The sequence below is a fragment of the Serratia sp. CY56464 genome (assembly GCF_052168435.1).
Taxonomy (GTDB): Bacteria; Pseudomonadota; Gammaproteobacteria; order Enterobacterales; family Enterobacteriaceae; genus Serratia; species Serratia marcescens.
Genome location: NZ_JBJNMV010000001.1, coordinates 1,687,873 through 1,742,659 on the forward strand (window position 1 = coordinate 1,687,873; position 54,787 = coordinate 1,742,659).

The 54,787-nt window shown below is 59.9% G+C and carries 58 protein-coding genes and 1 pseudogene (2 of these 59 running past the window's edge); 24 read left to right on the forward strand and 35 right to left on the reverse strand.

The features are described 5' to 3' along the window. The 5 genes in view from sirB1 to hemA are tightly spaced (at most 41 nt apart) and all read right to left on the reverse strand, a layout consistent with a single transcriptional unit that may run on beyond the window. Positions 1–136, reverse strand: the beginning of a protein-coding gene (gene sirB1 / locus ACJ8KE_RS08175) for an invasion regulator SirB1 (RefSeq protein WP_016928096.1). Its footprint begins 674 nt before the window's first position; 136 of the gene's 810 nt are visible here — the first part of the coding sequence; it begins with the start codon at positions 134–136; its stop codon lies off the left edge, out of view. Continuing rightward, positions 133–534 carry a SirB2 family protein gene (locus tag ACJ8KE_RS08180; RefSeq protein WP_170913124.1) on the reverse strand — a complete coding sequence of 134 codons (402 nt, stop codon included), beginning with the start codon at positions 532–534 and terminating at the stop codon, positions 133–135. The genes sirB1 and ACJ8KE_RS08180 overlap by 4 nt, the downstream gene beginning before the upstream one ends. Positions 535–575: 41 nt before the next feature. After that, positions 576–1,409 (reverse strand): peptide chain release factor N(5)-glutamine methyltransferase, encoded by an 834-nt coding sequence (gene prmC / locus ACJ8KE_RS08185; protein WP_306376740.1) that lies wholly within the window; start codon positions 1,407–1,409, stop codon positions 576–578. Then, a complete protein-coding gene (gene prfA, locus ACJ8KE_RS08190; RefSeq protein ID WP_016928099.1) occupies positions 1,409–2,494 on the reverse strand; it encodes a peptide chain release factor 1 in 1,086 nt (361 codons plus the stop codon). Before prfA ends, prmC begins: the two co-directional genes overlap by 1 nt. A 31-nt stretch (positions 2,495–2,525) precedes the next feature. Beyond that, on the reverse strand, positions 2,526–3,788 hold the full coding sequence (gene hemA / locus ACJ8KE_RS08195) for a glutamyl-tRNA reductase (protein WP_197818380.1): 1,263 nt from the start codon (positions 3,786–3,788) through the stop codon (positions 2,526–2,528). A 467-nt stretch (positions 3,789–4,255) separates the two neighbouring features. Here hemA and lolB point away from each other — a divergent pair, with 467 nt between their 5' ends. The 3 genes from lolB (at position 4,256) to prs (ending at position 6,864) form a co-directional block, all read left to right on the forward strand. After that, positions 4,256–4,879, forward strand: a complete 624-nt coding sequence (gene lolB, locus ACJ8KE_RS08200; RefSeq protein ID WP_004941069.1) for a lipoprotein insertase outer membrane protein LolB — start codon at positions 4,256–4,258, stop codon at positions 4,877–4,879. After that, entirely contained in the window at positions 4,876–5,742 is an 867-nt protein-coding gene (gene ispE, locus ACJ8KE_RS08205; RefSeq protein WP_016928102.1) for a 4-(cytidine 5'-diphospho)-2-C-methyl-D-erythritol kinase, read from the forward strand. Before lolB ends, ispE begins: the two co-directional genes overlap by 4 nt. A 174-nt stretch (positions 5,743–5,916) precedes the next feature. Next, positions 5,917–6,864, forward strand: coding sequence for a ribose-phosphate diphosphokinase (gene prs / locus ACJ8KE_RS08210; protein ID WP_442517210.1), 948 nt, complete (start codon positions 5,917–5,919; stop codon positions 6,862–6,864). Positions 6,865–7,049: 185 nt separating this feature from the next. Here the strand turns inward: prs and ychH are convergent, their stop codons facing one another. Next, entirely contained in the window at positions 7,050–7,328 is a 279-nt protein-coding gene (gene ychH, locus ACJ8KE_RS08215) for a stress-induced protein YchH (RefSeq protein ID WP_004941056.1), read from the reverse strand. Between the two features lie 301 nt (positions 7,329–7,629). Between ychH and pth the strand changes: the two genes are divergently transcribed. After that, complete coding sequence (gene pth / locus ACJ8KE_RS08220) at positions 7,630–8,220, forward strand: aminoacyl-tRNA hydrolase (protein ID WP_442517211.1); 591 nt, start codon at positions 7,630–7,632, stop codon at positions 8,218–8,220. A gap of 37 nt (positions 8,221–8,257) precedes the next feature. Here the strand turns inward: pth and ACJ8KE_RS08225 are convergent, their stop codons facing one another. Next, on the reverse strand, positions 8,258–9,787 hold the full coding sequence (locus ACJ8KE_RS08225; protein WP_206195360.1) for a SulP family inorganic anion transporter: 1,530 nt from the start codon (positions 9,785–9,787) through the stop codon (positions 8,258–8,260). Between the two features lie 334 nt (positions 9,788–10,121). On the opposite strand from ACJ8KE_RS08225, the gene ychF reads away from it, so the two are divergent. The 4 genes from ychF (at position 10,122) to ACJ8KE_RS08245 (ending at position 17,515) form a co-directional block, all read left to right on the forward strand. After that, complete coding sequence (ychF, locus tag ACJ8KE_RS08230; protein ID WP_004941048.1) at positions 10,122–11,213, forward strand: redox-regulated ATPase YchF; 1,092 nt, start codon at positions 10,122–10,124, stop codon at positions 11,211–11,213. A gap of 296 nt (positions 11,214–11,509) precedes the next feature. Further along, positions 11,510–12,094, forward strand: coding sequence for a TetR/AcrR family transcriptional regulator (locus ACJ8KE_RS08235; RefSeq protein WP_016928107.1), 585 nt, complete (start codon positions 11,510–11,512; stop codon positions 12,092–12,094). Between the two features lie 917 nt (positions 12,095–13,011). Beyond that, positions 13,012–14,178, forward strand: a complete 1,167-nt coding sequence (locus ACJ8KE_RS08240; RefSeq protein WP_261419667.1) for an efflux RND transporter periplasmic adaptor subunit — start codon at positions 13,012–13,014, stop codon at positions 14,176–14,178. Between the two features lie 10 nt (positions 14,179–14,188). After that, a complete protein-coding gene (locus ACJ8KE_RS08245; RefSeq protein ID WP_442517212.1) occupies positions 14,189–17,515 on the forward strand; it encodes an efflux RND transporter permease subunit in 3,327 nt (1,108 codons plus the stop codon). 54 nt (positions 17,516–17,569) lie between these two features. Here the strand turns inward: ACJ8KE_RS08245 and ACJ8KE_RS08250 are convergent. Together ACJ8KE_RS08250 and ACJ8KE_RS08255 are read right to left on the reverse strand one after the other, a co-directional pair. Further along, a pseudogene (locus ACJ8KE_RS08250) lies at positions 17,570–17,932 on the reverse strand (tautomerase family protein); the annotation flags it as partial. A gap of 38 nt (positions 17,933–17,970) precedes the next feature. Continuing rightward, positions 17,971–18,654 (reverse strand): helix-turn-helix transcriptional regulator, encoded by a 684-nt coding sequence (locus tag ACJ8KE_RS08255; RefSeq protein ID WP_442517213.1) that lies wholly within the window; start codon positions 18,652–18,654, stop codon positions 17,971–17,973. A 375-nt stretch (positions 18,655–19,029) separates the two neighbouring features. On the opposite strand from ACJ8KE_RS08255, the gene ACJ8KE_RS08260 reads away from it, so the two are divergent. From ACJ8KE_RS08260 to ACJ8KE_RS08285, 6 genes are read left to right on the forward strand one after another with little or no spacing between them, the layout of a single operon-like run. Further along, positions 19,030–19,563, forward strand: coding sequence for a fimbrial protein (locus ACJ8KE_RS08260; RefSeq protein ID WP_033640638.1), 534 nt, complete (start codon positions 19,030–19,032; stop codon positions 19,561–19,563). A 59-nt stretch (positions 19,564–19,622) separates the two neighbouring features. Further along, positions 19,623–20,375: a fimbrial biogenesis chaperone gene (locus ACJ8KE_RS08265; RefSeq protein WP_442517214.1), complete on the forward strand. Its 753-nt coding sequence runs from the start codon at positions 19,623–19,625 to the stop codon at positions 20,373–20,375. 20 nt (positions 20,376–20,395) lie between these two features. Beyond that, a complete protein-coding gene (locus ACJ8KE_RS08270; RefSeq protein ID WP_416170366.1) occupies positions 20,396–22,927 on the forward strand; it encodes a fimbria/pilus outer membrane usher protein in 2,532 nt (843 codons plus the stop codon). Between the two features lie 27 nt (positions 22,928–22,954). Next, the gene (locus tag ACJ8KE_RS08275) at positions 22,955–24,295 is read left to right on the forward strand and encodes a fimbrial protein (RefSeq protein WP_016928116.1); all 1,341 of its coding nucleotides are present in this window, start codon (positions 22,955–22,957) and stop codon (positions 24,293–24,295) included. Then, complete coding sequence (locus tag ACJ8KE_RS08280) at positions 24,292–25,044, forward strand: fimbrial biogenesis chaperone (RefSeq protein WP_239445603.1); 753 nt, start codon at positions 24,292–24,294, stop codon at positions 25,042–25,044. The genes ACJ8KE_RS08275 and ACJ8KE_RS08280 overlap by 4 nt, the downstream gene beginning before the upstream one ends. Before the next feature lie 43 nt (positions 25,045–25,087). Then, positions 25,088–25,954, forward strand: a complete 867-nt coding sequence (locus ACJ8KE_RS08285; RefSeq protein WP_306376732.1) for a hypothetical protein — start codon at positions 25,088–25,090, stop codon at positions 25,952–25,954. 5 nt (positions 25,955–25,959) lie between these two features. Here ACJ8KE_RS08285 and ACJ8KE_RS08290 read toward each other — a convergent pair whose 3' ends face one another. The 5 genes from ACJ8KE_RS08290 to ACJ8KE_RS08310 form a co-directional block, all read right to left on the reverse strand. Next, positions 25,960–26,553, reverse strand: coding sequence for an ATP-dependent Clp protease proteolytic subunit (locus tag ACJ8KE_RS08290; protein WP_033640645.1), 594 nt, complete (start codon positions 26,551–26,553; stop codon positions 25,960–25,962). A gap of 45 nt (positions 26,554–26,598) precedes the next feature. Beyond that, positions 26,599–26,928: an SRPBCC family protein gene (locus ACJ8KE_RS08295; RefSeq protein WP_016928120.1), complete on the reverse strand. Its 330-nt coding sequence runs from the start codon at positions 26,926–26,928 to the stop codon at positions 26,599–26,601. Then, on the reverse strand, positions 26,925–27,239 hold the full coding sequence (locus tag ACJ8KE_RS08300) for an ArsR/SmtB family transcription factor (RefSeq protein ID WP_116403887.1): 315 nt from the start codon (positions 27,237–27,239) through the stop codon (positions 26,925–26,927). Before ACJ8KE_RS08300 ends, ACJ8KE_RS08295 begins: the two co-directional genes overlap by 4 nt. A 110-nt stretch (positions 27,240–27,349) precedes the next feature. Further along, positions 27,350–27,775, reverse strand: a complete 426-nt coding sequence (locus ACJ8KE_RS08305; RefSeq protein WP_015377548.1) for a universal stress protein — start codon at positions 27,773–27,775, stop codon at positions 27,350–27,352. 147 nt (positions 27,776–27,922) lie between these two features. Continuing rightward, a complete protein-coding gene (locus ACJ8KE_RS08310; protein WP_016928122.1) occupies positions 27,923–28,441 on the reverse strand; it encodes a hypothetical protein in 519 nt (172 codons plus the stop codon). Positions 28,442–28,677: 236 nt separating this feature from the next. Between ACJ8KE_RS08310 and metQ the strand changes: the two genes are divergently transcribed. Continuing rightward, on the forward strand, positions 28,678–29,493 hold the full coding sequence (metQ, locus tag ACJ8KE_RS08315) for a methionine ABC transporter substrate-binding lipoprotein MetQ (protein WP_016928123.1): 816 nt from the start codon (positions 28,678–28,680) through the stop codon (positions 29,491–29,493). 47 nt (positions 29,494–29,540) lie between these two features. Here the strand turns inward: metQ and ACJ8KE_RS08320 are convergent, their stop codons facing one another. The 5 genes from ACJ8KE_RS08320 to ACJ8KE_RS08340 all read right to left on the reverse strand — a co-directional run bounded on the left by ACJ8KE_RS08320 (position 29,541) and on the right by ACJ8KE_RS08340 (position 34,974). Then, a complete protein-coding gene (locus tag ACJ8KE_RS08320) occupies positions 29,541–30,305 on the reverse strand; it encodes an SDR family oxidoreductase (RefSeq protein WP_016928124.1) in 765 nt (254 codons plus the stop codon). 139 nt (positions 30,306–30,444) lie between these two features. Further along, positions 30,445–31,365, reverse strand: coding sequence for a sugar ABC transporter substrate-binding protein (locus ACJ8KE_RS08325; protein ID WP_016928125.1), 921 nt, complete (start codon positions 31,363–31,365; stop codon positions 30,445–30,447). Between the two features lie 63 nt (positions 31,366–31,428). Next, positions 31,429–32,469, reverse strand: a complete 1,041-nt coding sequence (locus ACJ8KE_RS08330) for an ABC transporter permease (RefSeq protein ID WP_028128037.1) — start codon at positions 32,467–32,469, stop codon at positions 31,429–31,431. A 15-nt stretch (positions 32,470–32,484) separates the two neighbouring features. Beyond that, positions 32,485–33,969, reverse strand: coding sequence for a sugar ABC transporter ATP-binding protein (locus tag ACJ8KE_RS08335; protein WP_033640651.1), 1,485 nt, complete (start codon positions 33,967–33,969; stop codon positions 32,485–32,487). Between the two features lie 75 nt (positions 33,970–34,044). Then, on the reverse strand, positions 34,045–34,974 hold the full coding sequence (locus ACJ8KE_RS08340) for a sugar ABC transporter substrate-binding protein (protein WP_306376731.1): 930 nt from the start codon (positions 34,972–34,974) through the stop codon (positions 34,045–34,047). A 484-nt stretch (positions 34,975–35,458) separates the two neighbouring features. Here ACJ8KE_RS08340 and ACJ8KE_RS08345 point away from each other — a divergent pair, with 484 nt between their 5' ends. From ACJ8KE_RS08345 to dcuR, 3 genes are all read left to right on the forward strand, one after another. Continuing rightward, positions 35,459–36,301, forward strand: coding sequence for a class I fructose-bisphosphate aldolase (locus tag ACJ8KE_RS08345; protein WP_033640653.1), 843 nt, complete (start codon positions 35,459–35,461; stop codon positions 36,299–36,301). A gap of 125 nt (positions 36,302–36,426) precedes the next feature. Next, the gene (locus ACJ8KE_RS08350) at positions 36,427–38,040 is read left to right on the forward strand and encodes a sensor histidine kinase (RefSeq protein ID WP_306376730.1); all 1,614 of its coding nucleotides are present in this window, start codon (positions 36,427–36,429) and stop codon (positions 38,038–38,040) included. Then, positions 38,033–38,752: a two-component system response regulator DcuR gene (dcuR, locus tag ACJ8KE_RS08355; RefSeq protein WP_016928130.1), complete on the forward strand. Its 720-nt coding sequence runs from the start codon at positions 38,033–38,035 to the stop codon at positions 38,750–38,752. Before ACJ8KE_RS08350 ends, dcuR begins: the two co-directional genes overlap by 8 nt. 37 nt (positions 38,753–38,789) lie before the next feature. On the opposite strand, the gene ACJ8KE_RS08360 is transcribed toward dcuR, so the two are convergent. The 5 genes from ACJ8KE_RS08360 to ACJ8KE_RS08380 form a co-directional block, all read right to left on the reverse strand. Further along, on the reverse strand, positions 38,790–39,125 hold the full coding sequence (locus ACJ8KE_RS08360) for a hypothetical protein (protein WP_016928131.1): 336 nt from the start codon (positions 39,123–39,125) through the stop codon (positions 38,790–38,792). A gap of 48 nt (positions 39,126–39,173) precedes the next feature. Then, positions 39,174–39,479 carry a hypothetical protein gene (locus ACJ8KE_RS08365; RefSeq protein WP_261419675.1) on the reverse strand — a complete coding sequence of 102 codons (306 nt, stop codon included), beginning with the start codon at positions 39,477–39,479 and terminating at the stop codon, positions 39,174–39,176. Positions 39,480–39,650: 171 nt separating this feature from the next. Then, positions 39,651–39,869, reverse strand: coding sequence for a hypothetical protein (locus ACJ8KE_RS08370; RefSeq protein ID WP_033640657.1), 219 nt, complete (start codon positions 39,867–39,869; stop codon positions 39,651–39,653). 226 nt (positions 39,870–40,095) lie between these two features. Further along, positions 40,096–41,295, reverse strand: coding sequence for an enoyl-ACP reductase FabV (gene fabV / locus ACJ8KE_RS08375; RefSeq protein ID WP_004940952.1), 1,200 nt, complete (start codon positions 41,293–41,295; stop codon positions 40,096–40,098). Between the two features lie 183 nt (positions 41,296–41,478). Then, positions 41,479–41,829 carry a DUF4377 domain-containing protein gene (locus ACJ8KE_RS08380; protein ID WP_004940949.1) on the reverse strand — a complete coding sequence of 117 codons (351 nt, stop codon included), beginning with the start codon at positions 41,827–41,829 and terminating at the stop codon, positions 41,479–41,481. 248 nt (positions 41,830–42,077) lie between these two features. Here ACJ8KE_RS08380 and ACJ8KE_RS08385 point away from each other — a divergent pair, with 248 nt between their 5' ends. Both ACJ8KE_RS08385 and ACJ8KE_RS08390 read left to right on the forward strand, forming a co-directional pair. Beyond that, entirely contained in the window at positions 42,078–42,422 is a 345-nt protein-coding gene (locus ACJ8KE_RS08385; protein ID WP_016928137.1) for a hypothetical protein, read from the forward strand. Between the two features lie 74 nt (positions 42,423–42,496). Beyond that, positions 42,497–42,715 carry a hypothetical protein gene (locus tag ACJ8KE_RS08390; protein WP_110146889.1) on the forward strand — a complete coding sequence of 73 codons (219 nt, stop codon included), beginning with the start codon at positions 42,497–42,499 and terminating at the stop codon, positions 42,713–42,715. Here the strand turns inward: ACJ8KE_RS08390 and ACJ8KE_RS08395 are convergent. The 5 genes from ACJ8KE_RS08395 to ftnA form a co-directional block, all read right to left on the reverse strand. Then, entirely contained in the window at positions 42,712–43,116 is a 405-nt protein-coding gene (locus tag ACJ8KE_RS08395; protein ID WP_306376729.1) for a hypothetical protein, read from the reverse strand. The two genes, ACJ8KE_RS08390 and ACJ8KE_RS08395, sit on opposite strands and share 4 nt — an antisense overlap. 490 nt (positions 43,117–43,606) lie before the next feature. Continuing rightward, positions 43,607–43,948, reverse strand: coding sequence for a YebY family protein (locus ACJ8KE_RS08400; RefSeq protein WP_016928154.1), 342 nt, complete (start codon positions 43,946–43,948; stop codon positions 43,607–43,609). A 69-nt stretch (positions 43,949–44,017) separates the two neighbouring features. Beyond that, the gene (copD, locus tag ACJ8KE_RS08405; RefSeq protein WP_079451356.1) at positions 44,018–44,899 is read right to left on the reverse strand and encodes a copper homeostasis membrane protein CopD; all 882 of its coding nucleotides are present in this window, start codon (positions 44,897–44,899) and stop codon (positions 44,018–44,020) included. 2 nt (positions 44,900–44,901) lie between these two features. Then, positions 44,902–45,285, reverse strand: a complete 384-nt coding sequence (yobA, locus tag ACJ8KE_RS08410; protein ID WP_004940886.1) for a CopC domain-containing protein YobA — start codon at positions 45,283–45,285, stop codon at positions 44,902–44,904. A 325-nt stretch (positions 45,286–45,610) separates the two neighbouring features. After that, positions 45,611–46,129: a non-heme ferritin gene (gene ftnA, locus ACJ8KE_RS08415; RefSeq protein ID WP_015377481.1), complete on the reverse strand. Its 519-nt coding sequence runs from the start codon at positions 46,127–46,129 to the stop codon at positions 45,611–45,613. A gap of 344 nt (positions 46,130–46,473) precedes the next feature. On the opposite strand from ftnA, the gene ACJ8KE_RS08420 reads away from it, so the two are divergent. Beyond that, positions 46,474–46,704 carry a DNA polymerase III subunit theta gene (locus ACJ8KE_RS08420; protein ID WP_016928156.1) on the forward strand — a complete coding sequence of 77 codons (231 nt, stop codon included), beginning with the start codon at positions 46,474–46,476 and terminating at the stop codon, positions 46,702–46,704. Positions 46,705–46,735: 31 nt separating this feature from the next. Here the strand turns inward: ACJ8KE_RS08420 and pip are convergent, their stop codons facing one another. Continuing rightward, positions 46,736–47,689 (reverse strand): prolyl aminopeptidase, encoded by a 954-nt coding sequence (gene pip, locus ACJ8KE_RS08425; RefSeq protein WP_063919601.1) that lies wholly within the window; start codon positions 47,687–47,689, stop codon positions 46,736–46,738. A gap of 156 nt (positions 47,690–47,845) precedes the next feature. Next, positions 47,846–48,241, reverse strand: a complete 396-nt coding sequence (locus ACJ8KE_RS08430; protein ID WP_097102344.1) for a RidA family protein — start codon at positions 48,239–48,241, stop codon at positions 47,846–47,848. Between the two features lie 148 nt (positions 48,242–48,389). Here ACJ8KE_RS08430 and ACJ8KE_RS08435 point away from each other — a divergent pair, with 148 nt between their 5' ends. Continuing rightward, entirely contained in the window at positions 48,390–49,286 is an 897-nt protein-coding gene (locus ACJ8KE_RS08435) for a LysR family transcriptional regulator (protein WP_306376727.1), read from the forward strand. A gap of 4 nt (positions 49,287–49,290) precedes the next feature. Here ACJ8KE_RS08435 and dksA read toward each other — a convergent pair whose 3' ends face one another. After that, a complete protein-coding gene (dksA, locus tag ACJ8KE_RS08440; RefSeq protein ID WP_004928840.1) occupies positions 49,291–49,716 on the reverse strand; it encodes an RNA polymerase-binding protein DksA in 426 nt (141 codons plus the stop codon). A 369-nt stretch (positions 49,717–50,085) separates the two neighbouring features. Between dksA and ACJ8KE_RS08445 the strand changes: the two genes are divergently transcribed. Beyond that, entirely contained in the window at positions 50,086–50,832 is a 747-nt protein-coding gene (locus ACJ8KE_RS08445) for a carbon-nitrogen hydrolase family protein (RefSeq protein ID WP_097102347.1), read from the forward strand. Positions 50,833–50,858: 26 nt separating this feature from the next. After that, positions 50,859–51,527, forward strand: coding sequence for an exodeoxyribonuclease X (gene exoX / locus ACJ8KE_RS08450; protein WP_048797014.1), 669 nt, complete (start codon positions 50,859–50,861; stop codon positions 51,525–51,527). A gap of 35 nt (positions 51,528–51,562) precedes the next feature. Here the strand turns inward: exoX and ACJ8KE_RS08455 are convergent, their stop codons facing one another. The 3 genes from ACJ8KE_RS08455 to ACJ8KE_RS08465 all read right to left on the reverse strand — a co-directional run. After that, a complete protein-coding gene (locus ACJ8KE_RS08455) occupies positions 51,563–53,596 on the reverse strand; it encodes a S9 family peptidase (RefSeq protein WP_317006207.1) in 2,034 nt (677 codons plus the stop codon). 68 nt (positions 53,597–53,664) lie between these two features. Then, a complete protein-coding gene (locus tag ACJ8KE_RS08460; protein ID WP_197788434.1) occupies positions 53,665–54,318 on the reverse strand; it encodes a tellurite resistance TerB family protein in 654 nt (217 codons plus the stop codon). 149 nt (positions 54,319–54,467) lie between these two features. Next, positions 54,468–54,787, reverse strand: the 3' portion of a protein-coding gene (locus ACJ8KE_RS08465) for a TorD/DmsD family molecular chaperone (RefSeq protein WP_016928163.1). Its footprint extends 259 nt past the window's final position; 320 of the gene's 579 nt are visible here — the last part of the coding sequence; the start codon falls outside the window, past its right edge — the gene reads right to left on this strand; the stop codon is at positions 54,468–54,470.

Here is a 54,787-nt window from a genome sequence, read left to right on the forward strand (position 1 = left end):
GCGCTTCATCCACCAGCTGTTGCAGCTTTCGCTCCACGTCGGCAGCCGGGAAGTCGCGCCGCACCGACTGCGACACCAGGATCACCCCTTCGCTCAGCGGCGAGGTGTTAAATTCAAAATCAGCAATGCTACTCATAGGTATCCCATCAGAAACGGTATTTTCGTCGTGGCAAGTTTAATTATCAGATACAGACAGCCCAACGCCAGCACGAACGCTACGGTTCGCAGCCGCTGACTTTTGGTCTTCTTGCCCAATGCGACATAGCCAAGCAGGATATAGATAATAACGCCAAACAGCTTCTCGGTCAGCCATGAGTCCATACCCAGCAGCGGATAAAACCCGAACGTCACCACCAGCGCGATGCCGCTGACGAACAGCAGCGTGTCATTCAGGTGCGGCGCTACCTTGACCCAGCGGCGCCCCATGATCGGCGAGCGGCGCCACTGCCAGTAGAAACGCAGCACAAACAAGGTAATACTGATGGCGACCGTCAGCAAATGGAAATGTTTCAACGCGGTGTATGCAGTCATGATGCTCCCTTAAATGGCCCGGGCGTCGTTATTATGAGGGGCGCTTATCCCGGCCATTGGCCGAGCGTCACGCGGTCGTTGTCGCCGTAATCACGGTGGGTGGCGACAGCGGAAAATCCGGCGGCCTGCAGCAGCGCGCGCACGCTCTCGCCCTGCTGCCAACCATGTTCCAACAGCAGCCAGCCCTGCGGCTGCAAATAGTGCGGCGCCTGGCGCACGATGGCGGCCAGATCCGCCAGCCCGTGCTCGGCGGCGACCAGCGCGCTGCCCGGCTCGAAGCGCACGTCGCCCTGTGACAAATGCGGATCGGCGGCGTCGATATAGGGCGGATTGCTGGCAATCAGCGCAAAGCGTTGCCCCGCGACGGGCGCAAACCAGCTGCCCTGTAGAAATCGGACGTTGTCGATCTTCAGCTTGTGCGCATTGTGCTGCGCCAGCGCAACCGCCTCTGGCTGCACATCGACGCCGATTGCCGAACAATCCGGGCGCTCGCTGGCTAGCGCCAGGGCAATGGCGCCGGTGCCGGTGCCGAGATCGAGGAAGTGGCAGGATTGCGGCGGCAGGCGCGCCAGCGCCAGTTCCACCAGGCATTCGGTATCCGGGCGTGGGATCAGCGTCGCCGGCGAGACCGACAGCGGCAGCGACCAAAACTCGCGCTCGCCCACCAGATAGGCCACCGGCTCACCGCGTTCGCGGCGCGCCAGCAGCGCCTCCAGCTGCTGTTGCTGCGGCGGCGTCAGCAGGGTTTCCCCGAACGCCATCAGGAAGGTTCTGGCCTTGCCGGTCACGAAACCCAACAGGATTTCCGCGTCGCGCCGGGCGCTGTCGCTGTGGGTCAGACGCGCGGCGGCGGCTTTCAGCCAGTGTTGATAATCCATCACTCTTGCTCGGCGGACAGCGCAGCCAACTGATCGGCCTGATACTCCTGCACGATCGGCTGGATCAGCATGTCCAGTTTGCCTTCCATCACTTCGTCCAGACGGTAGAGCGTCAGGTTGATGCGGTGGTCGGTCACCCGCCCCTGCGGGAAGTTGTAGGTGCGGTTGCGGTCGGAACGATCGCCGCTGCCCAGCAGGTTGCGGCGCGTGGACGCCTCGGCCTGCTGGCGCTTGGCCATCTCGGCGGCGCGAATGCGCGCGCCCAGCACCGACATCGCCTTGGCTTTGTTTTTGTGCTGCGAACGTTCGTCCTGGCACTCCACCACGATGCCGGTCGGCAGGTGGGTGATGCGGATCGCCGAGTCGGTGGTGTTAACGTGCTGACCACCGGCGCCGGAGGAGCGGAAGGTGTCGATTTTCAGATCGCCCGGGTTGATGTCCGGCAGCTCGGCTTCCGGCACTTCCGGCATCACCGCCACGGTACAGGCGGAGGTGTGGATGCGCCCTTGGGATTCGGTTTCCGGCACGCGCTGCACGCGGTGGCCGCCGGATTCAAACTTCAGCTGGCCGTACACGCCGTCGCCGGAAACTTTGGCGATCACTTCTTTGAAGCCGCCGTGTTCGCCTTCGTTGGCGCTCATCACCTCGACGCGCCAGCGGCGGCTTTCCGCATAGCGGCTGTACATGCGGAACAGATCGCCGGCGAAGATCGCCGCCTCATCGCCGCCGGTGCCGGCGCGCACTTCGAGGAAGCAGCTGCGCTCATCGTCCGGATCTTTCGGCAGCAGCAACACCTGCAGCTGCTGTTCCAGCGCTTCGCTGGTCGCCCGCGCCTGTTTCAGCTCTTCCTGCGCCATCTCGCGCATTTCCGGATCGTCCAGCATCATTTCCGCCGTCTCCAGATCCTCCTGCACCTGACGCCATTCCAGGAAGCAGCGGCTGACATCGGTCAGCTGCGCGTATTCTCGCGACAGCGCGCGGAACCGGTCTTGCTCGGCGATGACGCCGGCATCGCCGAGCAGCGCCTGCACTTCTTCATGGCGCTCTTGTAACGCTTCCAGTTTGGCAACAATAGAAGGCTTCATGCGTGGTAATAAACCCTGTTAATAGAGAAAACTAATGCTGATCCAGCCCGAGGCTGTCGCGTAATAACTGCAACCGCTCCACGTCGCCGTCGCCGGCGGCCTGCTGGAGGGATTTGGTAGGGGCATGAATAAGACGGTTGGTCAGTTTATGGGCCAACTCGTGAATAACCTGCTCCACGCTGGCGCCCTGCGCGATGGAGGCCAGCGCTTTGGCCTCCATCTCTGCGCGGATCTGGTCGGCCTGCGAACGGTAGTCGCGGATGGTTTCCACCGCGCCCTGCGAGCGCAGCCAGGCCATGAAGTTGGTGCTTTCCTGCTGCACGATCGACTCCGCCTGCACCGCCGCCGCTTTGCGCTGCGCCAGATTGCTTTGAATGATGGCGTGCAGATCGTCCACGCTGTACAGATAAGCGTTGGCCAGTTTGCCGACCTCCGGTTCGATATCGCGCGGTACGGCGATATCCACCAGCAGCATCGGCTGGTTGCGGCGCGCCTTCAGCGCGCGCTCCACCATCCCTTTTCCGATGATCGGCAGCGGGCTGGCGGTGGAACTGATGATGATGTCGGCGTCCGCCAGGCGTTCGTCGATCTCCGGCAGGGTGATCACTTCCGCGCCGACTTCGTCCGCCAGCAATTGCGCGCGCTCACGGGTGCGGTTAGCGATGATCATGTGCCGCACTTTGTGCTCGCGCAGGTGGCGCGCCACCAGCTCGATGGTTTCACCGGCGCCCACCAGCAAGACGTTGAGATCGGCCAGCGATTCGAAAATCTGCCGCGCCAGCGTACAGGCGGCGAAAGCCACGGAGACCGCGCTGGCGCCGATGTCGGTTTCGGTGCGCACGCGCTTGGCAACGGAGAAGGATTTCTGGAACAGTCGCTCCAGCTCGCCGGACAGCGACTGGCCGCGTTGGGATTCGGCGAAGGCCTTTTTCACCTGGCCGAGGATTTGCGGTTCGCCCAGCACCAGCGAGTCCAACCCGCTGGCCACCCGCATCAGATGGCTGACCGCGTCGTTGCCTTGATGCCAGTAGAGGCTTTTCTTCACCTCTTCCGGACGCAGGTTGTGGTAGGCGCACAGCCAGGCGACCAGTTGTTCGTGCATGTGCTCCTGCTGCTCCACGCTGAGATACAGCTCGGTGCGGTTGCAGGTGGACAACACGACGCCGCCCTGCACCAACGGTTGTTGGAGCAAGCTGGTCAGCGCCTCATCGATGGACTCTGGCGAGAAGGTCACCCTTTCACGCAGAGAAACCGGAGCGGTTTTGTGATTTATACCTAACGCCAGCAGGGTCATTGCTTCGAGTAATACTTCTGTTGGTACGGGTTCTCGTTGAACGGCATTCTACTTGATGCGCGGGATCAATAAAAGTAACAACCGCATCTTCCGTTCAATCGCTGTCATAGACGACATCAATTAATGAATAAGTAATAAATACAGCGGGATAAATAGTCAAAGGGTAGGTTGATTGTTTAAATTTTAGCGCAGTTTGCGATGACGCGCACGCTATTCGACGCACATAACGGCGGCGTTTGCGCAACTCTGCACCGCTTATCGGGAGCGCCTCCCCCGCCTTCAGGCGATTGTGTTACGCTTAATGGCAACCCCGACGCGCGCGCCGCGTTGGCACGACGCCGGTAAACGCGGCAAGATTCAACGCGATGCAGCAAAAAATTGACGCGCCGCCGGCGCCCCGTTAGCGTGAGCGCTGAATCCGGGTTTCGTCGCGCATGCCCGCAAGGACAAAAGGACAAGAAAAAGTTATGCCAATACGCAAAGTTAGTTTGCTCCGTCTGATCCCGCTGGCCAGCCTGGTGCTGGCCGCCTGTACCACCACCAAGCCGACCGGCCCGGCCACCAGCCCGACCTCACCGCAGTGGCGCGCCCATGAGCAGGCGGTGCAGCAGCTTAGCACCTATCAGACCCGCGGCTCTTTCGCCTACTTGTCTGATCAGAAAAAAGTCTATGCCCGCTTCTTCTGGCAACAGTTTTCGCCGGAGCGCTACCGCCTGCTGCTGACTAACCCGCTGGGCAGCACGGAAATGGATCTCAACGTACAGAAAAACGTGGTGCAGCTGACCGACAACCAGGGCAAACGCTACGTCAGCGACAACCCGGAAGAGATGATCCGCAAGCTGACCGGCATGGCGATCCCGCTGAACAACCTGCGCCAGTGGATGGTCGGCCTGCCGGGCGAAGCCAGCGATTTTGCGCTGGATGACCAATATCGACTGAGCAAACTGACCTACCAGCAAGGCGGCCAGACCTGGAAAGTGGATTACCAGAGCTACAGCACCGAGGTGCAGCCGACGCTGCCGAACCGTCTGGAGCTGCAGCAGGGCGACCAGCGCATCAAGCTGAAAATGGATAACTGGACGCTCAAATGATCCGCCAGTGGCCCTCCCCCGCGAAACTCAACCTGTTTCTGTACATCACCGGCCGTCGTGAAGACGGCTATCACCTGCTGCAAACGCTGTTCCAGTTTTTGGACTACGGCGACACCCTGACCATTGACCCGCGCCAGGACGATCGCATTAACCTGCTGACGCCGGTCGACGGCGTGCCGGACGAGCAGAACCTGATCGTGCGCGCCGCCCGCCTGCTGCAGCGCTATTGTGATGAACAGGGTCTGCAGACCGCGCCGCGCGGCGCCGACATCAGCATCGACAAGCGCCTGCCGATGGGCGGCGGCCTGGGCGGCGGCTCCTCCAACGCCGCCACCGTGCTGGTGGCGTTGAACGAGCTGTGGCGCTGCGGTCTTGGCGACGACCAACTGGCTGCATTGGGGCTCAGCCTCGGCGCCGACGTGCCGGTGTTCGTGCGCGGCCACGCCGCCTTCGCCGAAGGCATCGGCGAGCGTCTGCAGCCGGCCGAGCCGCAGGAAAAATGGTATCTGGTGGCGCATCCCGGCGTCGGCATCCCGACGCCGGTTATCTTCGGCGACCCCGAATTAAAAAGAAACACCCCGGTTCGCTCCTTAAGTGAGCTGTTGCAGGCGCCGTACGCAAATGATTGCGAACCGATCGCAAGAAAACGTTTTCGCGAGGTTGAACAGCTTCTTTCATGGCTGTTAGAATACGCCCCGTCACGCCTGACTGGCACAGGTGCTTGTGTGTTTGCTGAATTCGACACAGAAATCGCCGCCCGTCAGGTGTTAAATCAAGCCCCGGAGTGGTTGTGTGGTTTTGTAGCGCGCGGCGTTAACGTCTCCCCACTACATCGCATTCGTTCCGGGCGGTTTGAGTCGTAGCTCAACGTTTCGCTGCGCAGGGTCATGCACACCTGGCCCTGTTATCCCTGCGCTGCCTGCGGTCTCAATTTTAGTTTTACATACCCGTATGTATATTGCGCCGGCGTCGCCGACTGCCCCTTGGCGATGTCGCATGACAATATCTTCTCTGGACGCAAGCCTGAGGTTCTTCTCGTGCCTGATATGAAGCTTTTTGCTGGTAACGCCACCCCGGAACTAGCACAACGTATTGCCAACCGTTTGTACACCAGCCTTGGTGACGCCGCTGTAGGTCGTTTTAGCGACGGCGAAGTGAGCGTGCAAATCAACGAAAATGTACGCGGCGGTGATATTTTCATCATCCAGTCCACCTGTGCCCCGACCAACGACAACCTGATGGAACTGGTTGTGATGGTCGACGCCCTGCGTCGCGCCTCCGCAGGTCGTATTACCGCCGTTATCCCTTACTTCGGCTATGCCCGCCAGGATCGCCGCGTGCGTTCCGCGCGTGTGCCAATCACCGCCAAGGTTGTCGCCGATTTCCTCTCCAGCGTAGGGGTTGACCGCGTTCTGACGGTGGATCTGCATGCTGAGCAGATTCAAGGCTTCTTCGACGTACCGGTAGACAACGTGTTCGGCAGCCCGATCCTGCTGGAAGACATGCTGCAGCAGAACCTGGAAAACCCGATCGTGGTTTCCCCGGACATCGGCGGCGTCGTGCGCGCCCGCGCCATCGCCAAACTGCTGAACGACACCGATATGGCCATCATCGACAAACGCCGCCCGCGCGCGAACGTTTCTCAGGTGATGCACATCATCGGTGACGTGGCAGGCCGCGACTGCGTGCTGGTCGACGACATGATCGACACCGGCGGCACCTTGTGTAAAGCGGCTGAAGCGTTGAAAGAACGCGGTGCCAAGCGCGTATTCGCCTACGCGACGCACCCGATCTTCTCCGGCAACGCCGTGGACAACATCAAGAACTCGGTGATTGATGAAGTGATCGTCTGCGACACCATTCCGCTGTCGCAGGAAATCAAGGCACTGAAAAACGTTCGCACTCTGACCCTGTCCGGCATGCTGGCTGAAGCCATCCGCCGCATCAGCAACGAAGAGTCGATCTCTGCGATGTTCGAGCATTGATCCGTCATCTTTCCGGTGCGGCGCCCACTGCGCCGGAAAGATAGCGCGCTCGACAGCAGAAAAAGAAAAACCCGTTGGTGCGTGAGCAACAACGGGTTTTCTACTCGTAGTCCGACATGACCTCAAACCTTAATGCACGGCAGATGTTCCCTTGCCCTGCTCTTGCTTCCCTTCTGCTTTTTTAATCAATGCGACGAACGATGTTGATCGTTGCGGCACCGTTTATCAAAGTGTTTTACCCACCAGTAGCGATCCGCCACCTGCTCGCGGCCGCCGATACGCGCGCCCACCAGCCACAACAGCGCGCCGACGAAGATGCTCATGATGGCGCCGTGGGCGAAAAACTGCGGCAGATTGAACTGGGATACTTCAGCAATAATGGAGTATCCGACACCGCCGATCATCACGACCAGCCCCAGCCCCATAAAAAAGTTGCCCACTCTGTCCGCGCTTCTACGTTTCATATGCCACCTCCATGATTGCCATGTGCCAACCGGGATAACGCTGCAACTTGTTAACCCACTTTGATAAGTTAAGTATAGTCCCTGTTGCGGCAAGGGGATTGCGGAGGCGATCACAAATGGTAAAGAATTATTGACACTTCTTAACACGGCGCTGAAAATTAGCGGACAAATTGAATTATTCAGCTAATGAATCACTCGCCTTTCTTACCTAAGGTGACGGCAGAGATCGGGTTTTGTCATTCACCGCCCCGACAGGTAGACTAAGGCCCTTTCCATTACCCTGATCATAGCGAATCTCCCAGTGAGCAGTATTAAATTGATAGTCGGCCTCGCCAACCCGGGCGCGGAATACGCCCAGACACGCCACAACGCCGGCGCCTGGTACGTCGATCTGCTGGCCCAGCGCCACAATCAGCAGTTAAAAGAAGAGAGCAAGTTCTTCGGCTACACCGCCCGTTTGAACCTGGCGGGCAACGACGTGCGCCTGCTGGTGCCGACCACCTTCATGAACCTGAGCGGCAAAGCGGTGTTGGCGATGGCCAATTTCTACCGCATCGAACCCAACGAGATCCTGGTGGCGCACGACGAGCTGGATCTGCCGCCCGGCGTGGCCAAAATCAAGCTCGGCGGCGGCAACGGCGGCCACAACGGCCTGAAAGACATCCAGAACAAGTTCGGCAACAACCCGAACTTCTACCGCCTGCGCATCGGCATCGGCCATCCGGGCGACAAGAACAAGGTGGTGGGCTTCGTGCTCGGCAAGCCGCAGGCCGGCGAGCAGAAGATGATCGACGAAGCGATCGACGAATCGCTGCGCTGCACCGAGATGCTGATGAAGGACGGGCTGGAAAAAACCGTTCAGCGCCTGCACAGCTTCAAGGCGCAGGCCTGAACCTTGCCGCAGCGGGCGCCCTGCCCGCTGCCTGCTTTTAGCCGCGCGGGTTGAAGGTTTCCTCACCCACGCGGCGCTCATCGGCGGTGAAGCCCTCTTCCGCCACATAATACTGCGGATCGTCCAGCTCATGGCTGCAGAACGGCCCGGCGCGCTTGAGCAGGCGCACGCAGTCAGCGCTCAGGTGGCGCAGACGAATGCTTTTCCCCGCCGCCAGATAGCGCGCCGTCAGCTTATCGATCGCCTCTACGCCGCTGGAATCCATCACCCGGGTGCCGGCAAAATCCAGCACCACGCTCTGCGGATCGCTCTGCGGGTCGAACAGCTCGGCGAAAGCCGCAGCAGAGCCGAAGAACAGCGGGCCATCGAGCTGATACACCGCCACCTCGCCCGTTACCTGCCGCTGACGCACGCGGATGCGCGCCTGCTGCCAGGCGAACACCAGCGCCGAAATAATCACCCCGCTGATCACCGCCACCGCCAGATCGGTAAAGATGGTGATCAGCGTGACGGCGACCATCACCAGCGCGTCCGCCTTCGGCATGCGGCGCAAGCGACGCAGCGAGCTCCACTCGAAGGTGTTGTAACACACCACCAGCATCACCCCGGCCAGCGCCGCCACCGGCAGCAGGCCGATATAGCGCGACAGGCTGACCACGAACAGGATCAGCAGGATGGCGCCTACCGTGCCGGAGATGCGCCCGCGCCCGCCCGAGGTGAAGTTGATGATCGACTGGCCGATCATCGCGCAGCCGGCGAAGCAGCCGAACAGGCCGCATACCGCGTTACCGGCGCCCTGCGCGATACTCTCGCGGTTGCCGTTGCCCTTCTTGCCGCCCATTTCATCCAGCACCGTCATGGTCAGCAGCGATTCGATCAAACCGACCAGGGCGATCACCACCGCATAGGGCAGCACCACTCGCACCATCTCCAGGGTAAACGGCGCCGTCGGCAGGCTGAAGTGCGGCAGCGCGCCGGAAATGTCCGCCAGGTCGCCCACCCGCAGCGTGTGCAGGTTGAGGCCGATCGCCAATGCCGAGACCACCAGCAGCGCCGCCAGCGAAGACGGAATGGCTTTGGTCAGGCGCGGGAACAGCACCACCACCGCAATCGCCAGCGCCACCAAGCCGTACATCAGCGGGCCCTGCCCGGCGATCATCTTCAGCTGTGCCAGCATGATGACGATCGCCAGACCGTTGACGAAGCCGTGGATCGCCGGCAGCGGCACCAGCCGAATGAACTTGCCCAACCGGAAGGCGCCGATCAGAATTTGGATCCCCCCGGCAAACAGCGTGGCCCACAGCACGTAACCCATGCCGTACTGCGCCGCCAGACTCATCAGCACCACCACAATGGAGCCGGCGGCGCCGGAAACCATGCCCGGCTTGCCGCCGAACAGCGCCGTGACCAGGCCGATAATAAACGCGGTATGCAAACCGACGATCGGCGAAAGACCGGCGACCAGCGAAAAGCCGACCGCCTCGGGGATCATCGAAACCGCCACCACAAAGCCCGCCAGGACTTCATTTTTAACGTCCGCGATCCTGACGTTACTCAGGTTAAACATGCATTATTCACTTATGACAGATGACATCATCTCCCCGCGTAGCGGGTATGGGGTACCGCAAGGCGCGGCAGAGTGCAGGCGGGCACAGCTCAGGGTGGCGTAGGCAAGAAATACATCCGGCGCGTTTCCTGTCGGTTAATCGAAACGGCCAGTATGGGTAAATGTGATCCAAATCTCAATCAAAAACCGGTCGCCCGCGCTGCGCTCACCCCCGCCAAGCAAGTCTGATCGAGATAAACGCCCATTACGTGTATAATGGCGGCATTATTTTGCCCTTTATGCAGTCGGTTAAACCTAACCAGCTGATAGTTAAGATATTTAAGGTGATTACAACATGGGATTCAAATGCGGTATCGTCGGCCTGCCTAACGTAGGCAAATCCACCCTGTTCAACGCGTTGACCAAAGCGGGCATTGAAGCAGCCAACTTCCCGTTCTGCACCATTGAACCGAACACCGGTGTGGTGCCGATGCCCGATCCGCGTCTGGATAAGCTGGCCGAGATCGTCAAGCCGCAGCGCATTCTGCCGACCACCATGGAATTCGTCGACATCGCCGGCCTGGTGAAAGGCGCGTCCAAGGGTGAAGGCCTGGGCAACCAGTTCCTGACCAACATCCGCGAAACCGAAGCCATCGGCCACGTGGTGCGCTGCTTCGAGAACGACAACATCATCCACGTCAACAACAAGGTCGATCCGGCCGAAGACATCGACGTCATCAACACCGAGCTGGCGCTGTCTGACCTGGACACCTGCGAGCGCGCCATCCACCGCGTGCAGAAGAAAGCCAAAGGCGGCGACAAAGACGCCAAGGCCGAGCTGGCGGCGCTGGAGAAATGCCTGCCGCACCTGGAAAACGCCGGCATGCTGCGCGCGCTGGATCTGACCGCGGAAGACAAGGCGGCGATCAAATACCTGAGCTTCCTGACGCTGAAGCCGACCATGTACATCGCCAACGTCAACGAAGACGGCTTCGAGAACAACCCGTACCTGGACACCGTGCGTAAAATCGCCGACGCCGAAGGCTCCGTGGTGGTCGCCGTGTGCGCCGCCGTGGAATCCGACATCGCCGAGCTGGAAGACGAAGAGCGCGACGAATTCATGGCCGAGCTGGGTCTGGAAGAGCCGGGCCTGAACCGCGTGATCCGCGCCGGTTACGAGCTGCTGAACCTGCAGACCTACTTCACCGCCGGCGTGAAAGAAGTGCGCGCCTGGACCATCCCGGTCGGCGCCACCGCTCCGCAGGCGGCCGGCAAGATCCACACCGACTTCGAGAAAGGCTTTATCCGCGCGCAAACCATCGCCTTTGACGACTTCATCACCTACAAGGGTGAGCAAGGCGCCAAGGAAGCCGGCAAAATGCGCTCCGAAGGTAAAGACTACATCGTCAAAGACGGCGACGTGATGAACTTCTTGTTCAACGTCTAACCCCTTCCCCGCAGCGCTTTTCTCCGCTGCCGGAAACGGAAACATCCACGCTTCGGCGTGGATTTTTTGTTTCTCGGTTCTGTGTTTTGACGGTCTGGACACAGAGCATCACGGTCTCATGTTTCCCACAGAACGATCTCGCCGTACGTTTCATTGCGCCCGTCATGACGGCATTATTCGCATCGCAGCACGAAAAACGGCTCTCGTGTTGATCCCTTGTCCTACAGGAAAAAGCTTGTCATCTTCCCTCGCGCCCTTATAATGAGTATTTACTCACTTATTAAAGGAGCCTCACCGTGGCCCGTCCCCGCAGTGAAGAAAAGCAGCAGGCGCTCTTGCAGGCCGCCACCGACATTTTTGCCGAACAAGGATTAGCGGCGCCCACATCGGCCATCGCCAGGAAAGCCGGCGTCTCGGAAGGCACGCTGTTCCGCTACTTTGAAAATAAGGACGTACTGCTGAGCGCAGTCTGCGACTACCTGCTTGATGAAATGGAGCGCCTGCTGACGCAAAGCTTGCAGGGCGTTTTGCCGGGTAAAGATCAAATGCAGCTCGCCTGGGATGCCTACATTGATTGGGCGCTCGCCAATCCCGCCGCGTATGCGACAGGGAACAAATTGATGGTCTCCGGCAAGTTATCCCCTGCACAGAGGGAAAGAAGCGTACGGTTCGGTGATATTTCCCAGCTGGGTATTCCATTGGTCCAAGGGCTGGATTTAGCGCAGTCGAGCGAGTTTCAGGGCATGATCTGCACGGTAATGGCCAATGGCGTTATCGATATGGCCGTTCAAAAACCGCACCTGTTGGATATTTACAAACGCGCAGGTTATGAAGCCATGGTGCGGGCCATTGAGCTTCCTGGCGCTCATACAGCCATCTAGCTTCTTTTTTTTAATTAAATAATGAGCATGTACTCACGCATTAAAAAGACACGACAATCATGCCACCCGTTTCAAAACTAAAAATGCTACGGAGACGGGCCTGTCCAAGGCTCCGCCGACTCACAATCGTTTCTTTTATTCTCAACGTGTCTTTGATCCTCTGCGGGTGCGTAACCTCGCCTGCATCAGACCGTCTGTCAGGAACCCAGCATGTTCCTGCAACATGGCGAGCCTCCCTGCCTGACTCGGCACATGTGCCTGTGTGGAATGCATGGCCCTCCGCCCGAAATGAATCAGGCGCCCGGCGCTTGCGCGCTCCGGCTGGCAAGCCCAGTCACGAGGAGAATGAGCGCGGAGCAAAAACGCCGGTTGCGCGTGCAAATTTGGAGTGCGTTCAAGCGTTATGGAATGACGCTCGCAAACTGGTTGCGGCAGAGGCTGCGGCCCTCTATTACGCATCACGCACCTGCCGGCGACAACACGCGTTCTCTCTCCAAAGCGCGCCATTGCCTGAATCCCCCGAACGGGCGAGACAAACGCCTCCGCTTCGAACGACCTCCCCTCTGCGTGGGGACGTCGCCGAGCGTGGCAAGACCGCTGCCGATGGAAACGGGAGCAACCGCCACACCACCAGGAATTCCGTTTCCTTGATGTTGTATTTATCGCGCGTGGATACCGACCCCGGCGAAAGCGCAGCGGATTGGCAGGCTGAACCGCATGAGCATCATAACCGCGTGCGATCGACCGTGCGGAAGTGGATACGGCGTTTGTTCACTTCGTCAGAGCGGGCAATGCTTCAACGCCAGGCTGAACCGCAGCAGAACAGCACCGGATTCGTTTGAAATTCAATACAGAACAATACATCGCCGCGCCGTTGGCGACTGGTCCGACAAATAATTACCTTATGGGTTCTCCCGATGACACAACTGATAGCTCAAAACACGCGCCCCCGCTTTTGGTCTTTACAGACACTTCGTACAACCGCGCTGATGATGCCGATTGCCGCCGCCTTATCGGCCTGCGATGCGCCGGCGGACAAGGTTGCCCCACCGGCAGATAAACCGACGCTGACCGTGGCCCTGACGACGCCGGCAAGACAATCCCTTTCCCGCACCATCACGGCCAATGGTTCGATTGCGGCCTGGCAAGAGGCGATCATCAGCCCGGAGGCCAATGGACTGCGCGTGCAAAAACTGTTGGTGCAGGAAGGGGATGTGGTGCGCCAGGGCCAACCTCTGGCGGAATTTACACGCGATTCCGTGATGAATGACTGGCTGCTGGCGAAAGCCGATCTCAACGAAGCGAAAGCGGTCGCGTTGAATGCGCAAGCGGACGGAAAACGAGCGCGGTTGTTGCGCGGTGTCGGCAGCCTGAGCGAACAGGATATCCAAAAGCTGTTAACCCAGGAAAAGACGGCGCAGGCGCGTCTGGAATCGGCGAAAGCGCGGATGGCGGCCCAGCAGTTGCGACTAGACCAGACGATATTGCGCGCCCCCGATGACGGCATCATCTCCGCGCGATCGGCCGCGGTCGGTTCAGTTCCTATGCAAAGCACCGAAATGTTCCGCCTGATCCGCCAGGGAAAATTTGAATGGCGAGCGGAATTGTCGGCGCAACAGCTGGAACAAATCCAACCGGGGCAAAAAGCGCAGATCGCTTCACCTGGCGGTAACACCTGGGAAGGCATCGTGCGCCTGGCGGCACCGACGGTCAATTCGACCTCGCGCCGCGGAATTGCCTATGTGGACATCCTCCCATCAACCGCGAAGAATGCCTCGCCGATTCGGCCCGGCACGTATGCCAGCGGTACGATTACGGTAGGCGATCGGCAAGGGCTGACCGTGCCGCAATCCGCCGTCGTGGCGCGCGACGGTTTTCACCTGGTGTTCACCGTAGATGACGAGCTGCATGCACATCCGCTTAAAGTCGCGGTAGGCCGTCTGGTGAATGACCAGCAGGAGATCCTGTCCGGCCTTCAAGGCGCGGAACGCATCGTCGCCAGCGGCGGCGTGTTCCTCAATGAGGGCGATAAAGTCCAGTTGGCCAACACGGCCGAGGCTTCCCACTCATCGGATCCGCGCTAAGAGGCCCATTATGAATATCTCAACCTGGTCCATTCGCAACCCTATTCCGTCCATCTTGCTCTTTGTCATCTTGAGCGTTGCCGGCTTTTATTCTTTCAAATTGATGAAGATCCAGAGCTTCCCGGACATGGATGTGCCCACGCTCACCGTATCCGCTTCGCTTCCAGGTGCGGCGCCGCCCCAGCTCGAAACGGAGGTGGCGCGCAAGCTGGAGGACACCGTCTCTTCAGTACAGGGTTTGAAGAACCTGCGCACCACGATCCAGGATGGACTGGTCGATATCTCAGCGGAGTTTCGTCTGGAAAAACCCGTTCAGGAAGCGGTGGATGAAGTCCGCTCAGCCGTGCAAAGCATTCGCACCGAATTGCCGACGGATTTGCGTGATCCTATCGTTCGCAAGCTCAACATCACGGGCAAGCCTGTCCTGGCCTTTTCCATCAGCGCCAGCAAGATGGATGAGAATGAGCTGTCCTGGTTTGTGGACAATACCCTGTCGCGGCGTCTGAGAGGCGTCGCCGGCGTAGGGTCGGTCACCCGTGTGGGCGGCGTGAACCGCGAGATCCAAGTCGAACTCGATCCGGTCAAACTGGAGGCGATTGGCGCCACCGCCGCCGAGGTTTCCCGCCAGTTGCGCGATGTACAGATGGACGCGACGGGCGGGCGAGTCGATCTGGGGCGGGGAAAACAGCCGCTGCGTTTGGTCGCCCGCGTCAAGAACGTGGATGAATTAGCCGCGGTCGAACTGTCGTTGCCCGGCGGGCAACGTTTTCGCCTGGACGACGTGGCGACGCTGAAAGACACCATTGCGGAACGCAGTTCGCTTGCGCTCCTCAACGGCCAGAAGGTGGTTGGCTTTGAGATCACGCGCGCCAAAGGCGCCGGTGAAGTCGAGGTCGGCGACAAGGTTGAAAAAGTTCTGGCGCAATTGCGTGCGGAGCGGCCTGATTTGCACGTCACGCAGGTCTTCGACTTTGTCCGGCCTGTGCAGGAGGAGTTCGACGCCTCCATGCACATGATTTATGAAGGCGCCATTCTCGCCATCCTGGTGGTCTTCATGTTTCTGCGCGATATCCGAGCGACGTTGATCTCGGCGGCGGCGTTGCCCCTGTCGATTTTACCGGCCTTCATCGGTATGGACATGATGGGCTTCTCGCTCAGTATCGTCACGCTGCTGGCGCTGTCGCTGGTGATTGGCCTGTTGGTGGATGATGCCATCGTCGAAGTGGAGAACATCGAACGCCACATCGGCATGGGCAAACCGCCGTACCAGGCCGCGATGGATGCCGCCTCGGAAATCGGCCTGGCCGTCGTCGCCACGACATTTGCCTTGATCGCCGTTTTCCTGCCGACGGCCTTCATGTCCGGCGTTGCCGGAAGATTCTTCACGCAGTTTGGATGGACGGCGGCGCTGGCGGTGTTTGCCTCGCTGGTTGTGGCGCGCTTGCTGACGCCGATGATGGCCGCCTACCTGATGAAGCCGCATACGCGCCCTCAGCGCGATCCTTTCTGGATGGCGCTCTACCTGCGCGCCTGTCGGTGGACGCTGCGGCACCGCGGGCTCACCCTGGCGTTGGCCGGCGGGTTCTTTATCGGCTCTCTGATGCTTATCCCTCTGCTGCCCCAGGGCTTTTTCCCTGCAGATGACAACTCCCAGACGCAGGTGACGTTGGAACTGCCGCCGGGGATCACGCTGGAACAAACCCAGGCAGTGGCCGAACGCGCTCGGCATCGCCTGGCCCCCATCCCGCATATCCGCAACATCTATACCACCATCGGTGGCGGCGCAACGGGCGGCGATGTCATGGCTTCCGACGGAAAAACCGATGTTCGCATGGCAACGCTGACGGTGTTGTTGGATGCGCGTAACGAGCGTCCGAAGAAACAGGTCATCGAAGGCGAGATACGCACGGCGATGGCAGCGCTTCCGGGCGTGCGCAGCAAGGTGGGGTTTGGCGGCTCAGGTGAGAAATACCAATTGGTGCTGGCCGGCGATGATCCTCTGCTGCTGGCAAAGGCGGCCGATGCCGTATTAAGTGACCTGCGGCAGATCCCTGGCCTCGGCAATATTGCCTCCAGCGCCGGGCTGGCGCGCAGCGAAGTCCTCTTGCAGCCCAATTTCGCCAAAGCGGCCGATCTGGGGGTATCGGGCGTCGCGATTGCCGATACCTTGCGTATCGCAACCGTGGGTGACTACGATCAGTTTCTGTCAAAATTCAACGTGGAGCAGCGCCAGATCCCGATCGTCGTCAAGCTGTCAAAGGACATCCGTGAAGATATGGGGGTACTTGAACGTTTGACCGTACCAGGCGCCAGAGGCCCGGTGCTGCTCAATCAGATCGTCAATATCGAGCAAGGCAGTGGGCCGGCGCAGATTAATCGCATCAATCGCGCACGCAGCGTGACCCTTGACGTGGAACTGTCGGGCACCCAGCTCGGGGATCTGGCCGCTCAGGTGGCGAAGCTGCCGTCAGTCCAGAATCTGCCGGCCGGCGTGCACCAGGTTGTGCAGGGGGATGACGAAATGATGAAGGAGCTGTTTTCCGGTTTCGGTACGGCAATGGTCGCCGGCATCCTGGCCATCTATATCGTGCTGGTTCTGCTGTTCAAAGACTTCTTCCAACCGATCACCATTCTGGCCGCGCTCCCGCTGTCATTGGGCGGCGCATTCGTTGGGTTACTGCTGGCGGGCCAGTCTTTCTCGATGTCATCCCTGATCGGGTTAATCATGTTGATGGGGATTGCGACCAAAAACTCGATCCTGCTGGTCGATTATGCGATCGAGTCACGGCGCGGCCATTACGGCCCGAATGGCGAAGTGCTCAATAAACCCATGAGCCGGACAGAGGCGCTGATTGATGCCTGCCACAAACGTTCCCGCCCCGTCATCATGACGACGTTAGCGATGGGGGCGGGCATGTTGCCCGTGGCTCTGGGTTTCGGCAGTGCCGATCCCAGCTTCCGCAGCCCGATGGCGGTGGCCGTCATCGGAGGATTGATCACCTCCACCGTGCTGAGCCTGCTGGTTATCCCTGTCGTTTATACCCTGATTGACGATCTCGAAAACTGGCTGCGCAAGTTGCCCAGCCTACTGGCACGCAGCAAGAACCTGAGCGGGAGGAAAAAAGCCGGGTTTGCCATGCTTATCGTGGTTTTGCTGTATTGGCTGGCATTTCCTGTCATTCCGTTCCTCGACATTCCCTACAAGATTGTCGTTGTCTCTACGCTTGTCGTGGTCGGTGAAACCTTGTTTGTCATTGCCATCGCCCTGCTGGGCAAAGAGTATTGGGGCCAGATCAAACACTGGCTGCGGCAGAAGGTCTTTAAGCGAAAAGGCTAAGCGCTGATAACGGTTCGCGGTGGCGAATAGCGTTTTGCCGCCGCCGCGCCCCCATCAACTTCCCTCCCACGCCGAGGGCCGATTCTCGCTGCGCCACCTCTCCCCCGGCGCCGGCGGTTTCAATCCGTCAATGGTCCACAGCGAGAACGGCGTTTCGTCGGCGTGCAGTTCCCGACACAGCCCGCGGGCGGCGATGTCGGGTTGCAGGATGCGGGTGCAGGCCGCCAGGAATTGCTGCTGCTCCGCGTCGTTGTCCAGGGCGCGGGCGATATGATCGATGGTCACCCGCACGAAGTCATCGGCCGGCTCGCCGCCGAGATAGGCCGCCCCTGGCGGCAGCACGTGAAAAAACACGTTGACGTAAAAACGCGGCAAGAAGTCCTGATACAGGGCGGTGGCCTTCTGTGCGATCGCGCGATGGCGGCTGGCCGTCGTCCAGGCCCGTTAACGGCGCGCTACAACAGCGCAATCATCTTAAGCAGTTCCACCCGATTACGGATGCCGAACTTCTTGCCGGCATTGTTGAGGTGCGAATAAACGGTTTTCGGGTGCAAATTCAGCCGCCGCGCGGTCTGGCGGATATCTTCGGTGCGGGCGGTTTCACACAGTACCGCCGCCTCGCCAGGCGTGATCGCCGCCGCCCGATGCCGGTTCACCACGCGCCATTCGCCCGCCGCTTCACGGCGGACTAGCGCCGCGCAGGTCTCCCGCACCACCTGCAGCGCTTCCCGTTTGTGCAAAATCGCATCCGGCCGCGCCGCCGCGATAAATGCCAGGATCAGCGGCGAAGTCTTATCGACGAAGAACAGTATCCGGACGTCTTTATATTCAGCGCGGCAAAGGTCAACAAACCTCAAATAGGCTTCGAACCGATAGATTTCATGGGGAAAATCCATGATAATTAAATCAGGCGCCGGGCTTATATTTTTAACGATGTTAATATTAGGCGCAGATAAGGTTATCACCCCACCCCCCAATAATGTTTTCATACCTAACCGGCACAACGACGAACCGTCGATATAAATCACTCTCACTTTAATTCTCCTTATCAGCATGAAAACATGCTTCCACACCTTAGGCAGCTTGTCGCTGTTCTTTTTTGGGGTAATTCGCTTGCAAAGCACACCGATATAAAACATCTTGATAACATGTTTTTCAAATAATCACGCAACAGTCAGCACGTTGATTAATACGCAAAAAAGGCATGAATGTTTCAAATTATTTCATAAGCAAAAACTGACAACCCAATAAAAACGCAACACAATGATATAGATCTATTTTCCATTTTGTATGACATAAAGGAAAATGAAAATAAATGTAACAACCCGCACTACCACCTTATTACCATGCGGAAAACACCTATAGGGAAAATTCTTAGTTTGTTAGGATGAAAATCCATGTTTGCCGACGCGTTTAAAAAACAATTGCGCAACATGATTAATCAACAAACGCACGTCAGTAATTTATTACTGTCAGGAAAGCTTTTCTCTAAAGTTAATTAAAGGGCATTTCACATGAATGTTAAATTAGTCGCATTATCCATGCTGGCTCTCTCCGGCGCCTGTGCGGCCGCCTCATCCAATACCGTGCAATTCAAAGGCGAAGTCAGCACGCAAACCTGTTCGGTGAATATTAACGGCAACCAATCCAACCCGGTCGTGTTGCTGCCGACCGTCGCCGCCAGCAAACTCGCCGCCAAAGGCGCCACCGCCGGCGACACCACCTTTACCGTTAACGTGACGGGCTGCGCCGCGGCGACCAGCGATACGGCGATCAAAACCGTGCTGGCGGGCAACAACCCGACTACCAACGGCAACCTGGGCAACGCGGGCGATGCGGCCAAGGTGTCCATTCAACTGCTGGACAGCGACGCCACCACGCCGCTGTCATTCGCCAGCGGCTCGACCGTCACCACCTCCGCGATGACGCTGGCGAAGGACGCCACCTCCACCTCACAGAATCTGGTGGCCCGCTACTACGCGGAAGACACCGGCGTGGCGGCCGGTTCGGTGATCGCCACCGCCCAGTTCGCCATTAGCTACAAATAAGCCGGCGTCAGGCGCCACACCTGTTGATGCCAGCGCCGTTCCTTAGCGGGCGGCGCTGAATGACTCGCCCCCTTTATCGGTTCACGTTTATGCCGCAGATAACCCGCTCCGCCCGCCGATGGGCCGCCCTGTCGCTTTGCCTGATGAGTTTTGCCGCCACCCACGCCTTGGCCAGCGTAACGCTGCTCGGCAACCGCGTGATCTACCCCGCCGAGGCGCGGGAAAAAACGCTGCAGTTCACCAATGACGACGGCACCCCGGCGCTGATGCAGATCTGGCTCGACATCAATAACCCGCAGTCCACGCCGGAAAACGCCGATGCGCCCTTTGTCGCCTCGCCACAAATCTTCCGCATGAATCCGCACAGCGGGCAAATGGTGCGGCTGTCGTTCGTCGGCCAGCCGCTGGCGCGCGATCGCGAATCGCTGTTCTACCTCAACTTCCTGCAGGTGCCCGCCGTGCGTCAGACGGACAGCGACAAGAACAAACTGCTGCTGGTGGTCACCAATCGGCTGAAGGTGTTCTATCGCCCCGCCGGGCTGGCCGGCGACGCCAACCACGTCATCGATCGCCTTAGCCTGCGCCAGGTCGGCAACGCGCTGCGCGTCGATAACCCGACCGGCTACTACGCCAACGTCAGCCAGGCCGCGATCCTGAGCGGCGCGAAACGCACCGTGATCCCGCAGGCGGATCTGATCCCGCCGTTTTCGCAGGCCAGTTGGCCGGTGAACGGGGAGGTGCGGCAGGTCACGCTGCGCGTCATCAATGACTATGGGGTGGAAATCACGCGCACCCTGAACGTCGCGCGCTGAAACCAGACAGGGAGGTTTTCATGTTCGATGTCCGCAAGGCGACGCCGCTGCCCGCGCGCTGGTGCTGCGCGCTGCTGGCGCTGCCGCTGGGCTGCGCCGCCGCCGACGGCTATACCTTCGATCCCGCGCTGCTGCGCGGCAGCGTGCTGAGCAACAGCGCCCTGAGCCAGTTCAACCAACAGGACGCCGTCGCCCCCGGCAGCTATCAGATCGATCTGTACCTCAACGGCCAGTTTCTCGAGCGCGACCAAATTCGCTTCGTGCGCGCAGACAAGCAGGTGCTGCCCTGTTTCGATCGGCCGCAGCTGACACGCTTCGGGCTGAAGAATCCGCCGGCGGCCGAGGCGGAATGCCTGCTGCCCGGCCGGGATCTCAAAGACATCGCGGTGAACGCCGATATCTCGCGGCTACGGCTGGATCTGAGCATTCCGCAGGCGCTGTTGAACGGCCAGCCGCGCGGCAGCGTCAACCCCGCCAGCCTGGACAGCGGCGAATCGATGGCCTTCGTCAATTACAACCTCAACCAGTACCACGTCAGCTACCGGCAGGGGCAAACCCGCGACCTCGATTCGACCTACGCCAACCTGAACGGCGGGTTCAACCTCGGGCTATGGCGCTACCGTCAGCAGTCCAGCTACCGCTACGATCGGGAGTTCGGCGGTCACCTGGACACCAGCCGCCGCTACGTGCAGCGCGCAATCCTGCCCTGGCGCAGCGAAATGCTGTTGGGCGAAGGCTTTACCGACGGGCACTTCTTCTCTGGCCTGGGCTTTCGCGGCATTCAGCTCAGTTCGGACGATCGCATGCTGCCGGATTCACAGCGCGGCTATGCGCCGGTGGTGCGCGGCGTGGCGAAAAGCAACGCGCGCGTGACGGTGCTGCAGGGCAAAAGCACGCTGTACGAAACCACCGTAGCGCCGGGGCCGTTCGCCATCAACGATCTGTACGCCACCAACTACGCCGGCGATCTGACCGTAGTGGTGACCGAAGCCGACGGCAGCGTCAGCACCTTCACCGTGCCGTTCGCCGCAGTGCCGGAATCCATCCGCCCCGGCCAGTCTCGCTACTCCGCCATTGTCGGCCGTTCCCGCTACGTCGGCGACAACGATCTGTTCAGCGAAGTGACCTGGCAGCACGGCCTGACCAACGCCCTGACCTTCAACCTCGGCAACCAGCTGGCGGATGGCTATCAGGCGATGATGCTGGGCGGCGTGTACAGCAACGAACTGGGCGCCTTCGGCATGGACACCACCTATTCCCACGCCAGCCTGCCGGACGGCGGCGCCTCAGGCTGGATGCTGCATCTCTCTTACAGCCGAACCTTCAGCCCGACGGACACCACCTTATCCATCGCCGGCTACCGCTACTCCACCGAAGGTTTCCGCGATCTCAGCGACGTGCTCGGCGTGCGGCGCGCCGCCGTCACCGGCCAACGCTGGCAGTCCGACTCCTACCGCCAGCGTTCGCGTTTCGAGGTGGCCGTCAATCAGGGCATGGGCGCGTTCGGCAGCCTGACGATGTCCGGCTCGACCCAGGACTACCGCGATCAGCGCGGCCGCGATAATCAGCTCCAGTTGGGCTGGGGGAAAACCTTCGGCAACGGCGTGGCGCTTAACCTCTCCGTCACCCGCACCCGCAGCTTGGGCTACAGCAACGGCGACTATCGCGGCTACGGGCCGCTGGACAACGTCTACAGCGCGCCGCTGGCGCAGAACACGCAGACCGTCACCGCCCTGTCGCTGAGCTTCCCGCTCGGGCGTTCGTCATCCGCCCCCAGCGTCTCGCTGCTGGCCAACCACAGCCAGGGTCAGGGCGGCAACTATCAGGCTGCGCTGTCGGGCAGCGTCGGTGACGAGCAGCCAGTCAGCTACGGCCTGAACTTCACCACCGACGACGATCGCCAACAAAGCATCTGGGGCGGCAACCTGCAAACCCGCCTGCCCTACGCCAACGTCACCGGCTCGTTCTCCACCGCGCGCCAGTATCGACAAGGCTCACTGTCGCTGCAGGGCGCGGTGGTGGCGCACCGCGGCGGCGTGACATTAGGGCCGTATGTCGGTGACACCTTCGCCCTGATCGAGGCGCCCGGCGCCAGCGGCGCGCAGGTGATGGACGGTCAGGGCGCGCGTGTCGATCGCTTCGGCTATGCGCTGGCGCCGGCGCTGGTGCCCTATCACTACAACACCGTCGCGCTGAACCCCGAGGGCATGAATGACAAAACGGAACTGGAAGACGGCCAGCGGCGCGTCGCGCCGTACGCTGGCGCCACGGTGCGCCTGCGCTTCAACACCGTGCGCGGCCAGGCGCTGCTGATCACCGCGCAGCGGCCCGATAACGCGCCGATCCCGATGGGCGCCAACGTATTGGACAAGGCGGGCAACAGCGTGGGCATGGTCGGCCAGGCCAATCAGGTGTATCTGCGCAGCGACCGGAATGCCGGTGTGCTGAGGCTGAACTGGGGCGACGCGCCCGGTCAGCAGTGCACGCTGCATTACCGCCTGCCCGTCGCGGAAGACAGCCCGATCCAACGGCTCAGCGCCCCGTGCCGCTAGCCCGTTTAACTTATCTCAGGAGAGACGATGAAACGCATTTCTTATCTGGTCGCCGCCCCGGCGCTGTTCGCCCTGTCGCTGTTCGGCGCACCCGCGGCGCTGGCGCAATGCACGCGGGTCGCCCCCTGGATCGACTCCGGCTGCGATCCTTGCGGGGTGGGCACGGCGCTGGGTCGGGTCAACCTGACCAGCACCTATCTGCAGCCCGTCGGCACGCCGCTCGGCACCAGCGTGTTCGATCTGACCTCCGGCACCCGCTACCCCGATCCCAATAAGGTGCTGTATGAATGCGATGCCGGCGATGTCGGGCAAATTTATGAAGTCTTCGCCACCAACGGCGACGATCGCGTCGGCGGCTATTACGATCTGGGCGCCAGGGACGGCAACCCCAACTATTACGCCACCTACTTCCCTTACGTCGGCATCCGTTTGACCCACCTGGATTCCGGCAAGGTTTTTACCCGTTACTGGCAGTCGGCACCGATTACCCGCTACGCCACCGTCGGCAACAAAATCCAGATCCGGGTGAAAGACTTCAGCGCCATCCGCGCCGATCTGATCCGCATCAGCTCGCTGCCGGGCGCGGGCGCCAGCAACTACTGCGGCTACAGCGCCGGCAACCCGCTGGTGGGCATGGCGTCGACCACCGGCAATTCGAACTATACCTGCACGCAGCCGAACGGCTATGTCACCTTTCAGGGGCCCGGCATCGCCTCGGATCCTATCGGCAGCGACTCCGCCACCAACTACGCCACCTGGGGCACCGGGCGCTGGAATGCGATGGGCATGGGCACCGCACCGATCTCTTCGCTGACCTATACCGCCACCTGCGTGGCGCGCAACGTCACGCCGCTGGTGATCCTGCCGACCCTCTCCGTCAGCCAGTTGACCGCCGGGCAAACCTCACAGGCGCAGTTCACCCTCAATATCGAATGTGACAACGCCGCCGTGTCCGGCGTCAGCAGCAACAATACCGCCCTCGGCCTGCAGGTGCCGTATGAAAGCTATGTCGCGGCGCAGCGACTCGGGTTGGTCAGCGCCAACGGCGGCGTGAGTTACCTGCTCTCCAGCGGCTACGGCACCGACAGCAGCGTCGCTACCGGCGTGGGCATCGCGCTCGCCAACGCCGGCAACGGCGCGCCGATGAACTTTGTCGGCTGGGCGCGCTGCAGCGCCGGGCAATGCCCGCAGGGCAACGACGCCGGCTGGTATCCGGTGCTCAACGGCGCCAGCGGCGGCGGCAGCACCGCGGCGGGGTTTACCCACTACACCACCCAGCTCACCGCCACGCTCGCCCGGCTGCCTGGCCAAACCGTCACCGCCGGCAAGGTGGACGCCAGGGCCTACGTCTGGGTTAAGGTGCAATGATGAGAAAGAAATGCCTGATTATGGGATGCGCCCTGCTGCTGGCGCTGGCTTCCATCGGCGCGCAGGCGGGCATCATCGCCTCCGCCACGCGGGTGATCTTTCACGAGGGCGAGACGGAAAAAACCCTGATGCTGCTCAACACCAACGGCTATCCGATCGTGGCGCAAACCTGGGTCGATAACGGTGACGTCAACGCCGCCCCCGAACTGTCCCGCGCGCCGTTTGTCACCCTGCCCAGCGTATTCGCCCTGCAGCCTTCGGCGCTGAAAGGGCTGCGGATCCTGTTTGCCGGCGCGAGCCTGCCCGCCGACAGGGAGTCGGTGTTCTGGCTTAACCTGTATGAGATCCCGCCCAGCCGGCCGGCCACGCCGCCGCTGGCATCGCGCGTGACGCTGGCGATGAACACGCAGATGAAAATCTTCTACCGCCCCAGCGCGCTGAAGGGAAACGCCGACAACGCGGCCAAGGTCGTTTCGTTCACGCTGCAAAAATCACCGCGTGGCTATCTGCTGCGCTGTCACAACCGGTCGGCGTTTTATCTCTCGTTCGCTCGCATCACCGTGCAAACCGACAGGCGCGATGCCCCGGTGCGGCAAGAAAGCGACATGATGACCGCGCCATTCAGCACGCGAGATTATCACCTGGACAACGTTGCAGCGTCGGAACTCCCCTCTCAGATCACCGTTCAGGCCACCCTCATCAACGACCAGGGCCAACAGATCGTCAAGTCATACACAGCAAACCCATAACGATAAAAAGCAGCACATTTTTTAAGTACAGGAAATAGGGAAAATGAGTCTAAGCAGATTCCAGCTACAGTTTCACCTAGAGAAACAGGCCAACATCATCAGGCAGTCACCGGCGTTTCACGCCGCCATCGTCAAACACGGGGAGTTATTGAAAGAGACCTACAAGAAACATCCGCTGTTTTACAAAATCATCTTCAGGAACAGCCGGTTCATCATTTGTTCCACCATCCTGTCCATTTATTACCATCAGCCCGCCGCCGGGCTGAAAGACATCAAAGCCTTTTTTAAAGGGAAAAATTTGATCAGCGAGAACTCCCTGGACTCCTTTCTGTTTTTTTTGCGGGTCGGGCGCCGGTTGGAGGTCAAACCCTGTGAGCATGACAAACGCCAGTTACGCTATAAGCCTACGCCGCACGCGCTGGCGGAAACCCAGGCGCTGATCGCCTCAATGGCGCGGCCTTATCAGGCGCTGGCACCACAGATGCCCATCGCGACGCTGCTGGCGGCGCCCGGCTTTCTGTCCACCTTTTTCGCCGCCTACGGGCAACTGATGCTCAAGGAGATCTACCTGATCGATCTGGTGCAACAGTCAGGGCTGTTTATCAGCAAAGATGCCGGCCACATGGTGCTGTTGATGCTGTTTATCGAAAGCATCCGACAGGACGCCCCTTTTCTGCTGCTCTCCTCGGCCAAAATCGCCAAGTCCTGCTCCGTCTCACGCGCGCACGTGAACCGCATTCTGCAGGCGGCGGAAAAATCCGGCCTGCTGACCACCACCAATAATGTGGTGATCGAACTCAACAGTTCGTTCTTCATCATGGCGGAACGCTATTTCAGTCTCTATTTTGCGATGATCGAATTCGGACTTGAACGGGTTTGGCAAACGCAACAATCCGCCTCGCACTCCTGAGCCCTTTACCGCGCCCGCAATACCCGATCGATCAACCCCCAGGCCGCCGCTTCGTCGGCGGTCATGAAGCGATCGCGATCCAACACCCGCTCCACCTCTTCATAACTTAGGCCGCAATGTTGGGCATACAGCCGAATCACCCGGTCTTTGGTGCGCTTCATCTCTTCGGCGTGGATCAAGATGTCGGAGGCCTGCCCCTGAAAACCGCCCAGCGGCTGGTGCACGTGCAGGCTGGCATTAGGCAGCGCCATGCGGTGCCCCGGTTCGCCGGCCATCAACAGGAACGACCCCATCGAACGCGCGGTGCCCATGCACAGCGTATGCACCGGCGCGCGGATATACTGCATGGTGTCGTAAATCGCCAGCCCGCTGGTGATCGCCCCGCCCGGCGAGTTGATGTACAGGTGGATCGGTTTTTCCGGGTTTTCCGCCTCCAGAAACAGCAACTGGGCACACAGCATTTCGGCCACGTCGTCGTTGACTTCGCCGTTAAGGAACACGATCCGATCGCGCAGCAGGCGCGAATAAATATCAAAGGAACGTTCTCCCCGGCTGGTCTGTTCCACCACCATCGGGACGAGCATCATCTTCTCACGCATCGGTGAACTCCTGGGTTGGCAACAAAGAGAAATGTGTTTAACGCGTCAGGCGGCGCGCATCACCGTCGGCGGGCCATCGTTGGCGGCGTCGAGCTGGTGGATAATCCGCAGCAGGCTGCCGCCGCCGGCGTCCGGCACGATCTGCAGGGTGACGACGCTTTCGAGAAACGGCGGTTGGTCGTCGCGCAGGCGATAGCTCACCGCCTCGCCCGGCGTGGCGGCCAACGGTTCAGCCTGCGCCAAATCTCCCGTCGGCAGCCATTGCTCGCGCAATTCGGGAACGCTGAGCGCGCGCCACACTTTTTCCGGCGGCGCCTCGATCGCATACTCCAACACCAGCCGGTCGCGCGGCGGCCGCTCAGCCTGTTTGTTCATTGATCCATGTCCTTCAGCAAGGTTTGCAGCGCGTCGATACGCGCCGGCCAGTAGGCGCGGTACTTCGCCAGCCACTGGGCGATCTGCGCCAGCCCTTCCGGGTCGACCTGGTAATTGACGCAGCGCCCCTGCTTCGTCTCGCGTACCAGTCCGGCGTTACGCAGCACCGCCAGGTGTTGTGACATCGCCGACTGGCTGATGGGCAGCCCTTCGCGCAACGCACTGGCGTTCATGCTGGCGACAGCGAGTTTGTCGAAGATGCAGCGGCGGGTCGGATCGGCCAACGCCTTGAAGATGTCATTTTCGTTCATATAAACACATTAGTATTCACTTATGTATTATGCAACCGAGCACGGCATTTTTTGCTGCAAAAGAGACTCCGCGCCGCAGCGCGGAGTGAATGGACGAGGCATGATCGCGCTTATGAACGGATCGGGATCACCAGCACGTCGATATTCAGTTGGTTGATGGCGTTGCGGGTAGAGGAAAACAGGTTGCTCCACAGATCGTGGTGATGGCCGAACACCAACAGATCGATGTTCTTGTCCACGACCGCCGTGCGCAGTTCGTCAACGAAGCCGCCGCGCCCGATAATCACTTCCGCGATCGGGTAATTGACGTTTTGCGTGGTGGGTTCCAGCTCTTTGCGGATCTTCTCTTCGAACGGCACGCCGTCATAGCTGCGTTCCGAAAAGCCGATCGCCGCGTGGTAGGTGTCGTAGTGGACGTCCACATAGATCAGCGAGAGTTTGGCCTGCAGCGCCTCCGCCAGCAACGCCCCCTTTTCGACCAGCCGTTTGCCGTCATCGCTCAGATCGGTGGCGATGACAATATGGTGGTAACACATAGCGCCTCCTGTCATGGACTCGGTTGAGCCGAGGCTCCGATATCACGCCGGGGTCATATCGTTATGATTAATTTTAGTTCAGAAATGGCGCTCATGGCGGGAGGTGATGCGGTGGGAAAGCCCCGTTGCCGGGGCTGAAGGCAGAAATTATTTCTCGCGCTGCGCCTCAAACCAGACGTTGCACAACGACAGGATAAGCGTGTTGGCGTCTTTCACCAGCACGTTATCGCCGGGCACCCCATCAGTGCCCTGATCGGTGATGCCTTTGATGACGGTATCCGCGTGCTGAATGGCCACACGCTCGACCGACGGCGTGCTGATGCCCAGCATCGGGAAATCGATATAGGAGCTGCTGCCGGCATTGTCCTCGACAAACTCCTGCGCTTCTACGGTGCTGACGGTCGCCCCTTCGCTTTTCAGCGCCGTGTCGTTCCAGCTGAACGCATCCGCCTTATAGCTGATTTTGCCGCCGATCAGGCTCTGCGCCTGTTGCTGATCCCAGCAGCCGGTGGTTTGAGTCGGCACAATTTTGCTGACGCGCCAGTTGCCCAGCAGCTGTTTAGGGATCGGTCCGGTATCGCTCTCCGCCGCCCGAACCTGAGTCGCCGAGACGCAGGCCAACACCACCAGCGGCAGCAGCGCCTTGCTCCAAGTGTTCAATCGCATTGTCTATTCCTTCGTTTCAGTACCCAGTCTGCCCTTACGGGCCAACGGCTATCATAATAAGCCCGCCGATTCGCCGTCAAAACAATCCGCACCGCGCCGGGCAGCGACCGCTCATAGCTAATCGCTATGAGTCATAGTGAATCAGTATTTTGTTTTAGCCCAGCGATTACCTACAGTCACTGCCACTATTCTGCCCGCCAAAATTAGCAGGCAATGTTGACAAGGACCCTGGGAAAATGACATTTACGCTGAAAAACCTCACGTTGGCGCTGGCCGCCGCCGGCACGCTGCTGCTGACCGCCTGCGGCCCGACCGCACAGGACGAGCACCACATCAAGGTCGGCATCAGCGCCGGCATCGATCAGTCGCTGTGGGCGGTGGTGCAGAAGGTCGCCAAGCAAAAATACGATCTGGACGTGGAGGTGGTGACCTTCAACGATTACGTGCTGCCGAACGAAGCGCTGAACAATGGCGATCTGGACGTCAACGCCTTCCAGCACAAGCCTTACCTGGACAAGCAGATGCAGGAGCGTGGCTACAAGCTGGCGGCGGTGGGCAATACCTTCGTCTACCCGATCGCCGGGTATTCGAAGAAGATAACCGCACTCAGCCAGTTGCCGGACGGCGCGCAGGTGGCGGTGCCTAACGATCCGACCAACCTGGGCCGTTCGCTGCTGCTGTTGCAAAAACAGGGGCTGATTACCCTGAAAGACGGCGTCGGCCTGCTGCCGACCGCGCTGGATATCGTCAGCAACCCGAAAAAGCTGAAGATCGTCGAGATTGAAGCGCCGCAACTGCCGCGCGCGCTGGACGACCAACAGGTGACGCTGGCGATCATCAACACCAACTATTCCAGCCAGATTGGCCTGTCGCCGGCCAAGGACGGGCTGTTTGTCGAAGACAAAAACTCGCCTTACGTCAACATCTTCGCCAGCCGCATCGACAACAAAGACAGCGAGAAAGTGAAGGATCTGGTCAAGGCCTACCAGACCGACGAAGTGGCGGCCAGCGCCGCCGACATCTACAAAGGTGACGCCGTCAAAGGCTGGTGATCCTCTCCCCGCATGCCCGTGACGCTCGGCCACGGGCCATGCCAACCTCAGCCGCGCTGAATGGACACGCCGCCGTCCACCAGCATCGCGGTGCCGGTGACGAATGAGGAAGCGTCAGACGCCAGATACAGCGCCGCCTGCGCGATCTCCTCCGGCATCGCCAGCCGCTTCAGCGCGTGCAGCTCGGCCACCTGCGCCAGCGCCTCCGGGGTATTGCTCATCTGCCGGCCCATCGCCGTGTCGGTGCCCCCCGGCAGCAGCGCGTTCACCCGAATGCCGCGCCCGCCAAACTCCACCGCCAGCGCCTGCGTCAGGCCGATCAGCCCCGATTTGCCGGCCGCATAGGCTGCCGTGCCGGGAAACGCCGCGGTGTGGCCGACGAACGTGGAGGTGAAGATCACCGAGCCCGCGCCGCGCGCCAGCATGGCGGGAATTTGATGCTTGGCGCCGTAATAGGCGCTGGACAGGTTGGTTTCCAGCACCTCGCGCCATTCTGACGCGCTGAGCGCCAGCGACGGCCCCAGCGGCCCCAAGGTGCCGGCGTTGTTGAAGGCGATATCCAGCCCGCCGAATTCGTCGACCGCCGTCGCCGTCAGCCGTTCGGCGAAGGCTTCGTCGCGCACGTCACCCGCCACCGCCAATGCTCGGCCGCCCTCGCGCCGAATGTCCTCCACCAACTCGGCCAACAGCGGCGCGCGCCGGGCGCCCAACACCAGCGCCGCCCCCTGCCGGGCGAACAGCAGCGCCGCCGCTTTGCCGATCCCCGAACTGGCGCCGCCGATCACCGCCACCTTGCCGTTTAATGCATTCATCGCTCATCCTCACGTGGTTTAAAGATCCTCAGTGTGAGGCAAGATCCCGCGCCGCGCTGGCCGCAAGCGGACATGTAACTGACGCCAATAAAAAAGGCGCTGCAAGCAGCGCCCCGGCAACGCGAATCTGACGGTTAACTCACGGCCTGGCCGCATACTTCTGCATCGTGGCCGGCGTCACCAGCTCGAACGGGATCCAGTAATACGGCTCGAGCTTTTCACCGTTGATCATGCGCTGCGCCACATCGACCGAGGCCTTGCCCTGGCCGACCGCGTCCTGGAACACCGTGACCTGCATCTTGCCGGAGGCCAGCGCCTTGAGGCCGTCCGGCGTGGCGTCGATGCCGCCGATCAGCACTTTCTTGTCCGCCTTGCCCGCCTGCTGCAGCGCCATGATCGCGCCGATCGCCATCTCGTCGTTGTTGGCGGCGACGATGTCGATCGCTTCGCCGTTGGTCAGCCAGTTCATCATCAGATCCATGCCTTCACTGCGTGAATAGTTGGCGCTCTGCTTCTGCACCACCTTCATTTTCGGGTACCTGGCCACCACCTGCTCCACGTCTTTGGTGCGCTGCAGCGCGCCGGCGTCGGTCAGGTTGCCGATCATCACCGCCACGTTGCCCTGATAGTTGGCCAGCCGCGCCAACTCTTCCATCTGCAGCGTGCCGGATTCCCGCTCGTCGGAGCCGACGAACACCACGCCCTGCGGCAGTTTGGCGTCGCCCGGCGTGCGGTTCACGTACACCAGCGGCACGCCGGCGGCCTGCACCATTTTGGTCATTACCGGCGTGCTGGCCGAGTTGACCGGATCGACGATAATCGCGTCCACCCCGGCGCTGATAAAACTCTGCACCTGATCGGTCTGGCGGCCGACGTCGCCGCGCGCGTCCTCGAACTGCACGGTAATGCCGCGCGCCTTGGCCTCCTTGTCGATCGCCTGGCGGATAATGGTGAGGAAGTTCTGGTCGAAATAGGCCATCGATACGCCGATGGTTTGCGCCAATGCCGGGGTGGACGCACACAGCGCCACCGCCAGCCACAGCCCTTTCAGGTAATTCATGATGTGCCCCCCGGTAAAAAAACACCGCCGGCCAACCTTGGCGCCGGCGGCAATTCACGGCAATCAGTGTTTTTTGCGGTTGCGACGCATGTCGATCGACACGGCGGCGACGATAATCACGCCTTTGATGATGTCCTGAATGTAAGAATCGACGCCGATAAAGGTGAAACCGCTTTTGATAAGGCCGAGGATCACCGCGCCGATCAGCGTGCCGGTGATGCGCCCGACGCCGCCCATCAGGCTGCTGCCGCCGATCACCGCCGCGGCGATGGCGTCCAGCTCGTACGACATCCCCATGCTCGACTGGCCGCTGCTGACGCGCGCCGCCAGCACCACGCCCGCCAGTCCCGCCAACCCGCCGGCGATGGTGTAAACCGTCACCAGATATTTGTTGACGTTGATGCCGGACACCCGCGCCGAGGTCATGTTGCCGCCGATGGCGTAGATGTATTTGCCGTAGCGGGTGTGTTTGAGCGCGATATGGAAGATCACCGCAATCACCAGGAAGATGATCACCGGCATCGCGCCCTGGCCGATTGACGTGAAGCCGTCCGACAGGAAGCTGACCGGGTTGCCCTTGGTGTAGTACTGCGCCAGACCGCGCGCCGATACCATCATCCCCAGCGTGGCGATGAACGGCGGAATGCCGGTGCGGGTGATCAGGAAGCCGTTGATAAAGCCGCAGACAATGCCCACCCCAATCCCCGCGCCGATCGGGATCGCCGCCGGCAGATCGAGCAGCCCCGGGTACATCGGCGAAATGCTGTCCGAGGTCTGCGCCAGGCTGGCCGCCACCACCGCGGTCAGCGCAATCAGCGAACCGGAGGAGAGATCGATGCCGGTGGTGATGATCACCTGGGTGACGCCCACCGCGATGATGCCGATGATCGCCACCTGCAGCACGATCAGCAGCAGGCGGTTCGGGTTCAGCAGGAACGACTGATCGCGCATGTACCAGCCGAGGATTTCGAAGATCAGCGCGATGCCGATCATCACGATGAAGATGCCGGTATCCTTCGGCATTTTGCCGCTCAGCCCGGAGAACAGCGTTCCCTTGCTCGTTGAATCGGCGGAGAGCGGCTTCTCAATCTTTACGTTACTCATGATGTTCACCCTTCGTTATTCTGAGGCCAGCGCCAGGATCTTCTCCTGGTCCGCGTCGTCTTTGTCCAAAATGCCGGTGATGCGGCCGCCGTGCATCACCATCACCCGGTCGCTCATGCCGAGGATCTCCGGCAGCTCGGAGGAGACCAAAATGATGGCGACGCCGCGGTTGGCCAGCTCGCTGATCAGGCGGTAGATTTCCGCTTTCGCCCCCACGTCGATGCCGCGCGTCGGTTCGTCGAGGATCAGAATTTTCGGCTGCGCCAGCAGCCAGCGCGCGATCAGCACCTTCTGTTGATTGCCGCCGCTGAGGTTATTGATGATCTGATCCATGGTCGGCGTTTTGATGTTGAGTTTTTTGATCTGATCCATGCAGTCTTTGGCCATCTGCACGTGGCTGACGAAACCGTTCTTGCCGATGTATTCCGACAGGTTGACGATGCTCATGTTCTCGACCACCGACAGCACCAGAAACAGGCCGGATTTCTTGCGGTCTTCGGTGAGAAACGCCAGCCCGCTCTCGATCGCCTTCGCCGGGGAATCGACCTTCACCGCCTGGCCTTCGATAAAGATCTCGCCGCCGTCCGCCGGGTGCATGCCGAACAGGCTTTCCATCACTTCGCTGCGCCCGGCGCCCACCAGCCCGGCGACGCCGAGGATCTCGCCGCGTTTGACGCTGAACGACACGTCATGGAACCAGCCGCTGCGGCGCAGCCCCGCCACCCGCAGCACTTCCTCGCCGATATTGTTGTTGAATTTGGGGAACATCTGCGTCAGTTCGCGCCCCACCATCATGGTGATCAGCGACTGTTTGGTCAGGTTTTCGGTTTTGTCGCAGGCGATGAAGGTGCCGTCACGGAAGATGCTCACTTCGTCGGTGATGGCGAAGATCTCGTCCATCTTGTGGCTGATATAGATGATGCCTTTGCCCTGCTCGCGCAGCTCGCGGATGATGGCGAACAGATGCACTACTTCACCTTCGGTCAGCGCCGAGGTCGGTTCGTCCATGATCAAGACGTCGGCGTTGTAGGACACCGCCTTGGCGATCTCCACCATCTGCTGGTTGGCGATGCTCAGATCACCCACCAGCGTGTCCGGCTGCAGTTTGATGTTCAGCCGCGCCAGCAGCTCGCGGGTGTTCTCGTTCAGCTGTTCGTGGTTGACGAACCCCAACCGCGCCGGCTCGCGCCCCAGCCAGATGTTTTCCGCCACCGTCATGTAAGGCACCAGGTTCAGCTCCTGGTGGATCATGGAAATGCCCGAATGCAGCGCCTGCAGCGTGTCGCTGAAGGTGACCGGCCGGCCTTTGATTTTTATCGAGCCTTCATCCGGGTGGTAGATGCCTATCAGGCATTTCATCAGCGTCGATTTGCCCGCGCCGTTTTCTCCCATCAGCGCATGCACGCTGCCGGGTTTGATTTTAATCGAGACCTTATCCAGCGCTTTGACGCCGGGGAACTGCTTGCTGATGCCTTCGGCCTCAAGAACATAAGGGTACATACCGCTTACCTCCGCACTGACCCACGTTTTCCGCCGCGCTCGCCCCACACCGGCGCCCGCGGCGGGCTTCAAGGCTTATTTCTTGTTTTTATCGGCGAATTGCTGGTAATTGGACTGGGTGATCAGCTGGTAAGGGATCAGCACGTTGCTCTCCACTTTCTCGCCTTTCACCAGTTGAACGGCGGTCTGCACCGCGCCCTCGCCCTGGCCTTTGGCATCCTGGAACACGCTCAGCGCCAGATCGCCCTTCTTGATGAACTCCAGCGCGTCCGGCGTGCCGTCAACGCCGGCCACCAGTACGCCGGATTTTTTGGCTTGCTTCAGCGCCAAAATAGCGCCGATGGCCATTTCGTCGTTGTTGGAGGCGATGGCGTCGATCTGCTGGCCGGACAAAATCCAGTCGGTGGTGACGTCCACCGCCTCTTTGCGGAAGAACTTGGCGGTTTGCTTGTCGACTATTTTGATGCCGGGATAGTTGGCCGCCACTTCTTCCACGCCGCGGGTGCGGTCGCGCGTGGCTTCGCTCGACAGCTCGCCCATCAGGATCATCACGTTGCCCTTGCCGTTCATCAGCTTGGCCAGCGCTTCCATCTGCAGTTTGCCGGCCAGCTTGGAGTCGGATCCGACGTAGGCCATGCCGGCCGGCAGCGCCACTTCCGGCTTGCGGTTGACGAACACCAGCGGGATCTTGGCGTTCTCGGCCAGTTTGATCATCGGCTTGACGCCCTGGGTATCCACCGGGTTGAGGATGATGGCGTCGACGCCCTGGCTGACGAAGTTTTCGATTTGTTGAATTTGCTGCGCGATGTCGCCCTTGGCGTCTTCGAACTGGCCGCTGACGTTGCCGTCGGCTTTCATTTTGCTTTGCATCGACTGGCGCAGAATGGTGAGGAAGTTGTCATCGAAGTAAGCCATGGAAACGCCGATCTTGATGTCTTTCGCCAACACGCTGGCCGGCAGCATGCACATCAGTACCGAGGCGGCGATCAGTTTCTTCAGCTTCATGTTCGTTACCCTTTAATCGTTAGAATGAAGAGGTCTGTTGGTTGACAGCTAATGAAAAATATTTTTTACATTCAAACAACAATACGGTCGGTGTTATCCCTTTGATACGGCGAAATTACCGCGTTATCGCCGTATTAAGGCCGTGAAAAAAATGGTGATCGATATCTCAAAACAGATTAAAAACAATCAATTGAAATAAACCCCTGGAGGAGAAAGCCGCGTCTTCGCCGCTTTTTTAAATGTTTATTTCATAATTTAGATTATTGAAACTTTTTAACCCAAACAAGCGAAACATGCGTTTTGGAATGGCTTATTAACAAAAACATGACATGGATCTAACAAATGAAATGAAAGCCGCCCGCGAGCGTTCCCCTTTCGTGCGCCGGCAAAAACTGCGAACGGGCGCGCAGTTTGCGGTTTCCGCGTTTCCCGACCATCCTTACTCGGCAATAATGGACATATCCCTATCTCAGGAGGACCTGACATGCAGCTCAGCAGTAAGGTGCGGATGAACCGCCTGTTCAACAACGGTAAGTGCCTGGACGTGGCGATCGATCACGGCATCGCTAACGAACCGGATTTCCTAATCGGCCTGGAAGATATCGAACGGGTGATGGGCAACCTGATCGCCGCGCGCCCCGACGCCATTCAGGTCAACTACGGCCAGGCGGATCTGCTGCAGCGCGCGCCGCAGCGCGAAAAGCCGGCGCTGGTGCTGCGCACCGACGTCGGCAACGCCTATAACGCCGCGCGCCACCGTGAGATGTGGGCGGTGTTGCACAACCCGGAAGCACCGATCCTGGCCGCGCTGCAAATGGACGCCGCCGCGGTGGTGGTCAACCTGTATATGATCCCGGATGAACCCGGCATTTTCCGCCAATGCGTAGAGAACATCGGCCGCCTGCGCCACGCCTGCGACCGCTACGCCATGCCGCTGATGATCGAACCGCTGGTGATGGCCCCGGCCGGCCAGGGCGCCGCCTACGGATCGCTGGGTGACGTGGAGAAGATCGTGCCGCTGGTGCGGCTGGCACGCGAGCTGGGCGCCGACATCATCAAGGCCGATCCGACCGATCGGGTGGAAGATTTCCACCGCGTGGTGGAAGCGGCGCGCTGCCCGACGCTGGTGCGCGGCGGCGGCAAGGGTGAGCTGGGCCCGGTGCTGGAGAAATCCGCCGCGCTGATGGCGCAGGGCGCCTCCGGCATGGTCTATGGCCGCAACGTCTATCAACACAGCAACCCGTCGCAGGTGGTGCGCGCCCTGATGGCGATCATCCATCAGGGCGCCAGCGGCCAACAGGCGCTGGAGATCTACCACCAGCAGTAACCCGCTTTTGTAACTAAAATAACCCCTCGCTCCCCCGGCAGCATGCTATAACCTGCTGCCGGTAACTGCAGCTTGCCGCATTCCTCGCTAGAATACGCCGTGATATCGCCATTCGGAGAACCGCCATGCCAAAACAACGGGTGCCGCTCAAGCTGAGCACCTCCATCACGCTGATGGTGTCCGCCATCATCGCTTCGGTGCTGCTGGTGGTGTTCGCGCTGTTTTTCGTGCAGATGAGCCGCGAGGGGCAAGATCAGCTGCAGCAAAAAGCCATCGCCGTCGCCAACACGCTGGCGCTCTCCAACACCGTGATCGACGGCTTGCAGCGGCGCGATCACAGCGGCGCCATTCAGCGCTTCGCCGAGCAGGTGCGCCATCAAAACGAGCTGCTGTTCGTGGTGGTGGTGGATATGCAGGGCATCCGCTATTCGCACCCTAAACCCTGGCTGATCGGCAAGCATTTTATCGGCGACGATTTGGCGCCCGCGCTGCAAGGCAACGTCAACAGCGCCATCAACCGCGGCACGCTGGCCCCGGCGCTGCGGGTGTTCGTGCCGGTGTATGACGATCAGAAAAAACAAATCGGCGTGGTGGCGCTCGGCATCGCGCTGGACACCGTGCAGCGGGTGGTGGCGGAAAGCCGATGGATCATCTATTGGACCATCGCCTTCGCCGCCCTGGTCGGCAGCCTGGGCACCTTTTTCCTGGTCTCTGCGCTCAAACGCATCATGCTGGGTTTCGAGCCTTACGAAATCTCTAACCTGTTCGAACAGCGCAACGCCATGCTGCAGTCGATTAAAGAAGGCGTGATCGCGGTCGATAATGAATCCCGCATCACCATCGTCAACGACGAAGCCAAGCGCCTGCTGCGCCAGAGCGGGCCGGTGGAAAACCTGCTGCGGGAAGCCGCCAGCAAGCATTGGCCGGCGCAGCTGCATCTGGCGGAGGTGCTGGCCAGCGGCGAACCGCTGCGCGATCGGCAGATCAGCTTCAACGGCAGCGAACTGCTGACCAATACCGTGCCGGTGATCGTCAACGGCCAGGTGACCGGCGCCATCGCCACCTTCCGCGACAAAACCGAAGTCAGCCGCCTGCTGCAGCGGCTGAGCGGCATGGCGCACTACGCCGACGCCCTGCGGGTGCAGTCGCACGAATTTATGAACAAGCTGCATGTGATACTCGGCATGCTGCACATGAAGGCCTATCAGCAGTTGGAAAACTACATCATCAACACCGCCAGCAACTACCAGGAAGAGATCGGCGCGTTGCTGCGCAAGATCCATTCGCCGGAAGTGGCGGGCTTCTTCATCGGCAAGATCAGCCGCGCCCATGAGGCCGGCATCGAACTGACCATCGAGGAAACCAGCCTGCTGCCGGAAACCGACGATGCGGAGACCACCCACGTGCTGATCAGCGTGCTCGGCAACCTGATCGAAAACGCCATCGACGCCATCGACGGCGTTGAGGGCCACGAGATCGGCCTGAGCTTCCATCATCACGACGATCAATTACACTGTATCGTCAGCGACGACGGCCCCGGCATCGATCCGGCGATCGGCGCGCACATCTTTGAACACGGATTTTCCACCAAGGGAACGGGACGCGGCATCGGCCTGGCGCTGATCCGCAGCCATCTGGAGAAACTGGGCGGCAGCATCGATTTCGAATCCGAACCGGGCGAGCTGACCCAATTTTTCGTGCACCTTCCCTATCAGGCCAAGAGCAGAGCCCATGATTAACGTACTGATTGTCGACGACGACCCGATGGTGGCGGAGCTGAACAAATACTACCTGAGCCAGGTCGGCGGTTTTCACTGCCAGGCGACGGTCGCCACCCTGAGCCAGGCGCGCGCCCTGCTGGCCGATGCCAGCGTCAACATCGATCTGGTATTGCTGGATATCTACATGCAGCAGGAGAACGGGCTGGATCTGCTGCCCGGTCTGCGCGAACTCGGCGAGAAGACCGATGTGATCATCATCTCCTCCGCCAGCGACGTGAACACGGTGCAAAAAGCGCTGCACTACGGCGTGGTGGATTATCTGATCAAGCCGTTCCAGTTCAGCCGCTTCAAGGAGGCGCTGAGCCACTATCGGCAACAGTCCCAGCTCTTGGCGCAGCGCGAGTTTTCGCAGGCCGACGTCGACAGTCTGTTGCGCCGCCAACCCGGCGGCCAGGAGAGCAAAAAGTTGCCGAAGGGCCTGACCAGCATCACCCTGAGCACGGTGTGCGAGTGGATCGAACAGCAGCACGACAGCGAATTCTCCACCGACAACCTGGCCAACGCCATTGGCATTTCGCGAGTGTCCTGCCGCAAGTACCTCATCTATCTGGCGGAGAGCGGCATCCTCGGCACCCGTATTCTGTACGGCGCCACCGGCCGACCGGTCTATCTGTATCAGCTGAAACCGGACGCGATCGCCATGCTGAAAGAGCATTGCCGCCCGGCCTAAACGACGTCGGGCGCAGAAAGCGCCCGGACGTTGAAGGTTAGAAGTTGTGCCTGTAACACTTCGCCTCGGGGTGAGGATCTTTCGAGTGTCTCCGCAGGCAGCGCTGCTTTTTCTGCTGCTGTTCCAGATTCCGCTGCTGCCGCTCGGCGGTCTCAGCGGCTTCGCGCTGCTGTTCGCGTGCAATCGCCTGCTCGTTGGCCAGCGTCAGGTTATCGACATTCCACACCTTGTGGCGCAATGCGTCGCGCTTTTTCTGGTACTCCTCGGTGACCTTACTGTCCTTCGGCGCCGCCGCATGGTATTCCAGATCCACCCGCGCCTGCGCGAAGCTGGAACAACACAAGGCCACGCCGGCCAACACGATCCTTTTCATCAATGACTCCTTTTACATTACATCGCTTGACTCTGCGCACACACCGGCTCAGCAACCGTTCGGCGATGCCGTCGGCTTTTCCTCTGAACGGGAGACGCGCTGCCCACCGGTGACGGGCGCCTTGCCGGGCTCGATAGCGCACTCCGCCAACCGCGCCAGCTCTTCCGCATCGCGCTCCGTCGGCGGCGTTTCCTCGCTTATTTCCTGCCGCAGATCCTGCGCCAGCGCTTTCAGGCGCTTTTGAAACAGCACCGGCGACACCCCTTCGCACGGCCTGTCGTAGCGCGCTGCGCCGGCGCTTTGGCTTAGCGGCGACAACAGCAAGAGAAAGATCGCGGCCATGTTCTTCGTCATGGGCAACTCCTTTGATTACGCCGAAATAAACCGGCGGTTCCCTATAAGGAAAACGAATTGTCTGCTAACGCAATGAATGGTCAAGCCACGGCAGAATAACGCAGGAAAGGTAAACCCTCCGACAATATCGGCAGAATGCGCGCATTAATTTGGCTGAATATATTTAGCGGTTTAACGATCGAATATTTTCGACCCATCTAACGTGCCGCCAATACCGATATTCCCTTCATGCAATACCGACGAGGCAGACTCACCCGCCATGATGCGTTGCCGCTGTTCCCGCGTGGCCGGCTGGGGCTGAGACCAGTCTGGGGACGTCGACGTCGGCTGGATCGCGCCGCAGCCGCTCAACAAAAACAACGATACCGTGGCACAATAACGCCATGTCATAGTTTTCTCCTTAAAGGAAATAAAATACCCGCAGCCGGCGGCAAGGGTAAATAAAAAATGACTTTCTTTAGTTTAATAACCGCCGTTATTTCACCTTCCGACCGCCGATGTTAACCACTCGGTTCCTCTGTTAACCCGAAATAAACATTTTCGCTTAGCCAGCCGATAATTCGCAGGCAATAAAAAAGGCCGGGCTAACCCGACCTTGTTTGACCGCTCGACGCGCTTAGACCAGCTCGATCACATCGAAATTGGCTTCGCCGCTCAGATCGGCGTCGTAGTCAACGCCCTGCAGACCGAAGCCGAACAGGCGCAGGAATTCCGCCTTGTAGCCCTGGTAATCCGTCAGTTCGTTGATGTTGTTGTCGTTCAGCTGCTGCCAGATTTCACGACAGGTTTCCTGCACTTCGTCGCGCAGTTCCCAGTCATCCAGACGCAGACGGTGCTTCTCGTCGGTGTCCGGCGCCGCGCCGCTGTACAGCTTGGTGGCGAACAGACGCTGGATCTGCTCGATGCAGCCTTCGTGAATGCCCTGTTCCTTCATGATTTTGAACACGATGGAGATATACAGCGGCATCACCGGAATGGCGGAGGAAGCCTGAGTCACTACCGACTTGAGCACCGCAACGTAAGCCGCGCCGCCTTTGGCCTGCAGCTTCTGGTTGATGGCGTGCGCCGCGCGATCCAGATCTTCTTTCGCCTTGCCCAGCGTGCCGTGCCAGTAAATTGGCCAGGTCAGATCGGTACCGATGTAGGAGTAAGCGACCGACTGCGCGTTATCCGCCAGCACGCCCGCTTCGTCCAGCGCGTCCATCCACAGCTGCCAGTCCTGGCCGCCCATCACCTTCACGGTGTCGGCGATTTCTTGCTCGTTGGCCGGCTCGACCACGGCTTCAACCAGCACGTCTTTGTTGGTGTCCAGCGCAACGGATTTGTACGGCTCGCCGATCGGCTTCAGTGCGGAACGCACCACTTCGCCGGTTTCCGGCATCTTACGCACCGGCGAAGCCAGCGAGTAGACCACCAGGTCAACCTGACCCAGGTCTTTTTTGATCAGATCGATCACGGTCTGACGGCACTCGTTGGAGAATGCGTCGCCGTTGATGCTTTTCGCGTATAGGCCTTCTTCTTTAGCTGCCTTGTCGAAACCGGCGGAGTTGTACCAACCGGCGGAACCGGTTTTGCCTTCGCTGCCAGGCTTCTCGAAAAATACGCCGATGGTGGCCGCACCGCTGCCGAAAGCGGCATTGATGCGCGAGGCCAGACCGTAACCGGTGGAAGCACCAATGACCAGCACCTTTTTAGGCCCGTTTTTCAGTTCGCCGCGCGACTTAACGTAGGCGATTTGCTCACGGACGTTGGCTTCACAGCCTGCCGGGTGAGCGGTGGTGCAGATAAAACCACGAATTTTAGGTTTGATAATCATAGTAATTTTTTCTTGGTAGCTAAAAACCGAAGGACAATATACCTGATTTTCTCGATATACTTAAGAAAGTGCGAAAACAAGCGCAGTGAACAGACCAGTCGGAAAGCCCGTCGCCGAGACATGTCATGATGGCAAAGGGATAATCATGGCAGGCCGGGTTGCGATTACCCGGCCAGTCGAGAGTCACGCCTTGTTCTTTTCCAACTGCTCAATCAGCGTGTAACGCAGCGATGAGGCGTCGGCCGGCACGTTCTCCACCGGAGTGACGCGCACTTTCAATCGATACTGATAGCCCGGTTCGAAAGTGAAGCCCTCGATGCCGGTATAGAACAACTCCCACGGCTGCTGCGCGGAACGGCGCACCTGCATGCACTTCATCGGGCCGACGCCCACGCAGTCCACCAGCGCGCTGTTCACCAGCAACACTTCCGTTTGGCCGCCTTTCTCGTTTGCGGGCTGATTCATCGAGGTTCCCTCCTGACTGCAGCCGGCCAGCGCGGCCAACGCAACAAATAACAACGCTTTAATTTTCAATGTACTGCACCAATAGTCATCCAGGGGCGCCATGCTAACAAATTAACCGGCTCAAGAGAACGGATAGCGATGCGGATCCACACATCCAAAATATCATTCCTCTGTGCCCTATCAGACTGGAAAATATCGCAAAATAAACCCCCTGTTCTTATCCGAACCGGTAATTACCCCCGCTATTTTTTCTGTTAAAAACAGCTGGCTTGCGCAAGCTTTACTGAATTTAACTGAATCGATAAAGAGGGAATTTTATGCAAGAGATCGATGCCAAACACTTTCACCTGATCGCCGGCGCCGGTAACTTTGCCGACAACCGCGGCAGCAATGGTCGCGTCAACAACAACGGCGGCAACAAGAACGGGGGCGGGTCATCCAATCAGGGATTCTACGGCAAGCACACCTCGCCGGATTGCGTTAACGGCGTGATCACCGGTTCTCTGGGCGGCCTTGGCGGCCTGGCGGTGGGCGCGCTCAACGGTGGCTGCTTCAAGGAAGGCAACAAAGGCGGCGGCAACGTCGGCATGGGGAAAGGCGGCAACAAAAACAGCGGCAGCAACTGCAATAGCAATAAAGGCGGTAATACCTGTTCGCGCTAAGCGGTTTTAATTAATCAAAGCCCCGGCTGAGCCTCTCCGTTCGGTCGGTGCTTTCCGTATTTTTGGTGATAACCATGTTTAAACTGTTTCGTACCTTATGCCTGCTGCTCGGCTTCTGGATCGCCACCCTGCTGCTCAGCGGCGCGGGGGTCTCCTTTACCCACGGCTACGCCGCGCCTAAAAATCTGTCGCATTTCGTCGTCTCGCTGGTGGTGGTCGGCGCCATCCTGCTGTGGACCCATAAATTGCTGCGGTTCTTTTTTGCCGATAAATCTGAGAAGAAACCGCGTTAAGCCGTGTTCTCGTTGGGGGCGCCGCCCGCAACGATAAAACCGGCATCGCGAATCGCCGCTTTAACCTGCCTGGCGTCCATCACGGCCGTTTTCACATAGCCAAAAAAGGCCACCCGTGCGCTGGGCAAACGGATTGGCGTCGCCAGTTGAGCCATCAGCTCACGATTGCGCTGCGCCATCAGCTCGGCGCGCGCCTGCCAAAACGCGGCCGGTTCGGAGGGGGCTTCAGTGGCGGTGTCGAACCGAGACGCCAACTCGCTTAGCGCCTCCCACTCCGCCAACAGGGCGGCAACCACTTCAGGATTAGCCACCTGCCCCCAGTCAGAGGGTAAGGCCCCCTCACGCCACGCCTCGAGATAGCCGGGCAACATCATCTTTAATTGATTCAGTTGCTCGTTCACTGCGGGTTACCTTTTATAGCGCCTGATGCCGGGATATTTCCCATAATGACACTCTCGTTAAACCGTTGATGGGAGCAATGGCCGAAGCTTATCAGCGCCATAGATGACGTAATGACTTTTGGTGCGGCTAAATTAGCGATAGGTGCGGGTGGGTGTGTGGAGCCGGAGATCGGGTTGAGATGTGACGACGGGAAAGAGAAACCAGAAATTTATTGGCGCTTTAAGTAGAATTTCCTTATAAATCAACCACACAAAAAAAGACCGAATACGATTCCTATATTCGGTCTAGGGAAATGGCTCTTGGGAGAGAGCCGTGCGCTAAAAGTTGGCATTTAATGCAGGGCTTGTTCAGCCGTGCACTTTAAGAGTAGCCTACCGCGCCAGTTTTGCCAGCCGCCCGGCGGCCGCGTGATAGTTTCGTGACGAAATAACTATGCGGCAAATGCGCATCAATCTGCGCACGCTGGGCAAGGCGTTGGCAAACAAGCGGTTAGTCAGCGCACAGCTTCTCGGCGCGCTCGATAAACGGCGCCATGCTCATTTTTTTCCCCGGTTCGGCAGGGTCGTCCAGCAGGATCACGTCCAGCGGCTGCGCGCGCTGATGGCCCTTCTTCACCTGCTGCTCCGCCGCGTCGTTGAGCGGATATTGCATCAGGGTGCTGTTATTCAGCACAAACAGCGCGCCGCCGCTGCGGCACTGCAGCGTCACTTCTTCCTTGGTGAACGCCCACTGTTTGCCGTACTCCAGTTTGGTGATGTTCACCAGTTTGTCTGCCGCCAGCGCGCCGGTCGCGGTTGCCAGCAGCGTAATGCCGAGTAATACCGATTTCATGTGATGGCCTTAAGGTTGCTATTCGCGCCGATTTTCCCGCAGCTTGCCCGGTTGCGGCAAGCTGAAATGTCATACCGGCGCATAGGTTGCAAATAAACTGACCAGCAGCAGCACCGCCATCCCCAACCCGACTTCGAGCCAGCAGGCCAGCACCACGCCGCGCTGCGCCAGCGCCGGTACGCGGCTCATCGCCGGCACGATGGCGTAGCGATTGGCCAGCGCCACCATCACCATCAGCGCCACCAGCGCGGTTTTGATCAGCAGCAGGCGCTGATAAGGCGAGCCGAGGTTGAGCGGCCAACCGCCGAGAATGATCAGGCTGTTGACGATGCCGGTGACGATCACCGCCGCCACCGCCAGGTGCCCCCAGCGCGAGAAACGGATCAGCGTGGTGATGGCGTCGCTGCGCCACTGCGGCGGAGGCAGGTAACGCAGGCAAACCAGCAACGGCGCCAGGCTGCCGAACCAGTAACCGGCGGCCAGCAGGTGCACCGCATGGTTGGCGCGGTGCAGCGCGCCCAACGCGCCTTCATGCATCGCCGCGTGGCCGATGAACGCCAGGCTCACCAGCAGCAGCGCCGAGCACAGCGCCAACGCCTGCGCGCGCGGCCGTTCCGGCAGCAGCAGGCTCAGGATCGCCAGCAGCGACAGGCCCAGATGCCAGCGCCACACTTCGCCGAAGGTGGTGCCGAGCACCGCCCACCAGACCTCCAGCCGCCAGGCGTCTTGCCAACCGTCGCCCATCTGCCCGGCCTGAATGGCCAGCAGCGCCACGGCGGAAAACCCGGCAATCCAGGTGCCGGCAAGCAGCAGCGGACGCACATCGCGGGAGAGGATCGGGGAGAGGCGCTGCGGTGACAATAAGGCGGTGAACAGACTGATGCCGAACATCAGCATCACCGCCGCAAAGTGCACCAAGCGACACAGAACGAACAGGGTCGCCAGAGTCACGATCAGTTTACGGTGAAGCTGTACTGGCCTTTGGTTTTATGCCCGTCGACCGACACCACATGCCAGCTGACGTTGTATTTGCCCGCGCTCAGCTCGCCTTCAATCGGTACGTTGACCTGGGTGTTATTGTTCGGATCGAGCTGCAGCTTGCCGGTTTTCACCACGGCGTTGTCCGGGCCGGTGATTTTCACGCCGCTGAAGTTTGGTTCGATGCCTTCGGAGAAGCTGAGGGTCAGCGCCTTCGGCGCCGGGCTGACGCTGGCGTCGGCCTTCGGCGTTTCCACTTTCAGGTGGGCGTGCGCCAGCGCTTGCTGCGAAGACAGGCCGACGAACAGAACGAAAACGGTGGAAAGCAGGCGACAGGAGGAACGAATTTTACCGATCACAGTGGTATCCCTTAACAATATAAAGAGGGTCATAAGGGTTAAGGCCACAGCCAAGGCGATGTATCAGCGGCCCCAACCCACCGCAATGATTGCGCCACGGGTAAACAGAAAAACGGGTTGTATCGGCTAACCCGCTGTTTTGACTCTACCATCCCTGTAGCGTATCGCGGTAAATCATAACGACCACGCTGCGGCAAGTCGAGCGCATCACTGGCATTTTGCGATCCGGCAGCACGTATCGCCGCATAACCGCGATAAACGCAGGGTAAAAAAAACCGCGCGTCAGGCTCGCCCGCGCGCGGTTTTTTCGATGTTCTGATGCAGATCAGGCCTGGTCGTTGCCGCCCTGGCCCATCGCGCCCATTTTCTTCAGATCTTTGTCGATGAAGAACAGGCCCTTGCCGCTGGTGCCCACCAGCGCCAGCTTGTCCAGCACGGATTTGAACAGTTTCTCTTCTTCATGCTGCTCCGCCACGTACCACTGCAGGAAGTTGAAGGTGGAGTAATCGTGTGCGGTCATGGCGGCGTGCGCCAGTTCGTTGATCTGACGAGTGATCAGCTGTTCGTGTTCGTAGGTCTGCTGGAACACGTCCGCCAGCGATTCGAACGCTACCGGCGGCGCGGCGATGGTGCCCAGCAGCGGCAGAGAGCCGGTGTCGCTCAGATAGTCGAACAAACGTTGCATATGCTGCATCTCTTCCTGAGAATGCTCCTTAAGAAATGCGGCGGCGCCTTCAAAGCCTTTATCGCTGCACCATGCGCTCATCTGCAGATACAGGTTGGCGGAGTAGAACTCCAGATTCAGTTGCTCATTCAGCTTTTGAGTCATTTCTTGCGTCAGCATAATGATTCCTTTTATTTTGCAGGTCATTAATTTAATTTCCGCGCATTATGCCTTGCTGCCGTAAAAATAAAAACACATTATTCACACCAAGCAAACATTAATTATAAAAACCATAAATATCAACAGATTAAAATATTAAACCCACATTGATAATTCACATGATAATTATTTTCATCTTTTATTTTAATCAAAAAGCGAATCATTCTTATTTAAAAGAATAAATAGATTGCATTACTCTCGGATAAATATCGCTCCCGGCAACAGCGTAATGGGCTTGCCAAGCGCCGCCGGGTGGATTACCTTCTGCGCAGATTCAATGCGGCAAAGTAAGTAAGGAGCATAGCGTGGGTTACAATCTGGCCGAGCTGTCCAAAGAGGAAATGGACAGGGTGAATGTGGATCTCGCCGCCTCAGGCGTGGCGTACAAAGAGCGCTACAACATGCCGGTGATCCCGGAAGTGGTGGAGCGCGAGCAACCGGAAGCGCTGCGCGACTATTTTCGCGAGCGCGTGGCGCACTACCGCGCGGAATCCCACAAGTTTTCGCGCCTGCCGTACGAGCCGAAGGCTAAATAGAAAAACCCGCCGTTACGGCGGGTTTTTTGCGTCACTTGCCGGCAAACCGGTCGGTGGCGATCATCAGCTGGTGCAAAATGCCCGGCTCATCATACGAATGCCCCGCCCCTTCCACGATATGCAGCTCCGCCTCCGGCCAGGCCTTGGCCAGGTCCCAGGCGTTCTGCACCTGGCAGGCCATGTCATAACGGCCGTGGACGATCACCGCCGGAATATGGCGGATCAGCGGCACGTTGCGCAGCAGTTGGTCGTCGCTTTCCAGGAAGCCCAGATGGGTGAAGTAGTGGTTTTCAATGCGGGCGAACGCCAGCGCGAAATCATCCTCGCCGAACGAAGCGGATTCGCGGCTCGGCAGCAGCGTGACCGTCTCCCCTTCCCACACGCTCCACAGCTTGGCCGCTTCAAGCTGCACCTGCGGATCGGCCGAGGTCAGCCGCTGCCGGTAGGCGGCGATCACGTCTTTACGCTCGTCATCCGAGAGGATGGACAGCACGCGCTCCCATTTGTCCGGGAAGAAGCGCGAAGCGCCGTCCTGGTAATACCAATGCAGCTCCTGCTTGCGCAGGGTGAAGATGCCGCGCAGCACCATTTCACTGACGCGCTCCGGGTGCGTTTGCGCATAAGCGAGCGCCAGCGTCGATCCCCAGGAACCGCCGAACACCAGCCACTGCTCGACGCCGGCCATTTCGCGCAGCCGCTCGATATCGGCCACCAAATGCCAGGTGGTGTTGTTGTCCAGGCTGGCATGCGGACGGGAGCGGCCGCAACCGCGCTGATCGAACAGCAGCACCTTGTAGCGTTCGGGATCGAACAGCTGACGATGATGCGGGGAGATGCCGCCGCCCGGCCCGCCGTGAATGAATACCGCCGGTTTACCGTTCGGGTTACCGCTCAGCTCCCAGTAGATCCGGTGGCCATCCCCAGTATCCAGCCAACCGCTGTCGTATGCCGCTAACGGCGGGTACAAACCTCGTAATTGTTCCATGGCGCTTTCCGTCTCTCTGTGAGTCATGCTTTCATCAAAGCGGAAGCCGCCCGGCAGGTCAACGGTAAAACCCGAAAACTCGAACGCGCGCCGAGAACTCGGCGCGCGTTTGCTCAAAATCACAACGACCTGCCTGTAAAATGCCCACAGGCCCGATCAGTTAAGGTGCGCGATCGCGCTGATCTCCACCAACTGCTCGGGCGAAGCCAGCCCGGTGACGCCGATCAGCGAACCGGCGGGTCGGTGATCGCCGACATAGCGCTTGAACAACGCAATGCACGGTTCAACGTGCGCCTGTACGTCGGTCAGGTAGATCTCCACATACGCCAGGTTCGAACGTTCGGCGCCGAATCCCGCCAATACCCGATCCAGGTTGTCCAACGTCTGTTGGGTTTGCCGTTCAATATCGCCCGCGCCGATAAACTCACCCTGCATATCATGGGAAAACTGCCCCGAAATGTAGAGGGTGTCTTTGACGCGAACGCCTTGGGACACGCCATTCTCCTCTTCCCAAATGACCCCGTGATGGTAGTGCGTGATGCCGTTTCTCATGCTGCTTCTCCAACCGTTTATCGTTTCCATGACGACTATAATCGTTTGATTGGCGAATGAATGTCGTCACTGAAACGACATTGACTATGCATTTAATCCATTGAATATGTTAAATTAATTATCTTATCACCGGCTCTCGGGGGGCGGCATGCTGCGGGCGAATCTCAATGACATTCAGGTTTTCATGGCCGTCGTCGACGCCGGCAGTTTTGTCGCCGGCGGACAGACGATGGGGCTATCGCGCTCGGCGGCGGGCAAGGCCATCGCGCGTCTGGAGCAGCGGCTGAGCGTGCGGCTGTTGCATCGCACCACGCGTTCGCTTGGCCTGACCAACGAGGGGCGAGAGTTTTATCGGCGCGGTCTGCAGATCCTCGCTTCGGTCGACGACGCCGAGGCCAGCGTGGCCGGCGACAAAGGCACCGCGCGCGGGGTGCTGCGGTTGACCGCTCCCGCCGCCTTCGGCAGACGGATCCTGTTGCCGCTGGTGCCGAAATTTCTCGTCGCCTGGCCTGAGGTGCAGGTGGAGATCAGTTTTTCCGATCGCCTGGCGGATATCGTGGAAGAAGGATTTGATTTGGCGGTGCGGATTGGCGTCACGGCGCCGGATACCCGGCTGGTGTCCAGAACCCTCGCCAGGTATCGCGCCCTGCTGTGCGCCTCCCCCGCCTACCTCGCCGCCCGTGGCGAACCGCAAACCGTCGAGTCGCTCGCCGGGCACGAGGCTCTGCTGTTCAGCAGCCGCAACCAAAAACAGCCCTGGCGGCTGCGCGACGAGCGCGGCGAATGGGTCAAGGCCCCGGTTCGCGGCCGCCTGCGGCTGGACAGTGGGGAAGCGTTACGCGACGCCGCTCTATCCGGGTTGGGCATCGCGTATCTGCCGGAGTTTATGATTGCGGAAGATTTGGCCGCCGGCCGTCTGCGGCAGGTGTTGCGCGCCGTGGCGGGTGAAGAAGTCAGGATTGTGGCGCTCTATCCGAATAAGCGCCTGCTGGAACCCCGCGTCAGGCGCTTTCTCGATCTGTTGGTGGATACGCTCGGCGGCTGAGACCTTACCCGCCTTTACGCATATGCGGCTCGCGCATCTCCTGTGCGGTTTTCGCCTCGATGCTCAGTTCCGCCGTCGGGCGCAGCAGCAGGCGCGCCAGCCCGATAGGTTCGCCGGTTTCCCGGCAGTAGCCGTATTCGCCGTTCTGCAAGCGCGCCAGCGCCGCATCGATTTTCGGCAACAGGCGGCTTTCGCGATCCAGCTGGCGGAACAACAGGCGCAGATCCTCTTCGCGCGCCGCCTTGTCGGCCTCATCGCCCGTCGCTTCGCCGCCGTCGATCTCTTTTTTCAGCTCATCGATGTGCAGCAGCAGCTTTTGCCGCTCATCCTGCAGCAACTGACGGAAAAACGCCCGTTGAACCGAGTTCATATAATCAGAATCCGGCATGGCCAGCAGTTGCTGCGCATCCGGTAATGCCATCACAGTCATTGCGTTCTCCGAACATTGAAAGTGTAATATTATAACATAATAATTATTTTTATCACCCGGTCATCCTAAAACAAAATCTCATGTGTAAACAGCCGGTTAAATGCAATTCGCACTTTGTCGCTTGCATCCTGCCGGCTTTAGGCGGTTAATGACTGAGCAAGCCACCCAATCATAGGTAACGAGAGGCCATCATGAGTAAGGGAATGGATAGCAAAAAAAATGCGAAGAAGAAGCCGTTGAAAACCCCAGCTGAGAAACGTGCGGAGAAACGCGCCAAAAAAGCGCATCCGTCTGGTGAGTAAGCGTCCTTCCATCCGTCATTAAACCCGCCAAGGCGGGTTTTTTATTGCCTCACAGGAGAGATGGCCAATGCCCTGCTTTACCCTCGCCGCCGCCCAATACCCCGCCGCTGCGGCCGATATCGCCAGCAACCTTGAACGTCACCTTGAATTTGTCGCGCAGGCAGCCGAACAGCAGGTGCAACTGCTGGTGTTTCCCGAACTGTCGCTAAGCGGCTATGAGTTGGCCAATGCTGCCGAACTGGCGCTGACGCTGGGCGATCCCCGCCTGCAACCGCTCAGTGCAGCGGCGCAATCGCGGCAGATGACGATCATCGTCGGCGCGCCTTTGCACAGTGGCCAGGCGCTGCATATCGCCGCCTTGATCTTTCACCCCAACGGCATGGTGGCCGTCTATACCAAACAGCATCTGCACGGCGCGGAACAGCAATTCTTCTCGCCCGGTGAGGGCGGCACGCTGCTGGAAATACAGCAGCAACGCATCGCGCTGGCCATCTGCGCCGATACTTCGGAGCCCGGCCACGCGAGCGCCGCCGCACGGGCGGGCGCGCAGATTTATGCTGCCGGCGTGCTGGTATCTGAAGCCGGTTACGCGAAAGACAGCGCCGCGCTGGCAGACTACGCCCGGCGTTATGGCATGGTCACGCTGATGGCCAACCATGCGGCGCCGACCGGCGGCTGGATCCCGGCGGGCCGCAGCGCCATCTGGGATGAAACGGGAGCGCTTTTGGTTGCCGCGCCGGATGACGCTCCTGGGCTGATCATCGCCGGCAAGACTTCCGACGGTTGGCACGGCCACCTGTGCCGGTTAAGCTGAAGCCTGACGGCAACGCGGAGGAAAGCATGACGTTACGCGTAATAGATACCGAAACCTGCGGGCTGGACGGCGGCGTGGTGGAAGTGGCCTCCCTCGATCTGCTCGACGGCCAGTTAACCAATCCGATGAGCGATCTGGTCAGCCCGGACCGCCCCATCAGCCTCGACGCGATGGCGATTCATCACATCACCGAACAGATGGTGGAAGGTAAACCGCGTATCGCGGTGGCGATCGGCCGCTATCAGGGCAGCCCCTACTATGTGGCGCACAACGCCGCCTTTGATCGCGGGGTGTTGCCGGAGATGAACGGCGCCTGGATCTGCACCCTCAAGCTGGCGCGCACGCTGTATCCGGACATCAAGTACGGCAACCAGTATCTGCGCTACGCGCTGAACCTGGACGTGCAGTTGCCGGCAGACGCCACGCTGTACCCGCACCGCGCGCTGTACGACTGCTACGTCACCGCCGCGCTGCTGCAGCGCATCATCAAGGATTCGGGCTGGACGCCGGAGCAAATGGTGCAGATCACCGAACAGCCGGTGCTGCTGAAGAAATTCAAATTCGGCAAGTATCGCGGGCAGGAAATCGAACGCATCGCCCAGGAAGATCCCGGCTATCTGCGCTGGATGCTGAAATCCATCGACGATCTGAGCCCGGACATGAAGCACACGCTGAAATACTATCTGATTGGCTAGCACAGCGGGCGGCGCAGGCCGCCCGCTGTTCGCCGTTACTCCGCCAGCGCCAGAATGAAGGCGTACTCCAGCGCAATATCCTCATAGGCCTTGAAGCGGCCGGATTTTCCGCCGTGGCCGGCATCCATGTCGGTATACAACAGCAGCTGCCGGTCGTCGGTTTTCAGCTCGCGCAGCTTGGCCACCCACTTGGCCGGCTCCCAATACTGCACCTGCGAATCGTGCAGACCGGTGGTCACCAGCAGATGCGGGTATGCCTGCGCTTTCACCTGATCGTACGGGCTGTACTGTTTGATGTAGTCGTAATAGGCCTGCTCGTTCGGGTTGCCCCACTCGTCGTATTCGCCGGTGGTCAGCGGGATGGATTCATCCAGCATGGTGGTCACCACGTCGACGAAGGGCACCTGCGCCACCACGCCGTGGAACAGCTGCGGCGCCTGGTTGATCACCGCGCCCATCAGCAGACCGCCGGCGCTGCCGCCCATGGCGAACACCCGCTTGCCGTCGCCGTACCCCTGGGCGATCAGCGTTTCGGTCACGTCGATAAAATCGTTGAAGGTGTTCTGCTTGTTGAACAGTTTGCCGTCTTCATACCACAACTGCCCCAGCTCACCGCCGCCGCGAATGTGCGCCAGCGCGAACACGACACCGCGATCCAGCAGGCTCAGGCGGCTGGCGCTGAACGCCGGATCCATGCTGCTGCCGTAAGAACCGTAGCCGTACACCATCAGCGGGTTGGCGCCGCGCTGGAAGCTGTCCTGGCGATACACCAGCGAAACCGGCACCTCGACGCCATCGCGCGCCTTCACCCACACCCGCTCGCTGCGGTAGTTTTCCGGCGTGAAATTCTTCACTTCCTGCTGTTTGAGCATCGTCCGCTCGCCGCTGTCCATGTTCAGCTCGTACAGCGTGGTCGGGGTGGTCATCGACGAATAGCCGTAGCGCAGCAGCGCGGTTTCCGGATCCGGGTTATACGCCAGCCAGGTGGTGTAGGTCGGATCGTCGAAGGCGATGCGCTTCTCTTCGCCCGTCTGCCAGTGGATCTGGCGCAGCAGCGTCAGGCCGGCATTGCGCTCTTCCACCACCAACCAATCGCGGAACAGGCTGAAGCCCTCCAGCATCACGTCGGCGCGCGGGGCGATCAGCGTCTGCCACTGCGCTTCGTCCGCCTGCTCGCTCTGGTACAGGCCAAAGTTCTTGCCGTCCTTGTTGGAGCGGATATAGAAATGCTGGTGATAGTGATCGATGACGTACTCGTGATCCTTGCGGCGCGGCACGAACAGCTGCGGCTTGGCGTCCGCACGATCGGCATCCAGCAACAGGATCTCCGAGGTGGTGGTGCTGCTCAGGTGGATCAGGATAAAGCGCTCGGAGGTGGTCTTCTCCAGCCCGACGTAGAAGGTATCGTCCAGCTCTTCGTAAATCAGCTCGTCCTGCTGCGGATCGCTGCCCACCACGTGGCGATAAACCTGATACGGCAACAGCGTCTTGGCGTGCTTACGCACGTAGTACACCGTCGAAGAGTCGTTGGCCCACTCGAAGCTGCCGGAGGTGTTTTCCAGCACTTCGTCGGCCCAGCTGCCGTCGGCCAGGTTCTTGAAACGAATGTCATACTGGCGGCGCGACAGGAAATCCTCCGCCACTCCCAGCAGCTGGTTGTCGGGGCTGACGTCCAGCCCGCCCAGGGTATAAAACTCGTGGTTCTCGGCGCGCTGGTTGCCGTCGATAAGCACCTCCCAGTGCTCACTCTCGGCCTGCGGCTGGCGCACGGAAATCGCGTATTCGTTGCCCGGCTCGTAGCGCGTCTGATAGCGATAGCCATGGCGCACGTAAGGCACCGAATGTTCCTGCTGCGGAATGCGCGCCACCATCTCTTCGTACAGGGTTTCGCGCAGCGCCTGCTGCGGCTTCAGCATCGCATCGGTGTAGGCGTTCTCCGCCTGCAGGTAGTCCAGCACCTGGCGGTCCGCGCGCTCATCGTCGCGCAGCCAGTAGTAGTCATCCACGCGCGTATCGCCGTGGATGGTGATGGGATAAGGGCGTTTTTCCGCTTTCGGTGGGGTCATCATTGCTAAATCATCCGCTTACATAGATTGCGGCAAGAGTGACACGATTCCCCCCGGCTTGCCAAGCGGCGCTACGCCAGCTCGCGCTTTTTCTCGTTGACGTCGCTCTCGATGCCCTGCTTGACGTCCGCCGGGATCTTCAGCGCCTGCGCCAGCGCATCGAGGTAGCCACGCTCCATAAAGTGATCGACGTCGATCACCAGACAACTCAGGTAGTAAACCTCCAGCGCCTCGTCTTCGTTTTGCACGCTGCGGGCGATCAATGCCGGGTTGAGCGGCTGATCGAGCGCTTCCTGCACCCAGCCCTGCGCCTCTTCCCCCACCTGCAGCTGCGACAGACTGTGATCGATGGCGCGCTGCTCGTCGGCATCGATATGGCCGTCGCTCTTGGCGGCGAACACCAGCGCCTGCACCAAACGCTTGGCGCGCAGATCCACCGGCGTGGTTTGCAAACCGAACTGCGGTTCGTCCTGATGGGTCTCTTTCATCCGCTGCTTATACTTGTTCCACAGTACCGCGCCCACCGCCGCGCTGCCGCCGATAATCAGCGCATTCTTGCCGAATTTGCCCACCAGCTTGCGCGAAGATTTGTTGGCCAACAGCACGCCGACCAGGCCGCCCAGCGCCGTGGGCGCCAGCAGTTTGCCGATGCCTTCCGCCCCGCCCATCGCACCGGCCTTCTGCCCGATCAACGTTTGAATCTGCTGCATCCAGTTACTTTTCATCATCTACCCCTTGCGTGAGAAAACGCGGCGCGCAGGCGCGGCCGAACCGACGGTAAACCGCCAGATTAGGGGATCTTTTGTCAATTTACGTCTGGGGGATGCAAACCTGTGTTTAGCGGGCCGGGCGGCCCGCCTGGATGCCTGCGGCGTTACGCGTCTTCGTCGCCCGCTTCGTCGTCCTGCTCGTACTCCGCAAGCTCGTCGCGCATCGCCTGGATGGCGTCGCGGGTCATCAGCGCCAGCGTGCGGTAGAAACCGGTGGTGGCGTGCGCTTCCACTTTACCGAGGAAGCGGCCGCACCACGGCAGCAGAAACTCGTCGAACAGCGCGATCTGCGCCTGCGCTTCATCTTCCTGCGACTGATCTTCCAGCCAGGAGGCCGCCAGCAGCAGTTGGCCGAAATGGTCGGCCGGCGCCTCCGCCAGCGGCATGCCGCGCTGCTGCAGGAAGGCGCGCACTTCCGCTTCGC

What these genes read in the sequence shown, in the direction of transcription:
- prmC (WP_306376740.1), bottom strand. Translation starts at nt 1,409, where the DNA reads ATGGATTATCAACACTGGCTGAAAGCCGCCGCCGCGCGTCTGACCCAC.
- prfA (WP_016928099.1), bottom strand. Translation starts at nt 2,494, where the DNA reads ATGAAGCCTTCTATTGTTGCCAAACTGGAAGCGTTACAAGAGCGCCAT.
- hemA (WP_197818380.1), bottom strand. Translation starts at nt 3,788, where the DNA reads ATGACCCTGCTGGCGTTAGGTATAAATCACAAAACCGCTCCGGTTTCT.
- lolB (WP_004941069.1), top strand. Translation starts at nt 4,256, where the DNA reads ATGCCAATACGCAAAGTTAGTTTGCTCCGTCTGATCCCGCTGGCCAGC.
- ispE (WP_016928102.1), top strand. Translation starts at nt 4,876, where the DNA reads ATGATCCGCCAGTGGCCCTCCCCCGCGAAACTCAACCTGTTTCTGTAC.
- ychH (WP_004941056.1), bottom strand. Translation starts at nt 7,328, where the DNA reads ATGAAACGTAGAAGCGCGGACAGAGTGGGCAACTTTTTTATGGGGCTG.
- ACJ8KE_RS08225 (WP_206195360.1), bottom strand. Translation starts at nt 9,787, where the DNA reads ATGTTTAACCTGAGTAACGTCAGGATCGCGGACGTTAAAAATGAAGTC.
- ychF (WP_004941048.1), top strand. Translation starts at nt 10,122, where the DNA reads ATGGGATTCAAATGCGGTATCGTCGGCCTGCCTAACGTAGGCAAATCC.
- ACJ8KE_RS08240 (WP_261419667.1), top strand. Translation starts at nt 13,012, where the DNA reads ATGACACAACTGATAGCTCAAAACACGCGCCCCCGCTTTTGGTCTTTA.
- ACJ8KE_RS08245 (WP_442517212.1), top strand. Translation starts at nt 14,189, where the DNA reads ATGAATATCTCAACCTGGTCCATTCGCAACCCTATTCCGTCCATCTTG.
- ACJ8KE_RS08255 (WP_442517213.1), bottom strand. Translation starts at nt 18,654, where the DNA reads ATGTTTTATATCGGTGTGCTTTGCAAGCGAATTACCCCAAAAAAGAAC.
- ACJ8KE_RS08260 (WP_033640638.1), top strand. Translation starts at nt 19,030, where the DNA reads ATGAATGTTAAATTAGTCGCATTATCCATGCTGGCTCTCTCCGGCGCC.
- ACJ8KE_RS08265 (WP_442517214.1), top strand. Translation starts at nt 19,623, where the DNA reads ATGACTCGCCCCCTTTATCGGTTCACGTTTATGCCGCAGATAACCCGC.
- ACJ8KE_RS08270 (WP_416170366.1), top strand. Translation starts at nt 20,396, where the DNA reads ATGTTCGATGTCCGCAAGGCGACGCCGCTGCCCGCGCGCTGGTGCTGC.
- ACJ8KE_RS08275 (WP_016928116.1), top strand. Translation starts at nt 22,955, where the DNA reads ATGAAACGCATTTCTTATCTGGTCGCCGCCCCGGCGCTGTTCGCCCTG.
- ACJ8KE_RS08280 (WP_239445603.1), top strand. Translation starts at nt 24,292, where the DNA reads ATGATGAGAAAGAAATGCCTGATTATGGGATGCGCCCTGCTGCTGGCG.
- ACJ8KE_RS08285 (WP_306376732.1), top strand. Translation starts at nt 25,088, where the DNA reads ATGAGTCTAAGCAGATTCCAGCTACAGTTTCACCTAGAGAAACAGGCC.
- ACJ8KE_RS08290 (WP_033640645.1), bottom strand. Translation starts at nt 26,553, where the DNA reads ATGCGTGAGAAGATGATGCTCGTCCCGATGGTGGTGGAACAGACCAGC.
- ACJ8KE_RS08295 (WP_016928120.1), bottom strand. Translation starts at nt 26,928, where the DNA reads ATGAACAAACAGGCTGAGCGGCCGCCGCGCGACCGGCTGGTGTTGGAG.
- ACJ8KE_RS08300 (WP_116403887.1), bottom strand. Translation starts at nt 27,239, where the DNA reads ATGAACGAAAATGACATCTTCAAGGCGTTGGCCGATCCGACCCGCCGC.
- ACJ8KE_RS08305 (WP_015377548.1), bottom strand. Translation starts at nt 27,775, where the DNA reads ATGTGTTACCACCATATTGTCATCGCCACCGATCTGAGCGATGACGGC.
- ACJ8KE_RS08310 (WP_016928122.1), bottom strand. Translation starts at nt 28,441, where the DNA reads ATGCGATTGAACACTTGGAGCAAGGCGCTGCTGCCGCTGGTGGTGTTG.
- metQ (WP_016928123.1), top strand. Translation starts at nt 28,678, where the DNA reads ATGACATTTACGCTGAAAAACCTCACGTTGGCGCTGGCCGCCGCCGGC.
- ACJ8KE_RS08320 (WP_016928124.1), bottom strand. Translation starts at nt 30,305, where the DNA reads ATGAATGCATTAAACGGCAAGGTGGCGGTGATCGGCGGCGCCAGTTCG.
- ACJ8KE_RS08325 (WP_016928125.1), bottom strand. Translation starts at nt 31,365, where the DNA reads ATGAATTACCTGAAAGGGCTGTGGCTGGCGGTGGCGCTGTGTGCGTCC.
- ACJ8KE_RS08330 (WP_028128037.1), bottom strand. Translation starts at nt 32,469, where the DNA reads ATGAGTAACGTAAAGATTGAGAAGCCGCTCTCCGCCGATTCAACGAGC.
- ACJ8KE_RS08335 (WP_033640651.1), bottom strand. Translation starts at nt 33,969, where the DNA reads ATGTACCCTTATGTTCTTGAGGCCGAAGGCATCAGCAAGCAGTTCCCC.
- ACJ8KE_RS08340 (WP_306376731.1), bottom strand. Translation starts at nt 34,974, where the DNA reads ATGAAGCTGAAGAAACTGATCGCCGCCTCGGTACTGATGTGCATGCTG.
- ACJ8KE_RS08345 (WP_033640653.1), top strand. Translation starts at nt 35,459, where the DNA reads ATGCAGCTCAGCAGTAAGGTGCGGATGAACCGCCTGTTCAACAACGGT.
- ACJ8KE_RS08350 (WP_306376730.1), top strand. Translation starts at nt 36,427, where the DNA reads ATGCCAAAACAACGGGTGCCGCTCAAGCTGAGCACCTCCATCACGCTG.
- dcuR (WP_016928130.1), top strand. Translation starts at nt 38,033, where the DNA reads ATGATTAACGTACTGATTGTCGACGACGACCCGATGGTGGCGGAGCTG.
- ACJ8KE_RS08360 (WP_016928131.1), bottom strand. Translation starts at nt 39,125, where the DNA reads ATGAAAAGGATCGTGTTGGCCGGCGTGGCCTTGTGTTGTTCCAGCTTC.
- ACJ8KE_RS08365 (WP_261419675.1), bottom strand. Translation starts at nt 39,479, where the DNA reads ATGACGAAGAACATGGCCGCGATCTTTCTCTTGCTGTTGTCGCCGCTA.
- ACJ8KE_RS08370 (WP_033640657.1), bottom strand. Translation starts at nt 39,869, where the DNA reads ATGACATGGCGTTATTGTGCCACGGTATCGTTGTTTTTGTTGAGCGGC.
- fabV (WP_004940952.1), bottom strand. Translation starts at nt 41,295, where the DNA reads ATGATTATCAAACCTAAAATTCGTGGTTTTATCTGCACCACCGCTCAC.
- ACJ8KE_RS08385 (WP_016928137.1), top strand. Translation starts at nt 42,078, where the DNA reads ATGCAAGAGATCGATGCCAAACACTTTCACCTGATCGCCGGCGCCGGT.
- ACJ8KE_RS08390 (WP_110146889.1), top strand. Translation starts at nt 42,497, where the DNA reads ATGTTTAAACTGTTTCGTACCTTATGCCTGCTGCTCGGCTTCTGGATC.
- ACJ8KE_RS08400 (WP_016928154.1), bottom strand. Translation starts at nt 43,948, where the DNA reads ATGAAATCGGTATTACTCGGCATTACGCTGCTGGCAACCGCGACCGGC.
- ftnA (WP_015377481.1), bottom strand. Translation starts at nt 46,129, where the DNA reads ATGCTGACGCAAGAAATGACTCAAAAGCTGAATGAGCAACTGAATCTG.
- pip (WP_063919601.1), bottom strand. Translation starts at nt 47,689, where the DNA reads ATGGAACAATTACGAGGTTTGTACCCGCCGTTAGCGGCATACGACAGC.
- ACJ8KE_RS08430 (WP_097102344.1), bottom strand. Translation starts at nt 48,241, where the DNA reads ATGAGAAACGGCATCACGCACTACCATCACGGGGTCATTTGGGAAGAG.
- ACJ8KE_RS08435 (WP_306376727.1), top strand. Translation starts at nt 48,390, where the DNA reads ATGCTGCGGGCGAATCTCAATGACATTCAGGTTTTCATGGCCGTCGTC.
- dksA (WP_004928840.1), bottom strand. Translation starts at nt 49,716, where the DNA reads ATGACTGTGATGGCATTACCGGATGCGCAGCAACTGCTGGCCATGCCG.
- ACJ8KE_RS08445 (WP_097102347.1), top strand. Translation starts at nt 50,086, where the DNA reads ATGCCCTGCTTTACCCTCGCCGCCGCCCAATACCCCGCCGCTGCGGCC.
- exoX (WP_048797014.1), top strand. Translation starts at nt 50,859, where the DNA reads ATGACGTTACGCGTAATAGATACCGAAACCTGCGGGCTGGACGGCGGC.
- ACJ8KE_RS08455 (WP_317006207.1), bottom strand. Translation starts at nt 53,596, where the DNA reads ATGATGACCCCACCGAAAGCGGAAAAACGCCCTTATCCCATCACCATC.
- ACJ8KE_RS08460 (WP_197788434.1), bottom strand. Translation starts at nt 54,318, where the DNA reads ATGAAAAGTAACTGGATGCAGCAGATTCAAACGTTGATCGGGCAGAAG.